49 protein-coding genes and 1 tRNA gene (2 of these 50 running past the window's edge) are annotated in these 57475 nt (G+C 70.0%); 21 read left to right on the top strand and 29 right to left on the bottom strand.

Going from position 1 to position 57475, the window contains the following annotated elements; translation table 11 throughout:
• Positions 1-250, bottom strand: the start of a protein-coding gene (locus tag OG905_RS30840) for a D-2-hydroxyacid dehydrogenase family protein (RefSeq protein WP_328679101.1). Its footprint begins 734 nt before the window's first position; 250 of the gene's 984 nt are visible here — the first part of the coding sequence; it begins with the start codon at positions 248-250; its stop codon lies off the left edge, out of view.
• A 15-nt stretch (positions 251-265) separates the two neighbouring features.
• Here OG905_RS30840 and OG905_RS30835 point away from each other — a divergent pair, with 15 nt between their 5' ends.
• Positions 266-916: a DUF2293 domain-containing protein gene (locus OG905_RS30835; protein WP_328679100.1), complete on the top strand. Its 651-nt coding sequence runs from the start codon at positions 266-268 to the stop codon at positions 914-916.
• Here the strand turns inward: OG905_RS30835 and OG905_RS30830 are convergent.
• The 4 genes from OG905_RS30830 to OG905_RS30815 form a co-directional block, all read right to left on the bottom strand.
• On the bottom strand, positions 913-1365 hold the full coding sequence (locus OG905_RS30830) for a chaplin (protein ID WP_328679098.1): 453 nt from the start codon (positions 1363-1365) through the stop codon (positions 913-915). The two genes, OG905_RS30835 and OG905_RS30830, sit on opposite strands and share 4 nt — an antisense overlap.
• A 137-nt stretch (positions 1366-1502) precedes the next feature.
• Entirely contained in the window at positions 1503-2864 is a 1362-nt protein-coding gene (locus tag OG905_RS30825; protein WP_328679096.1) for an amidohydrolase, read from the bottom strand.
• 306 nt (positions 2865-3170) lie between these two features.
• A complete protein-coding gene (locus tag OG905_RS30820) occupies positions 3171-4352 on the bottom strand; it encodes a cytochrome P450 family protein (protein ID WP_328679094.1) in 1182 nt (393 codons plus the stop codon).
• Positions 4353-4402: 50 nt separating this feature from the next.
• On the bottom strand, positions 4403-4975 hold the full coding sequence (locus tag OG905_RS30815; RefSeq protein ID WP_328679092.1) for a TetR/AcrR family transcriptional regulator: 573 nt from the start codon (positions 4973-4975) through the stop codon (positions 4403-4405).
• 123 nt (positions 4976-5098) lie between these two features.
• Here OG905_RS30815 and OG905_RS30810 point away from each other — a divergent pair, with 123 nt between their 5' ends.
• Both OG905_RS30810 and OG905_RS30805 read left to right on the top strand, forming a co-directional pair.
• Positions 5099-5539, top strand: a complete 441-nt coding sequence (locus OG905_RS30810) for a nuclear transport factor 2 family protein (RefSeq protein WP_328679090.1) — start codon at positions 5099-5101, stop codon at positions 5537-5539.
• A 173-nt stretch (positions 5540-5712) separates the two neighbouring features.
• A complete protein-coding gene (locus OG905_RS30805; protein ID WP_328679089.1) occupies positions 5713-6246 on the top strand; it encodes a hypothetical protein in 534 nt (177 codons plus the stop codon).
• Here the strand turns inward: OG905_RS30805 and OG905_RS30800 are convergent.
• Positions 6224-6718: an ATP-binding protein gene (locus OG905_RS30800; protein ID WP_328679087.1), complete on the bottom strand. Its 495-nt coding sequence runs from the start codon at positions 6716-6718 to the stop codon at positions 6224-6226. The genes OG905_RS30805 and OG905_RS30800 overlap by 23 nt on opposite strands.
• A gap of 175 nt (positions 6719-6893) precedes the next feature.
• Between OG905_RS30800 and OG905_RS30795 the strand changes: the two genes are divergently transcribed.
• A complete protein-coding gene (locus OG905_RS30795; RefSeq protein ID WP_328679085.1) occupies positions 6894-7733 on the top strand; it encodes a helix-turn-helix domain-containing protein in 840 nt (279 codons plus the stop codon).
• Positions 7730-7936, top strand: a complete 207-nt coding sequence (locus OG905_RS30790; RefSeq protein ID WP_328679083.1) for a DUF397 domain-containing protein — start codon at positions 7730-7732, stop codon at positions 7934-7936. The genes OG905_RS30795 and OG905_RS30790 overlap by 4 nt, the downstream gene beginning before the upstream one ends.
• A gap of 187 nt (positions 7937-8123) precedes the next feature.
• On the opposite strand, the gene OG905_RS30785 is transcribed toward OG905_RS30790, so the two are convergent.
• The 7 genes from OG905_RS30785 to OG905_RS30755 all read right to left on the bottom strand — a co-directional run bounded on the left by OG905_RS30785 (position 8124) and on the right by OG905_RS30755 (position 18012).
• A complete protein-coding gene (locus OG905_RS30785; RefSeq protein WP_328679081.1) occupies positions 8124-8891 on the bottom strand; it encodes a hypothetical protein in 768 nt (255 codons plus the stop codon).
• Positions 8892-9125: 234 nt separating this feature from the next.
• Positions 9126-10556 carry a selenium-binding protein SBP56-related protein gene (locus tag OG905_RS30780; protein ID WP_328679079.1) on the bottom strand — a complete coding sequence of 477 codons (1431 nt, stop codon included), beginning with the start codon at positions 10554-10556 and terminating at the stop codon, positions 9126-9128.
• A 385-nt stretch (positions 10557-10941) separates the two neighbouring features.
• Entirely contained in the window at positions 10942-12204 is a 1263-nt protein-coding gene (locus OG905_RS30775) for an SWIM zinc finger family protein (protein ID WP_328679078.1), read from the bottom strand.
• The gene (locus tag OG905_RS30770; protein ID WP_328679076.1) at positions 12201-15062 is read right to left on the bottom strand and encodes a DEAD/DEAH box helicase; all 2862 of its coding nucleotides are present in this window, start codon (positions 15060-15062) and stop codon (positions 12201-12203) included. Before OG905_RS30770 ends, OG905_RS30775 begins: the two co-directional genes overlap by 4 nt.
• Before the next feature lie 137 nt (positions 15063-15199).
• Complete coding sequence (locus OG905_RS30765) at positions 15200-16213, bottom strand: slipin family protein (protein ID WP_328679074.1); 1014 nt, start codon at positions 16211-16213, stop codon at positions 15200-15202.
• A gap of 167 nt (positions 16214-16380) precedes the next feature.
• Positions 16381-16830, bottom strand: a complete 450-nt coding sequence (locus tag OG905_RS30760; protein WP_328679072.1) for a DoxX family protein — start codon at positions 16828-16830, stop codon at positions 16381-16383.
• Between the two features lie 264 nt (positions 16831-17094).
• Positions 17095-18012: an acyltransferase domain-containing protein gene (locus tag OG905_RS30755; RefSeq protein ID WP_328679070.1), complete on the bottom strand. Its 918-nt coding sequence runs from the start codon at positions 18010-18012 to the stop codon at positions 17095-17097.
• Positions 18013-18107: 95 nt separating this feature from the next.
• On the opposite strand from OG905_RS30755, the gene OG905_RS30750 reads away from it, so the two are divergent.
• Positions 18108-18392, top strand: coding sequence for a DUF6343 family protein (locus OG905_RS30750; RefSeq protein WP_328682692.1), 285 nt, complete (start codon positions 18108-18110; stop codon positions 18390-18392).
• Between the two features lie 26 nt (positions 18393-18418).
• Here OG905_RS30750 and OG905_RS30745 read toward each other — a convergent pair whose 3' ends face one another.
• The 4 genes from OG905_RS30745 to rpsA form a co-directional block, all read right to left on the bottom strand.
• Positions 18419-18787 (bottom strand): tetratricopeptide repeat protein, encoded by a 369-nt coding sequence (locus OG905_RS30745; protein WP_328679068.1) that lies wholly within the window; start codon positions 18785-18787, stop codon positions 18419-18421.
• A 93-nt stretch (positions 18788-18880) separates the two neighbouring features.
• Positions 18881-19498 (bottom strand): dephospho-CoA kinase, encoded by a 618-nt coding sequence (coaE, locus tag OG905_RS30740; protein WP_328679066.1) that lies wholly within the window; start codon positions 19496-19498, stop codon positions 18881-18883.
• A gap of 23 nt (positions 19499-19521) precedes the next feature.
• A complete protein-coding gene (locus OG905_RS30735) occupies positions 19522-20460 on the bottom strand; it encodes a PAC2 family protein (RefSeq protein ID WP_328679064.1) in 939 nt (312 codons plus the stop codon).
• 201 nt (positions 20461-20661) lie between these two features.
• A complete protein-coding gene (gene rpsA, locus OG905_RS30730; RefSeq protein ID WP_328679062.1) occupies positions 20662-22170 on the bottom strand; it encodes a 30S ribosomal protein S1 in 1509 nt (502 codons plus the stop codon).
• 365 nt (positions 22171-22535) lie between these two features.
• Between rpsA and OG905_RS30725 the strand changes: the two genes are divergently transcribed.
• Both OG905_RS30725 and hrpB read left to right on the top strand, forming a co-directional pair.
• Entirely contained in the window at positions 22536-23339 is an 804-nt protein-coding gene (locus tag OG905_RS30725) for a class I SAM-dependent methyltransferase (protein ID WP_328679060.1), read from the top strand.
• Between the two features lie 11 nt (positions 23340-23350).
• Positions 23351-25960 (top strand): ATP-dependent helicase HrpB, encoded by a 2610-nt coding sequence (gene hrpB, locus OG905_RS30720; protein WP_328679057.1) that lies wholly within the window; start codon positions 23351-23353, stop codon positions 25958-25960.
• Positions 25961-25971: 11 nt separating this feature from the next.
• Here hrpB and OG905_RS30715 read toward each other — a convergent pair whose 3' ends face one another.
• The 3 genes from OG905_RS30715 to OG905_RS30705 all read right to left on the bottom strand — a co-directional run bounded on the left by OG905_RS30715 (position 25972) and on the right by OG905_RS30705 (position 28916).
• On the bottom strand, positions 25972-26961 hold the full coding sequence (locus OG905_RS30715) for a DUF3068 domain-containing protein (protein ID WP_328679055.1): 990 nt from the start codon (positions 26959-26961) through the stop codon (positions 25972-25974).
• 13 nt (positions 26962-26974) lie between these two features.
• A complete protein-coding gene (locus OG905_RS30710; RefSeq protein ID WP_324977293.1) occupies positions 26975-27112 on the bottom strand; it encodes an SPW_0924 family protein in 138 nt (45 codons plus the stop codon).
• A gap of 148 nt (positions 27113-27260) precedes the next feature.
• Positions 27261-28916: a lytic transglycosylase domain-containing protein gene (locus OG905_RS30705; RefSeq protein ID WP_328679053.1), complete on the bottom strand. Its 1656-nt coding sequence runs from the start codon at positions 28914-28916 to the stop codon at positions 27261-27263.
• A 245-nt stretch (positions 28917-29161) separates the two neighbouring features.
• Here OG905_RS30705 and OG905_RS30700 point away from each other — a divergent pair, with 245 nt between their 5' ends.
• Entirely contained in the window at positions 29162-29980 is an 819-nt protein-coding gene (locus OG905_RS30700; protein WP_328679051.1) for a DUF4184 family protein, read from the top strand.
• A 255-nt stretch (positions 29981-30235) separates the two neighbouring features.
• Here the strand turns inward: OG905_RS30700 and polA are convergent, their stop codons facing one another.
• Entirely contained in the window at positions 30236-32947 is a 2712-nt protein-coding gene (polA, locus tag OG905_RS30695; protein ID WP_328679049.1) for a DNA polymerase I, read from the bottom strand.
• A 99-nt stretch (positions 32948-33046) separates the two neighbouring features.
• Between polA and OG905_RS30690 the strand changes: the two genes are divergently transcribed.
• The 8 genes from OG905_RS30690 to OG905_RS30655 all read left to right on the top strand — a co-directional run bounded on the left by OG905_RS30690 (position 33047) and on the right by OG905_RS30655 (position 42930).
• Entirely contained in the window at positions 33047-35320 is a 2274-nt protein-coding gene (locus tag OG905_RS30690) for an FdhF/YdeP family oxidoreductase (RefSeq protein WP_328679047.1), read from the top strand.
• 123 nt (positions 35321-35443) lie between these two features.
• Positions 35444-35914: a PaaI family thioesterase gene (locus OG905_RS30685; RefSeq protein WP_328679045.1), complete on the top strand. Its 471-nt coding sequence runs from the start codon at positions 35444-35446 to the stop codon at positions 35912-35914.
• 45 nt (positions 35915-35959) lie between these two features.
• Positions 35960-36355, top strand: a complete 396-nt coding sequence (locus OG905_RS30680) for a hypothetical protein (RefSeq protein ID WP_328679044.1) — start codon at positions 35960-35962, stop codon at positions 36353-36355.
• Between the two features lie 875 nt (positions 36356-37230).
• A complete protein-coding gene (locus tag OG905_RS30675) occupies positions 37231-38460 on the top strand; it encodes a branched-chain amino acid ABC transporter substrate-binding protein (protein WP_328679042.1) in 1230 nt (409 codons plus the stop codon).
• 95 nt (positions 38461-38555) lie between these two features.
• A complete protein-coding gene (locus OG905_RS30670) occupies positions 38556-39485 on the top strand; it encodes a branched-chain amino acid ABC transporter permease (protein ID WP_328679041.1) in 930 nt (309 codons plus the stop codon).
• Between the two features lie 5 nt (positions 39486-39490).
• Complete coding sequence (locus tag OG905_RS30665) at positions 39491-41317, top strand: branched-chain amino acid ABC transporter permease (RefSeq protein WP_328679039.1); 1827 nt, start codon at positions 39491-39493, stop codon at positions 41315-41317.
• Between the two features lie 3 nt (positions 41318-41320).
• On the top strand, positions 41321-42214 hold the full coding sequence (locus tag OG905_RS30660; RefSeq protein ID WP_328679038.1) for an ABC transporter ATP-binding protein: 894 nt from the start codon (positions 41321-41323) through the stop codon (positions 42212-42214).
• Positions 42214-42930: an ABC transporter ATP-binding protein gene (locus OG905_RS30655; RefSeq protein ID WP_328679037.1), complete on the top strand. Its 717-nt coding sequence runs from the start codon at positions 42214-42216 to the stop codon at positions 42928-42930. The genes OG905_RS30660 and OG905_RS30655 overlap by 1 nt, the downstream gene beginning before the upstream one ends.
• Positions 42931-42988: 58 nt before the next feature.
• Here the strand turns inward: OG905_RS30655 and OG905_RS30650 are convergent, their stop codons facing one another.
• Positions 42989-43642, bottom strand: coding sequence for an ANTAR domain-containing response regulator (locus OG905_RS30650; protein ID WP_328679035.1), 654 nt, complete (start codon positions 43640-43642; stop codon positions 42989-42991).
• A 94-nt stretch (positions 43643-43736) separates the two neighbouring features.
• Between OG905_RS30650 and OG905_RS30645 the strand changes: the two genes are divergently transcribed.
• Both OG905_RS30645 and OG905_RS30640 read left to right on the top strand, forming a co-directional pair.
• Positions 43737-43819 (top strand) — tRNA-Leu (locus tag OG905_RS30645).
• 86 nt (positions 43820-43905) lie between these two features.
• Positions 43906-44691, top strand: coding sequence for a helix-turn-helix domain-containing protein (locus OG905_RS30640; RefSeq protein WP_328679033.1), 786 nt, complete (start codon positions 43906-43908; stop codon positions 44689-44691).
• Between the two features lie 30 nt (positions 44692-44721).
• On the opposite strand, the gene pyk is transcribed toward OG905_RS30640, so the two are convergent.
• Together pyk and OG905_RS30630 are read right to left on the bottom strand one after the other, a co-directional pair.
• Positions 44722-46155 carry a pyruvate kinase gene (pyk, locus tag OG905_RS30635; RefSeq protein WP_328679031.1) on the bottom strand — a complete coding sequence of 478 codons (1434 nt, stop codon included), beginning with the start codon at positions 46153-46155 and terminating at the stop codon, positions 44722-44724.
• Positions 46156-46324: 169 nt separating this feature from the next.
• Positions 46325-47038 (bottom strand): SIMPL domain-containing protein, encoded by a 714-nt coding sequence (locus tag OG905_RS30630; protein WP_328679030.1) that lies wholly within the window; start codon positions 47036-47038, stop codon positions 46325-46327.
• A gap of 155 nt (positions 47039-47193) precedes the next feature.
• Between OG905_RS30630 and OG905_RS30625 the strand changes: the two genes are divergently transcribed.
• Positions 47194-48987: a bifunctional metallophosphatase/5'-nucleotidase gene (locus tag OG905_RS30625; RefSeq protein WP_328679029.1), complete on the top strand. Its 1794-nt coding sequence runs from the start codon at positions 47194-47196 to the stop codon at positions 48985-48987.
• Here the strand turns inward: OG905_RS30625 and OG905_RS30620 are convergent, their stop codons facing one another.
• From OG905_RS30620 to OG905_RS30600, 5 genes are all read right to left on the bottom strand, one after another.
• Positions 48988-50397, bottom strand: coding sequence for a lysine N(6)-hydroxylase/L-ornithine N(5)-oxygenase family protein (locus tag OG905_RS30620; RefSeq protein WP_328679028.1), 1410 nt, complete (start codon positions 50395-50397; stop codon positions 48988-48990).
• Positions 50394-51794, bottom strand: a complete 1401-nt coding sequence (locus OG905_RS30615) for a pyridoxal phosphate-dependent decarboxylase family protein (RefSeq protein WP_328679027.1) — start codon at positions 51792-51794, stop codon at positions 50394-50396. Before OG905_RS30615 ends, OG905_RS30620 begins: the two co-directional genes overlap by 4 nt.
• Before the next feature lie 345 nt (positions 51795-52139).
• Positions 52140-54629, bottom strand: coding sequence for an aminopeptidase N (pepN, locus tag OG905_RS30610; RefSeq protein ID WP_328679026.1), 2490 nt, complete (start codon positions 54627-54629; stop codon positions 52140-52142).
• A 79-nt stretch (positions 54630-54708) separates the two neighbouring features.
• Positions 54709-55035 (bottom strand): chorismate mutase, encoded by a 327-nt coding sequence (locus tag OG905_RS30605; protein ID WP_328679023.1) that lies wholly within the window; start codon positions 55033-55035, stop codon positions 54709-54711.
• A 67-nt stretch (positions 55036-55102) separates the two neighbouring features.
• Positions 55103-55981: a helix-turn-helix domain-containing protein gene (locus OG905_RS30600; protein ID WP_328679021.1), complete on the bottom strand. Its 879-nt coding sequence runs from the start codon at positions 55979-55981 to the stop codon at positions 55103-55105.
• 320 nt (positions 55982-56301) lie between these two features.
• On the opposite strand from OG905_RS30600, the gene OG905_RS30595 reads away from it, so the two are divergent.
• Positions 56302-57475 carry the 5' portion of a glycoside hydrolase family 35 protein gene (locus OG905_RS30595; RefSeq protein ID WP_328679020.1) on the top strand. It continues 566 nt past the right edge of the window, so 1174 of the gene's 1740 nt are visible here — the first part of the coding sequence; its start codon is at positions 56302-56304; its stop codon lies off the right edge, out of view.

The following is a 57475-nucleotide window of genomic DNA, read 5'->3' as shown; positions in this document are numbered from 1 at the left end:
CATTGCGCATGCCGGAGGTGATCAGCAGCTCAAGGCGCGGCAGGCGGGCGAACAGCGACTCGGGGAAGGGGGTCCGCTCACGCATCGCGACCAGGATCTCGCAGTCGCCGACGGCTTCGGCCAGCTCGTCCTCGGAGGTGAAGTGGCTTTGCAGTGACCGGACTTCGACGTCGGGAGCGAGGGCGGCCCAGTCGGCCATGGAGAGCGCGACATCCTGGTAGTCGTCGAGTACGGCACAGCGCAGCGTCATGGGAACGGAGCATACGTGGACCTGGTGGTGATCCAGCCGCTGAAAGGGCGGCACTGCGCGGAGTGCCGCCAGGGGCCGCTGCCCATGCATCTGCTGGAGTTCAACGCGCCCATCTGCCTGGACTGCGCCGACCTTGCTCATCTCGTGTTCCTGCCGCGGGGCAGCGCGGCACTCACCCGGCGTGCCCGCGAGGCGAGTTCGCTGTGCGCGGTCGTGGTCCGCTTCAGCCGCCGCCGCAAGCGGTACGAACGACAGGGGCTGCTCGTCGAAGAGGCAGCGCTGGCCAGCGCCGAGTCGGCGTGCCTGGCCGACGCGGATGCCCGGGCGCGGCGCCGGGAGCGGGACGCGGTGCGCCGGGCTGCCGAGGATGTGCGGTTCACGGCCTCGTTCGCGGCCGAGATCCTGCGGCTGTTCCCGGGCTGTCCGCCCGCCCGGGCTCAGGATGTCGCGGCGCACGCTTCGGCGCGCGGCAGCGGGCGGGTGGGCCGCACCGCGGCGGGCCGTTCCCTGGAGGAGGGGGCCCTCACGGCGGCGGTGCGGGCTTCCGTACGGCATCTCGACACGGAGTACGACGCCCTGCTGATGTCCGGGGTCGCCCGCCACGAGGCGCGGGCCCGGGTGGCGGCGGTGATCGAGGGGGTACTGGCGTCCTGGTCCCGGCCCTAGGGGGTGTTGGCGGACCGGGCACGGCGGTAGAGGACGATTCCGCCGAGCAGCAGGGCGGCCCCCGCGGGCGCGGCGAGGGCGATCCCCGGTCCGGCGCCGGTGGCTGCGAGGCCCACCGGGGTGCCAGGGGTCTCGGGAGCAGGTGTGGAGGTGTGGGGCGCGGCGGGCTTCGGCGGAGTGGCGGGCCGCGGTCGGACGGGCGGCTTGCCGGGGGCGTTGGCGCAGGAGTTCCCGGCGGCCGGGTTGAGCGCTCCGACGGCATTGACGGTGTTCCCGCAGACGTTGACCGGGACATTCACCGGAAGCTGCACCGTATTGCCGGTCAGCAGCCCGGGCGAACGAGCCGCACCGCCGTCCCCGTTGGAGTCGGCGTGCGCGTACCCGGCCATGGCGAGCGCGCCACCCGTGAGCATCACGGTGGCCAGAGCCTTTCGGTGAACCTGCCTCATGGGTCCTGCCTTCAGGAGAAGTTCGCGGGCACGCGCCCGCACCCGAACCAACGTCCATGAGGCCCTTCGGGTTATGGCAAATCGTTCTTTCACTCAATCGAGTGGGCGGCTTATCGAACTATCCCGCGTGGCGCGGACTACCCCTTGTAGTCCTGGACACGCCGGCCCTTGCGGCGTTCGGTCAACGCAGGGAGCCGTTCGGAGAGTTCGGCCACGATGGCGGGCACGTCGACCGTCAGCAGCCGCCGGTCCCGCATCAGCACCCGCCCGTCGACGACCGTGGCGCGTACATCCCCGGAGCGCGCGCTATGTACCAGGGTCGCCGCGATGTCGTGCAGCGGCTGCGTGTGCGGCCCGCTGAGATCCACCAGGATCAGATCCGCCCGCCGACCGGGCGCAAGCGCGCCGATCTGCTCGCCGAGCCCGATGGCCCGCGCGCTCTGCGTGGTGGCGTGATCGAGCGCCTGCCGGGCGGTCAGCCAGGCCGGATCACCCTCGACGGATTTCTGCACCAGCGCCGTGAGCGCCATGCTCTCCCACACATCGAGGGTGTTGTTCGACGCGGCCCCGTCCGTGGCGAGCCCGACGGGAATCCCGGCGGAGGCGAGCGCCCTGATCGGCGTCGTGTCCCAGGCGAACTTGAGGTACCCCTTCGGCGCACTGGCGACGGCGATCCGCCCGCCGCCCCGCCTCAGCACGGCGAGATCCTTCTCGGTGATCCCGGTTCCGTGCGCGATGAGGACGTCCACGTCCAGCAGCCCGGCCCGTTCCAGCACCTCGACGGGCGTACGCCCGCACCGCGCAAGGCTGTTGTTTGTCTGCGCCTTGTTCTCGGCGGCGTGGATGTGCACGAGCAGCCCGTGCTCGCCCGCGAGCGCGGCGGTGGCCCCGAGATCGTCGTCGTCGACGGTGTACGGCGCATGGGGAGCCAGTGACGTGGTGATCCGCCCGTCGGCCGCACCCCGCGTCCGCAGCGCGAAGTCGAGCGACCGCTCCCGCCCCTCGGCGCCCTGGCTGGAGAAGTACGCCCAGCCAAGATTAGCCCGCAGCCCGCTGTCGTGCACCGCGGCGACGACCTTGTCCATCGAGAAGTAGTGATCGGCGAAGGCCGTCACCCCGCCCCTGATCATCTCGGCGCAGGCGAGCCGCGCCCCTAGCTCGACGACCCGGTCGGTGAGGTTGGACTCGATGGGCCAGATCCAGTCGTTGAACCACTCCTCCACCGGCATGTCCTCGGCGATTGAGCGCAGCGCCACCATCGGTGAGTGGGTGTGGCAGTTGATCAGCCCGGGCATTGCGAGCTGTCCCCGGCCGTCGATGCGCTCGACGGCGGGGACTTCGGCGGCGGCGCGCGCGGAGGTGACGGCTTCGATGACCGGACCGCGTACGACGACGGCCGCGTCCTCGACGAAGTCGATCTCGCCCTGCTCGCCGTGTACGAGGACGATGCACCCCTCGATGACAAGATCGGCGGGCCGGACTGCGTCCGCAGCAACCATCTGGTCCTCCCTCTGACGTCCTGGGGTTCTCAGTGTGTCGGCCAACACCGGGACGCCGGGCCTCGTCCGGCCGCTCATGTGGGTGGTATCCGGCCGAAGTTGGCGTCGCGGCGGGAAGCCGCGCGGGCGCTTGCCACAGTGAGCCGCACTTGGCAGCCCGCCGTGCGGACTCCGAAGGGAGGCTTACATCGAGGCGTACGGACAGGACTCCGTGGCGCGCCTCGACGAGCCGCCCCTTGCCGACTTCTGAGCCTGCCGACTTCTGAGCCTGCCGACTCTGCCGGCTGAGGAGCCTGTCGCTGCTGATCAGTAGCGCACGGGCAGGGCAAGCAGCCCTCGGGCACGGATCGAGGGCCGCCACCGCAGTTCGCCGTACGGGACGTCGAGCTCCAGCCGCGGGAACCGCTCCAGCAGCGCGGCCAGCGCGATCTCCGTCTCCATCCGGGCCAGGGGCGCACCCAGGCAATAGTGGATGCCGTGGCCGAGGGCGAGGTGACCGGTCACGTCGCGGCCGATGTCGAGGCGGTCCGGCTCGGGGAAGCGGTGCGGGTCGCGGTGGGCGGCCGCGAGTGAGAGCAGGACGGTCTCGCCGGATGGGATCGTGACGCCGCCGATGGTGATGTCCTCGACGGGGAAGCGGCGGATCGCCAATGGTGCGGGGCCGTCATATCGGGCCAACTCCCCGACGGCGCCGCCCAGTCGGGCGGGGTCGGCGCGCAGCGCGTCCAGTTGGTCGGGATGGCTGAGCAGGGCCAGGGTGGCGTTGCCTATGAGGTGGACGGTGTTCTCGTATCCGGCGAAGAGGATGAGGAAGGCCAGGGACATCAACTCGTCCTCGCTCAGCCGGTCTTCGTCGTCGCGTACCGCGATCAGGGCGGAGAGCAGGTCGTCGGCCGGCTCGGCGCGCTTGCGGGCGATGAGCTGGGTGAAGGACAGCAGCAGGCCGCCGACCGCTTCCTTCGCCCGTGATGGCTCCGCAGGATCGGGGGCAACCAAGGCATCGGTCCACGCCCGGAAATCGCGCCGGTCTTCCGGGGCCACGCCGAGCAGGTCGCAGATGACGGTGATCGGCAGCGGCGCGGCGTACGAGGCAATCAGATCGGCCCGGCCATGCGGGGCGATGGCATCCAGCAGCTGATCGGCTGTTTTCCGGATCGGCTCGCGCAGCTGCGCGATGCGGCGCGGGGTGAACGCCTGGGACACCAGACGCCGGATGCGGGTGTGGTCCGGCGGGTCCATGTTGAGCAGGTTCGCGTCCAGCGCCGGAGGCAGCGCCATCCCCCGGTAATTGCCAGGTGCCGCGTTGCGCTTGTCCAGGGAGAGCCGGGGATCGGCAAGTGCCTGCCGTACGTCGTCGTAGCGGGTGACCAGCCAGGCGGGCAGCCCGTCGGTCCCGGTGATGCGGTGGACAGGGCCCGCCTCACGGAGCCGCGCGTACGCGGCGTACGGATCGGCCGACAGCTCGCTCGTCGGATCTTGGAAAGCCATGGCACCACCCTAAGTCGTGTCTTTCGAAGTCCCGTCTGTACGCCTTCGATTCAGCGTGGCCGCAGCCCGTCGAAGACGACCTCGAAGATCCGCTCCCGGGGCGCCGGATCCGCTCCGAGCTGTTCCATCGCCCTGCCGACGCCGGCCAGGAGGGCGATGAACTCCGGCAGGCCCAGCTCCGGGCGGACCGCCCCCGCCTGTTGTGCCCCGGTCAGCAGATCGGCCAGCCGAGCCTGGATCTCCATGGTCGGCTCCTGCAGGGACGCGTGTACGTTCACGCCGGCCGCAGCGAGGGCCTGGGCGAATTCGTTCTTGCCCGCGGACTGATCCACCACCAGGCGGAAGCAGGCGAAGAAGGCTTCGGCGGGCCCGGCCTCGGCGGCCAGCTGCGCGGTCTGGGCTGCCATTTCCTCCAGTCTGCGCACCATCACAGCCTCCAGCAGTGCCTCCTTGGTCGGGAAATGCCTAAAGAGCGTGCCGACTCCGACCCCGGCGATGCGGGCGATCTCCTCGGTCGGCACGCTGACGCCGCGGGCGGTGAATACCTCCGTGGCGACATCCAGCAGCCTGGCCCGGTTACGGACCGCGTCCGCCCGCAGCGGGCGCTCCTGAGCGCCACCCATCCCGCTCCCATCCCTTCGCCGTCGACGGCAGAACCACCCTGGACAACCGGAGTCTCCAGTCCGTATCGTAAAAACGGAGTCGCAAGTCCGATTCTAGCCGTGGATCCCACCGGAGGTTTTGTCATGCCTGAAACGCTGTCACCGCGCGAGGTCTTCCAGAAGCTGATCGAGGGCATCAGCGCGGGGCGGTTCACGGAGCTGGCCGAGCTCTATGCCGAGGACGCCGTAGTGGAGACCGTCTTCGAGCCGGTCGGTCCGCGCCGGATCGAGGGGCGAGCCGCACTCAAGGAGCGCTTCGCTCAAGTCTCCGCAAGTTCGCCCGTGGAGCTGACCCCGGCGAATGTGGTCGTCCGGGAAACCGACGACGCGGAGGTGGTCGTCGCCGAGTTCGACTACCACGTGCACCACCGGTTGACCGGACGGACCTTCGAGGCCTCCAACATCCAGGTGCTGCGGGTCCGCGACGGCCTGATCGTCAGCAGCCGGGACTACCACGACCACCTTGCCCTCATCGTGGCCGGCGGCAACCTGTCTCAGCTGGTGGCGGCGCTGGAAGGCAAGTAGCACGAGTGCGGTGCTCAGGGCCGGGGCCCTTGAGGTCCCGGCCCCCGATGCACTATCGCCGGTCAGGCTTCGGAACGGTGCCCGCGCCCGGCGGGCGCACCATGTTCACGGGCGGGCGGCGCAAAGCGACGGCGCCCGCCGTATTCCGGCCCCGCAGTGGGCAGTTCTTCCCCATGACGGATCGCCCGCTGCTCCTTCTCGACGTAGACGGCCCCCTCAACCCGTACGCGGCGCGTCTGCCACGCCTGCGCGGCTACGCGACACACCGCCTGCACCCCTCGTACTGGCTGTCCCACCAGCCCCCGGGCTCCCGCCGCCACCGCCGGGGCCTGCGCATCCATCTCAACCCGGCCCACGGCCCACGATTGACCGGCCTCCCCTTCGAACTGGCCTGGGCAACCACCTGGATGCACGAGGCCAACACCATGATCGCCCCGGGCATAGGCCTGCCCACCGACCTCCCGGTGATCGAGTGGCCGGAACTCTTCGCCAAGGACCCGGAGGGGCTGTACTGGAAGACCCGGCCGCTGCTGGATTGGGCGGCGGGCCGCCCGTTCGCCTGGGTCGACGACATGATCACGGACCTGGACACGGCGCACGTCGCGGCCCACCACGACGCACCCGCGCTGCTCCTGCGGATCCATCCGCGGCGGGGGCTGCGGGAGGCGGACTTCGCGGCGCTGGTCAGCTGGGCGGAGGGCTTGTGACCCGCCGGGCCCCGGCGACGCTGGGGCCCAGGGCGAGCGAGCACCAGACGGTCTTCAAGACGGGATCACTGTGGTCAGTGCCCCAGTCGGCAGCGAGGGCGTCGACAAGAAGCAGGCCGCGACCGCCCTCGGAGTCGAGGGGCCCGGATCCAAGGCCAGTTGGGGCGCGCAACCCGCGGTCGCGGCGGGCATCACTGACCTCCATACGGAGCGTGCCAGGAGGCGTGACGGCGAGCCCCAGCCGGAAATCCCGGCCGGGGACACGACCGTGCGTGATGGCATTAGCGGCGAGTTCAGCCACGAGGAGGGCAGCCGTCCGGGAGGTGTCGGAGTCGTACGGCCAGCCCCAGTCGTCGAGTTGCTGAGTGGCGAGACGCCGGGCGAGACGGGCGCCACGGCGGGTCGCGCTCAGCCGGACCGTGAAGCGGTGGGTGGGGACGGGGAGTTCGGTGCTGACGGTTTGGTGATTCACATCACTCAGCGTGGCCGAGCGTGCGTAACCTGAACAGGAACGTTGTCGGTACGCAGCGTGATTGTCCAAGCTCGGAGGCGTGCTGTCCGGGTTGTCGGGCGTGACGCGGAGCGCAGGGCGGCGTTGGGCAGGGGCGCGTCGAAGGTGGGACAGCATGGCGAATACGGCAGGGCCGATGGACGACGAGGCGGAACAGCAGCCGGACTGGGACGAGGGAACGGCGGAACTCCTCAAGACCGTCGGCAAACAGGTCAGACTGTGGCGGGAACGGGCGCACTTGACGCAGGCCGATGTCGGCAAGGCAATCGGCTACACGGAGCACCAGGTCTCGGCGGTCGAGCGGGGACGGCGCATCCCGAAACCGGAGTTTCTGGACCGGGCGGACGAGGCGCTGGGGGCGGGCGGGATCCTGGCGGCGTTCAAGGAGGACGTGGCCCAGGCCCGGTACCCGAAGAAGGTGCGAGATCTCGCGCGCCTGGAAGCGGATACAGCCGAGTTGGGCGCCTACGCCAGTTCCGTCATCCACGGGCTGTTGCAAACCGAGGACTACGCCCAGGGGCTGTACCGCATGCACCGGCCGATGCTGGACGAGGACGCCATCGAGCGGAACGTGGCCGCACGCATGGCCCGGCAAGAGATCTTCGAGCGGCGACCCGCGCCGTTCTTGAGTTTTGTCCAGGAAGAGGTGACGCTGCGCCGCCCGGTCGGTGGCAGGATGGTGTTGCGCGAGCAGCTCGAACGACTGTTGCATGTGGGGCAGTTACGGAACGTCGAAGTCCAAGTGATGCCGACGGACCGAGATGACCACGCGGGCCTGGGCGGCGGTTCGTTCCTCCTGCTGGACCCCAGGAACGGCCACAAAGTGGCGCACTCGGAGGCAGCATTGTTCAACCGCGTAACCGCCGAACGCAGAGAGGTCCGTGTCCTTGAGGCGCGGTATGGGATCATCCGAGCGCAGGCTCTCACGCCGCGGGAGTCACTGGCATTCATCGAGAAAGTGCTGGGAGAGACATGATCAGCAAGCCCTCTGTCGAGAGTGTCGCCGGGCTGGCGTGGTTCAAAAGCAGCTACAGCACCAGCGACGGCCCCGAGTGCGTCGAGGTCGCCTCCGCACCCGGCACCGTCCACGTCCGGGACTCCAAGGACAAGGCACGCGCGCAACTCGCCTTCACAGACGGCTCATGGGCGGCGTTCGTCCCGTTCGCGGCCTCCCGCTAGCGCCCAACTGCCCTATGCCCCCAGGGCATTTACTTGCCTCGAACCTGCCGTGTTCCATATTTGCCCGCGGGGACGGCGCACGCGGGACCATTCCCGGCCGCGCACCTCGCGGGCCGAAGGCAGAGGGTCGTACGGCCGCTCCCGCCGGTTCCCGCGACCTTCATCGCCCTCGTGCGACCGGTCGCGTTCAGCGGTTGACGGCCCCGACAAGGACGACGAGTGCGGTGAGGACGGCCGCGAGAGTCATCGCCATCGCAGCCGGGACCCCGAGGACTCGCCGGTCCGCAGGCCGCTGCTGATGGGCGAGTCTGAGCGCCACCCACGCCGCTTGCGCGAGTACGCCGCCAATGAAGGCGAGCAGGAGCGGCATGATGCCGTCCGGAATGGGCAACGCGCTCGTCACGAAGGCTCCCGCGACCGGGCTCAAGCAGGCCAGCCCGATCCACGGAGCCACGCGCCGCCTCGGTTGCACCCCCAGCAGAGCGGCCAGCGCCAGGCCCTCGCCGGCCGCGTGCACGAGGAGCGCCGCCACCACGGCGACCGAGGCGGTCAGCGCGAGGGTCGCCCCCTCCAGGAAGCGGTGCAGAGCGAGCCCTGATGCCGTGCCGATGCCGCCCGCACGACCCGGCTCGCACCGGCAGCCAATACGGACCACGGCACCCATCACCCCGCACGAAGCGAGCGCGGTGACCGGCACCGCCCACAGCGGCACGCCGGCCTCATGGGCCTCGTCCCACGCGTCGGGCAGAAGATCGAGGACCGCAATGATCAGCAAAATCCCTGACGCGGCGGCCAGCAGAAGCGCCGACCGGCCCGATCCGCGCCGCGCCAGGCAGGCGCCCACCACAGTGGCCACAGCCACCAGGACGACGGCCACCAGCGTCTCGGTGGAGGGCAGCTCCCACCCGGTCCCGTCGTCAGTGTGCGCGCCTGCTGCGTAGAGCACGGAGAGCATGTCCCCTCCCTCCGACGGGGCGGGCTTACGTGCGCTGTGCCCGGGCGAACCGGCTCCGTACTTTCAGTACGGAATGAGGAGCCGTTTCGGCGAGGCCCCGTCGCGGCCTTTGCCCAGCCGACGTCGAAACCGGCGTGGCATCCAGGGGACGCACATGACAGGCAGTGGCCCCGCCACCGCGGCGGCAACCGCCTGTCATGTGCGTCGGCGCCGACGCTCGCGGAGCACAAGCGGTCAGCGGCGGTAGCAGTACGAATCCGAGGAGGCGTCGCCGCCCTGCAGACGCGTCTGGTGCACGCGCAGGCCCAAGAAGTCCGGGCCGTGCGGGAAGAAGCCGCTGTCGACGGAGAGCCCGCCGTGCGAGGTGTCGGCGTCGAGTTTGACCATCCACGGGTCGATGCCCGCGGGATAGAACTGCGCGTCCCAGGTGCCGTACAAGGAGTTCGTCAGGTACACGCGCCGCCCGTCGCGGCTGAGCTCGACCATCTGCGCTCCGCCGGTCAGTGGAATGTCCGGCTCGGCGGGATGCGGCTGTCGGCTGACGATGCCGCCAAGACGCACGGACGCGGTCTGCCTCGGGTGGAACGGGTCGCTCACGTCGTACTGGTGCAGATCGCCGGTTCCCCATGCGGATACGTACAGCCACTGGTCGTCCACCGACAGGTCGATGTCGGTGATCAATGGGGGCACGGCGCCGAACGGCTGGAGCGCCGGAGGTAGGTCCTCCGTTTGCGCGGGCTCGGCAGGGATGGTGATCACCTTGTGGACCACGAAGTCCTCGCCCTCCCGGTTCCACAGCCACACCGACGCCGACAGGTCCTCCACGTTGACCACGGCGTGTGCGAACCCCCACGTTGCCTCGGGGTCGTGCGCGGGACGCAGCTCCAGCACCATCTGGTTCTCATCCCCCAGATCGACCCGCTGCAGGTGCCGACCGGAGTCCAGCTCCCAGAAGTGCAGCGAGTGGCCGTACTGGCGACCCAGCAGAAGATCGGGGACAAGGCCGTCCTCGAACATCGAGGGGGTCCCCCACTCGCTGGTCACGGCGATGTTCTGGCCCAGATGCCACCAGAGGTCGTAGGCGAACCACTGCGGTCCGCGGTCGCTCTCCCAGGCTCGCAGCACTTCGAAGCTTTCGTGGTCCAGCAGCGCGACGCCGCCAGGCCCGTCCTCACCGTCCGCGCCGCCCAGGCAGGACAGGAACACTCCGTCGGGGCCACAGTGGAGTGTGTGCGGACGCGAATATCCGGCCTTGGCGGCCAACTCCTCGGGCTCGACCACCTTGACCAGTCGCGGGCGGGCGGGATCGGGGCCGGTGTCGAAGACGTGCAGCCGGGAGGAGCGCAGTCCCGGGATGATGAGGTAGCGCCGCGCAGCGTGCTGATGACCGGCGTGCGCCAGCGCGCTCGAGCAGGCGTTCCAGCCGAAGTGGTGCAGTTCGTTGCCCAGGCCGGGCAGCTCGGCGTGGGAGGTCACGCGGCCGTATATGGGGGATTCGGGGTCGGTGCCGACGGTGAACAACGCGTCCGCGCGCTGTGCGGTCGGGTCGAAACCGACGACATAGGCGAGCTTCTCCGGGGGCGCGGCGACGGCGTCCGCCGGAGTGCGGTACAGGGTGGGGTCACTGTGCTCGTCGCGGTCGTGAGCGTGCTCAGTCGTGCTCATGGCTGTTCCTTACTCCCGAACGGGAGCGTGGATCTGAGGGGACTCCCGACCAGCAGCCGGGCTCACCCGTTCGAGATCGATGTGCAGACGCGGGGGGACAGATATGCCATATAACGAGCGTTTCACAACCCCGGAGCCCTGCCAAGGCGGCAGCGCGGGGGCGCGGACCGCCTCAGTGTGCGGCTCGTCTCCGGCACGCCCGAGAGCGGCGGCGGCGAGCGGACACCGGGCCTTCCGGCCGCCTTGCCGGTTGCCGTGTCGGACGCCGCTCGTTGATCCGGCCTGATCGACGGGACAGGATCTGGCGGCCCCGGCAGTGACAAGCAACTCGGCTTCCACGAGGCCCCGTTCGGCCGGTGCAGTCCCGATCGGGAAGCCTCGTCGCTCACCTGCCGAGCAGGGCGGTGAGTGCTCCCACCGGGTCGGCGTCCGGGGTGCCGCGCGGCCACCAGTCCTCGCGGTCCGGGTCGGACTCATAGCCGTACCAGAGGCCGTCGCGGCCGAAGCGGAGCTGGAGTGACCGGGTGGAGAGGTGGTTGCGCCAGGGGCGGAAGTGCGGGAAGTCCGCCGCGATCAGGGCGGGGCGGGCGCGGTCGAAGGGGCCCGCCGGTGGGTCCCAGGGCTCTTCGAGTACGACGAGGGCCGCGAGGCCGCCCTGCCGCCAGGCTGCCACCGCGCGGGCCAGGTCGGTGGGGGTGTGATCCGTGGCCGCGGCCAGGTCCCGGTAGAGGGCGCGGGTCGATGCGGTCAGGCCGGAGCCGGGGTGGGCGGCGGCCAGGCGGACCGCGTCCTGCCACTGGGTGAGCTGGGCGACGGGGTCGGTGCCGGTGGTGAGGAGGGTGTGGGCGCGGGCGGCCGCCTCGGTGGCGAGGAGGTCCAGGGCCAGGGGGTCGGGCGCGCCCGGTGTTTGCGGGTAGGCCGGGGGGCGCCCCGGGTGGGCCGGCGGGGCGAACGGCGGCGGCAGGGGCCGGAGCGGTCGGGCTGCGAGGGCCTCGCTCGCCGGAACCGTCGGCACGGGGGTGCCGGAGGCGGCTCCGGTGCGTTCGGCCGCGGACCGGGTGGCGTTGCGATGGGAGAGGTCGGCGAGGATTTCGCGTTCGCCACGGCCTCGCATCAGGAAGAGCACGAACGGGTCCTCGTCGAGCAGCCTCGCCGTCTGGTAGCAGAGCGCGGCCGCGTGCTTGCAGGGGTAACCGTCGTCCGGGCAGGAGCAGTCGGGAATCAGGTCGCCGGGCGTGGGCAGCAGGTCCGCCACGCTCGCCAGGGCGTGCGGCACATCCTTGTCGAGCAGCGCCGCGATGTGGTCGGGCCGGGCCGCCGCCGTCGCCAGGAAGTCGTCCCAGTCCCCGTCGGTGAGCGTGCGCAGGCGGATCTCCGTGCGGTACGGGCGCGGTCTGGTGCCGTGGACGTACGCCATGACCCGGCCCGGCGTGACCGTGATCGCGTCGACATAGCCACGGCGCGCATACGCACGGCCCCGGGTGAGGCGGGCGCGGTCCAGGGCCGTGTCTTCCAGCGCCTCCACCCAGGCGTTGCCCCACCAGCTGGACGCGAAATCCTCGCCTTCGAGGGGCTGAAGGGCGGGGAACGTCCGCCGGCGGTCCTCGTGGCGGGAGTCGGCGAACCGGGCCGGGGTGCGCGGTGTCATGACTGCCTCCGCAGCGAGACGAGGTCGGCCAGCTCACGGTCGGTCAGCTCGGTCAGCGCAGCCTCCCCGGAGCCCAGGACCGCGTCGGCCAAGGCCCGCTTGGACGCGAGCATTTCGGCGATGCGGTCCTCCACGGTGCCCTCGGCGATCAACCGGTGGACCTGCACGGGCTGCGTCTGGCCGATGCGGTACGCCCGGTCCGTCGCCTGTTCCTCGACGGCCGGGTTCCACCAGCGGTCGAAGTGGATGACATGGCCGGCCCGGGTCAGATTCAGTCCGGTGCCCGCCGCCTTGAGGGACAGGAGGAAGACCGGAACCTCGCCGGACTGGAAGCGGTCCACCATGCGCTCGCGCTCGGCCACCGGCGTTCCGCCGTGCAGGAGTTGGGACGGGATGGCCCGGGAGGTCAGGTGCGCCGACAGGATGCGGGCCATCGAGACGTACTGGGTGAAGACCAGGACCGAGCCGTCCTCGGACATGATCGTCTCCACGAGTTCGTCGAGGAGGGACAGCTTGCCGGAGCGGCCCGACAGCCTCGCCGTGTCCTCCTTCAGGAACTGCGCCGGATGGTTGCAGATCTGCTTGAGCCCGGTCAGCAGCTTCATCACCAGGCCGCGCCGGGCGATCCCCTCCGCGCCCTCGATCGCCGCCATCGCCTCCCGTACGACCGCCTCGTACAGGGAAGCCTGCTCGCGGGTGAGCGCGACAGGATGATCCGACTCGGTCTTCGGCGGCAGTTCCGGCACGATGCCCGGATCGGATTTCTTGCGGCGCAGGAGGAAGGGGCGGACCAGCCGGGACAACCGCTCGACCGCGTCCTCGTCCTCGCCGTTCTCCACCAGGCGTGCGTGGCGCGAGCGGAAGGCCTTGAGCGGGCCCAGCAGCCCCGGGGTCGTCCAGTCCAGCAGGGCCCACAGCTCGGAGAGGTTGTTCTCCACGGGCGTGCCGGTGAGGGCGACCCTGGCGGGGGCCGGGATCGTGCGCAGGGCCTTGGCCGTCGCGGAGAACGGGTTCTTGACGTGCTGCGCCTCGTCGGCGACGACCATCCCCCAGGTGTGCGCGGCCAGTTGCTCCGCGCTCGTACGCATCGTGCCGTACGTGGTGAGGACGAAGCCGCCGTCGAGCCCGGGCAGGGTGCGGTCGGCGCCGTGGAAGCGGTGCACGGGCACGCCGGGGGCGAAGCGCTCGATCTCCCGCTGCCAGTTGCCGAGCAGCGAGGCCGGGCAGACCACCAGCGTGGGGGCCTCGCGGTCGCGGTGCAGGTGGAGGGCGATCAGCGTGACCGTCTTGCCGAGCCCCATGTCGTCCGCGAGACAGCCGCCGAGCCCGAGCGAGGTCATCAGGTCCAGCCAGGACAGACCGCGCAGCTGGTAGTCGCGCAGGGTGGCGGCGAGGCCGGAGGGGGTTGCGACGGGGGTCGAGGCCGCGACGAGCCGGTCGCGCAGGGTCGCCAGCGCGCCCGTCGGCACCGCCTCCACCGTTTCGCCGTCCACTTCGGCGGTGCCGGTCAGTGCCACGGCCAGCGCGTCGACGGGCTGCAGCAGCCCGAGCTCCCGCTTGCGCGCCTTGCGTACGAGATCGGGGTCGACCACCACCCACTGGTCCCGCAGCCGCACGATCGGGCGGTGAGACTCGGCCAGTGCGTCCATCTCACGCTCGGTCAGCGGATCGCCGTCGAGCGCCAGCTGCCAGTTGAACTTGAGGAGTTCCTCGCTGTCGAAGAACGGTGTGCCGTCGGTCGCCGAGCCTGGCGCCGGGCGCACCACCGCGGCGGCCGAGAGCGTACGCGCCAGCTCCTTGGGCCAGTGCACGGCCACCCCGGCCGCGGCCAGCCGCGCCGCCCCCGGTCCGAGCAGTTCGTACAGCTCGTCCTCGGTCAACGGCAGCACATCGGGCACAGCCCGCTCCAGCAGGCGGGCGAGCGGCGGCCAGACCCGGGCGGCTCGGCGCAGCGCCAGCACCGCGTCGATCCGGGCGCGCGGCCCGAAGTTCTCGTCGCCGTCGCCCGCCCACAGCCGGGCTGCGTCGATGACAAGCGTCGGGTCGGCGAGGCTGTGCACCTGGACAAGGGCCGCACCGGCGTTGCGCCGGGCGCCGTCCTCCACCGCGCCGTCCGCCCCGTCTGTCGCGACCGGCGCGTCCGCCGCATCCGCCGTGTCGAAGAGGTCGTACGCGGACAGGTCGAGGCGGAGCGAGACCCGCACGCCCGCGTCCATGCCCGCGGCAGCCTCGGCCGCCCACTCCCGGGCCCGGGGCAGATGCTGCGGAGCCGCGGCCGCGAACGGCGCCCCCGCGGCGTGGGCGGCGGCAGGGGTCCGCGGCAGGGTGTCGGCCACCGCGTCGAAGAAGAACCGCACCAGCGCTTCGGGCTCGTGCAGCCGCGGCGGAGTCGGCCCGGCGACGGGGGCCGCATGCGCTTCGTACGGCATGGCGGCGGCGATCGCCCGCAGCTGGGCGATGTCGTCCGCGTCCAGGGGTCCCGCGCGCCACGCGTCATGATCGGTCGCGGTCAGCCCGGGCAGCAGCCTGCCGCGGGCCGCCAGATGAAGAGCGTGCAGAGCGGCTGCGCCCCAGCAGGCGGCGGCGGGGTGTGCGGCCGGGTCGTGGCGGGCGCGGGTGAGCAGCGGCAGAGCCTCGGCGACGGACAACAGCACGACGGGGACGGGACCGCTGCGGATGTCCGTGCCGTCGCGGCGTACGACGGTGAGCTCGTCGGTCGCGTCCTGGAGCCGGTCGCCCTCGGGGTCCCAGAAGGCGACCCGGCCCTCGCGCGGCAGGGCCGCGGGGATGAAGAGCGCGGCGCAGGTACGCAGCGTCTCCGGGCGATACGGAAGCGGATTCGGCATGCCGGACGTCATGGGTCACCTCCCTCCCGCAGGTCGTCAGCGACGGCAGCGACGTACCGAAGCACTGATCTACGACCTTACGGCGGGGGTCTGACAACGGACTCCGGCGAGTCCTGCCCCATGCCGTGCCTGCCCCGAACCCGCCTCGGTCATGCCGCAGGCGGCAGTGGCAGCTCGACGGGCGCCGGATCCGTGGCAGTTCCGGGCTCCGTCTCCGTCTCCGTCTCCGTCTCGGGCACCCTCTCGGCTCCCGACTCCACGGCCGGCGGCTCGGCCGACCCCGCCTCGATCTCCCCGGACGAGGGCTCGCCGGACCCTGCCTCAACGGCAGGCGGCTCCTCCTGCTCACCCTGGGTGACCTGGGTGACCTGGGCGGGCTGCTGAGCGGGCTGCTGTTGCCCGGGCTGCTGGGCGCGCTCGAGGAAGCGCAGCAGCTCCACCGGGAACGGCAGAACCAGCGTGGAGTTCTTCTCCGCCGCGACGGCCACCACGGTCTGCAGCAGCCGGAGTTGGAGCGCTGCGGGCTGCGTGGACATCACGCCGGCCGCCTCTGCCAGCTTCTTGGACGCCTGCAGCTCCGCGTCGGCGTTGATGACCCTCGCCCGCCGCTCACGGTCCGCCTCCGCCTGCCGCGCCATCGAGCGCTTCATGGCCTCGGGCAGGGACACGTCCTTGATCTCGACCCGGTCGATCTGCACGCCCCACCCCATGGCGGGGCTGTCAATCATCAATTCCAGGCCCTGATTGAGCTTTTCGCGGTTCGACAGCAGATCGTCCAGATCGCTCTTGCCGATGATCGACCGCAGCGAGGTCTGCGCCATCTGCGAGACCGCGAAGCGGTAGTCCTCCACCTGGACCACCGCGTCCGCGGCGTCCACGACCTTGAAGTAGATCACCGCGTCGACGCGCACCGTCACGTTGTCCCTGGTGATGCCGTCCTGTGCGGGCACCGGCATCGTCACGATCTGCATGTTGACCTTGTGAAGCCGGTCCACGATCGGAACGATCATGGTGAACCCCGGGGAGCGCACCTGGCTTCGCAGCCGGCCGAGGCGGAGGACCACTCCCCGTTCGTACTGCTTGATCACCTTGGCGGCCGCCATCGCGTACACCGCGACCCCGGACGCGACCGCCACGCCCGCAACCACCAGCTCTTCGACCATCGGGGCACCCCCTACCGTCCGAGCCGGGTTCTATTACTACGGTATGTCTGGTATACCCCCCGGGTCGAGCCTCTAGCCCTCGACAGACAGGACACCGCGGCAACGGAGGAAGGCCGCACCCTCGCGGGGGGCGGCCTTTCCTGAGCCGGATCCGATCCTGATCCGGCTCAGAGGCGCTTGCGGACGAGGGCGACGAGCTCCGCCGTGTGGTTGCGGCGCACCCAGGCGATCCCGCCGAAGATGACGAAGAGGATGACGGGTGTGATCGCGTACTGACCGTCGAAGACGGTCACCTGGGTGATGAAGGCGCCGATCATCAGCCCCATGAACGCGAGCGCGGAAAGACCGGAGAGGATCGGGATGACCAGCGCGATCGCGCCCGCCAGCTCCAGACCGCCCGTCAGATACATGAACCAGTCGCCGAAACCGATCTTGTCGAAGGACTCCGCCGCGGAGGAGTGGCCGATGAGCTTGGGCGCGGCGCTCGGGATGGCCATGAACAGCGCGAGCACGATCTGCAGCGTGCGCACCGCGAGGTGCGAGCGGCGGCTCAGCGTGGGTCCTGATGCGGTGCCGGCGGCGGCGTTCGAGGTGGTGGCGGCGGCTGTGGCGGACATGAAGGTCTCCTCCGGTAAGCGTTCCGTAGTGCTTTCGAGAGGTAGACGGCGAAGGGGCCCAGGACTCATCGCTCCCCCGGGCCCCAAAGTGAAGATCTCTAACTCCCGGTGTCGGACACCTGCTTCGGCCGGGACGACACTGCCCCACCAATGGACCGACCACCGCAAAAGGCCGCCCGCCAGTCGGCGCGGCGGCCTCGACGCAGGACGGACTGCCGTTCCCCGCAGCCTCCTTGGGACCCCTGGGACGGTTCACGTCCCAGCTCAGATCTCGAACCAGCCGTGCCCCTGGTACCAGTGACGGCCCGCCCGCACATGGTCGCCGATCGCCCGCTCCAGCGTCGTGCGGCGCGGCAGCGTGTCCAGCGGCAGCTTCGGGTCGCCGAACACGAAGCCGACCGGATCGCCGTCGTCGGTCTCCTTGATCTCGTACGCCGTCCGGAAGCGGTTCTGGAAGGCGATGATGTTGGAGTCCTTCGGCAGATACTCGGTGAGCTGCGGGTCGAGCAGCCAGGAGTGGCACATCGCGATCCGGTACGGCTCCTCGGGGAAGTGGCGGGCGAAGAACTCCCGGGCGATCGCGAGGGAACGGTCGCAGGCCCCGGGGGTGATCGGCCCGAGGAAGCCGGGGACATGCACATCCAGGGCCAAGTCGTCGGGCCCGAGCGGCAGTCCGGCCGCCCGCACGGCCTCGCCGGTGCGGCTGCCGAGCCGGGAGCGCTGGAACTGCAGCCGCCCCAACTGGTAGATCTCGCCCCGGAAGTGCAGGGCCAGCCAGCCCGGGATCGACAACCCGCCCACCCCGTGGCGTCTGCGGTGGACGGCCATGTGGCGGCCGAGATCGGCGAGGGTGCGCCGGGAGATGTCGTCCGGGACGCAGCGCCCTCGGTGGTACGCCCGTACGTACGGCAGCGCCGCGACCAGCACGTACACCGGGAAGAAACGGGCCGGCACGCCCGAGCCCTCGGGCATCCGTGGCGACCCCCCGCCACCGCCCGGCCTGCCCATGTCCTGGACCAGCTTGTGGACGCCTGTCTCAAGGAGTCTGCGCAGCCCGGGGTCCGTCGTCATCCGGCCCCGCAGCGCGAGGAGTTCGCTGATGTCCTCGTGCGGCACCGCCAGATCGAGCAGCACGTCGGCCAGCTCGTCCGATTCCGGCAGCTCCACTTGCCCGGTTGTCACCTGCGACGTCTCCCCTCCGGGTCGGCTGTGCGGAAAATGCGCTCAGGACGGGACCCGCGGCGGGTGCATCCTGGGAGGTAGGAGATGCGATGGCCATGCGCACTGGGAGTGAACCGACGACTGCGCGCAGTCCCCTGCGGCTTCGATTCTGGCTGAGTGTATGGGGTCTGACCTGGGCCGCAGCGGGCACCGCGCTCTTCACCCTCGCGGACCACCCGGGCTGGGCGGCGGCCTGCGGCGTACTGCTGCTGATCGCCATGGTCGACCTGTCCGTGGTCCTGCACCACATCCACCAGGGCCCGCACTGGCAGCCGGGCCGCGACATCCCGCCCTACGAACCGGACCACGGCAATCCCCGCCGCCCGCGCCACGGACATTAGGGAGTGTCTTTCGGAACCCGGACGGGTCACGCCTCGCCGTCGAAGCGCGCTGCCTTCAGATACTCCGGCTTCGGGTCGAGCGCGGCCGCCAGCCGGAAGTGGCGCGTCGCCTGCTCCGGACGGCCCGCTCGCTCGAAGGTACGGGCCAGGGCGAAGTGGGCGAAGGCGTTGTCCGGCTCGCGTTCGAGAACCAGCTCGAACTCGAGCTCGGCCGGACGCAGTTGGGCGGCGGCGAAGAAGGCGCGGGCACGCAGCAGCCGGGCCGCCGTGTTCTCGGGGTGGGCCGCGATCACCGAGTCCAGCAACTTCACGGCGCCGCGCGGATCCCTCGCGGCGAGCAACTGCTCTGCCGCGCGGTAGTCGATGACGTGCGTCTCCGGATTGCTCTTGGGCACGGTCGCATCCTTCCCCTCACTGCACGGTTCCAACACCGCCTCCGGGAGCGGTATTCCGATCACATGCCTTCCCCGCGCCCGGATTGAGGATGCCTAACGGGAGTCGCGCCCGCAGGCGGCAGCCCGCTCCGTCAGCTCCGCCCAGACCTTCCGCACCTGCGGTTCCAACTGCTCCAGCGGCCCGTCGTTGTCGATGACCAGATCGGCGATCGCCAGGCGCTGCTCGCGCGTGGCCTGCGCGGCCATCCGCGCACGCGCCTCGGACTCCGCCATTGCGCGCAGCCGCACCAGCCGGTCCAGCTGTGTCTCGGGGGCGGCGTCGACCACGACCACCAGGTCGTAGAGCGGCGAGAGCTTGTTCTCGGCGAGCAGCGGTACGTCATGGATCACGACCGCGTCCGGCGCGGCCGCCGCCTCCAGCTCCATCGAGCGGGCGCCGACCAGCGGGTGGACGATCGCGTTGAGGGTCGCCAGGCGGTCGGCGTCGGCGAAGACGATCGAGCCGAGCTTCGGTCGGTCCAGCGCGCCTTCGGGGTCGAGAATCTCCGGGCCGAAGGCCTCGACGACGGCCGCGAGCCCAGGCGTCCCTGGCTCCACCACCTCGCGAGCGATCTTGTCGGCGTCGATCAGCACGGCTCCGTACGACTCGAGGAGACGCGAGACTTCGCTCTTGCCGGCACCGATTCCGCCGGTCAGTCCCACCTTCAGCATGGCCCGCAGCCTACGCGAGCCGCTTACGCGTCGCCCTCCCGCTCGGCGAGGAAGCGTTCGAATTCGCGGCCGATCTCGTCGGCGGACGGCAGGTCCACCGGCTCCGCGACCAGATTGCCCCTGGTCTCCCCGCCCGCCATCGCGTCGTACTGGTGCTCAAGGCCCTGGACCAGGGCCACCAGCTCCTCGTCCCCCTCACCGATCTGGCGCTCGATCTCGGTCTGGGTGCGGTGCGCTTCCGTACGCAGCGAATGCGCGACGCCCGGCAGGACGAGGCCCGTGGCGGCCGTGATCGCCTCCAGGGCGGTCAGCGCGGCGTCCGGGTAGGAGGAGCGGGCGACATAGTGCGGCACGTGGGCCGCTACACCGAGGACGTCGTGGCCGGACTCCATCAGGCGGTACTCGACCAACGACTCCGCGCTGCCCGGCACCTGGGCCTCGTCGAAGGGGCTGCGGTGGCCCGGCATCAGGTCCGTGCGGTTGCCGTGCGGCGTGAGGCCGACGGGGCGGGTGTGCGGGACGCCCATCGGGATGCCGTGGAAGTTGACCGAGAGCCGCACTCCGAGCCGCTCGACGATCTGTCCGACGGCCGCGGCGAAGCGCTCCCACTCGACGTCCGGCTCGGGGCCGGACAGCAGCAGGAACGGTGCGCCCGTGGCGTCCTGGACGAGCCTGACCTCCAGGCTCGGGGTCTCGTACGCACTCCAGCGGTCGCGCCGGAAGGTCAGCAGCGGGCGGCGGGCCCGGTAGTCCACCAGCCTGTCGTGGTCGAAGCGGGCCACCACCTGGTGCGGAAGTGTGTCCAGCAGGTTGTCGACGATCTGCTCGCCGGTCTCCCCCGCGTCGATGTATCCCTCGAAGTGGTACAGCATGACCAGGCCTACGGACTCCTGCGCCAGCGCCATGTCGACGACGGCGAGGCCCTTCGGCTCCCATTCGTACAAACCCTGCGGATCAAGCACGATTACCGCTCCTCCTCGTGTTCGTAGACAAGAACGCCCGGTGACGCACGGGCATTCCCACCTCACGCGATGAACACATCGCCGAACACATCGCCGGGGAGACCCAGTTCCTCCCCAGGGGGTCACGCCATAACGCAGTAAGGCCCGCTCCCCGGGGGGAGCGGGCCTTACTTTCAGCTAGTCACCAGCTGGGGCAGAGCGTCAGCTCTGGCCACCGGCCAGCTTCTCGCGCAGGGCAGCCAGGGCCTCGTCCGACGCCAGTGCGCCGGAGTTGTCGTCCGACTCCGAGGAGTACGAACCGCCCGTGACACCCGCACCGGCACCCGCACCGGCGGCCGGGGCAGCAGCACCCTCGGCGGCGGCGGCCTCGTCGGCCTCGCGGGATTTGATGACCTGAGCCTGGTGCTGCTCGAAGCGCTGCTGCGCCTCGGCGTACTGGGTCTCCCACGCCTCGCGCTGTGTCTCGAAGCCCGACAGCCAGTCGTTGGTCTCCGGGTCGAAGCCCTCGGGGTAGATGTAGTTCCCCTGGTCGTCGTACGACGCGGCCATGCCGTACAGCGTCGGGTCGAACTCGACCGAGGCCGGGTCGGCACCGAAGGACTCGTTGGCCTGCTTCAGCGAGAGGCTGATGCGACGGCGCTCGAGGTCGATGTCGATGACCTTGACGAAGATCTCGTCGTTGACCTGGACGACCTGCTCCGGGATCTCCACGTGGCGCTCGGCCAGCTCGGAGATGTGGACCAGGCCCTCGATGCCCTCGTCGACGCGCACGAACGCACCGAACGGAACGAGCTTGGTGACCTTACCCGGGACGACCTGACCGATCTGGTGGGTCCGGGCGAACTGCTGCCACGGGTCTTCCTGCGTCGCCTTGAGCGACAGGGAGACGCGCTCGCGGTCCATGTCGACGTCGAGAACCTCGACGGTGACTTCCTGGCCGACCTCGACAACCTCGGAGGGGTGGTCGATGTGCTTCCAGGAGAGCTCGGAGACGTGGACGAGACCGTCGACGCCACCCAGGTCCACGAAGGCACCGAAGTTGACGATCGAGGAGACGACGCCGGAGCGGACCTGACCCTTCTGCAGGGTGGTGAGGAACGTCTGGCGAACCTCGGACTGGGTCTGCTCGAGCCAGGCGCGGCGGGACAGGACCACGTTGTTGCGGTTCTTGTCCAGCTCGATGATCTTCGCCTCGAGCTCCTTGCCCACGTAGGGCTGGAGGTCGCGGACACGGCGCATCTCGACGAGAGATGCCGGCAGGAAGCCACGGAGGCCGATGTCGAGGATGAGACCACCCTTGACGACCTCGATGACGGTGCCGGTGACGATGCCGTCCTCTTCCTTGATCTTCTCGATCGTGCCCCAGGCGCGCTCGTACTGGGCACGCTTCTTCGAGAGGATCAGGCGGCCTTCCTTGTCCTCCTTCTGGAGAACAAGGGCCTCGATCTCGTCGCCGACCTTGACGACCTCGTTCGGGTCGACGTCGTGCTTGATCGAGAGCTCGCGGCTCGGGATGACACCTTCGGTCTTGTAACCGATGTCGAGCAGGACCTCGTCCCGGTCGACCTTCACGATGACGCCGTCGACGATGTCGCCGTCGTTGAAGTACTTGATCGTCTCGTCGATCGCGGCGAGGAAAGCTTCCTCGTTACCGATGTCGTTGACCGCTACCTGCGGAGTGGTGGCGGTGGTCTCGGTGCTGCTCGTCATGTGGGAAAGGGCTCCGGTACGGACAGTGAGTCGTAGGTACTGCTACGCCGAGAGCCCGTATCGCAGCTGCAGAAGCCGGACAGCCTGGGAAGCGCCTCTCCGAATAAGAGGGGCGCCTCGTGAACCGAGGGGACATACATACAGATGCGAGCGCGGCCTGCTCTGTCTGAGGCGCGCAGGCCCGCAGCGCAACTTGTAGCATACGGGGGCAGCCGGACACGGTCAATGCGCGAAGGCGCACACCCGGTACGGAATGCCGCATAACCGGCACAACTGACCACACGGCGGGGCCGCGTTCGGTTCAGTGCCAAGGCCACACCGCCCGCCACTGGCCGCGCTGAACGCAAACTACAACGACGGTGACGATGTTCCAAGATTTTGAGCCGGAAGCGACTCGCCGTATCGCCGGCGACTCGGAGAGCAGCCGCGCGAGCCGCGGCTGGTGGGACCGGAACGCCGATGAGTACCAGACCGAACACGGGGCGTTCCTGGGCGACGACCGCTTTGTATGGGGCCCCGAAGGGCTCGACGAGGCGGACGCCGCACTACTGGGTCCCGCCGGGTCACTGAAGGGGCTCGACATCCTGGAGATCGGGGCGGGCGCGGCACAGTGCTCGCGCTGGCTGGCCGCCCAGGGAGCGCGCCCGGTGGCCCTGGACCTGTCCCACCGCCAGCTCCAGCACGCACTCCGGATCGGCGACGACATCGCGCTGGTCGAGGCGGACGCGGGTGCGCTGCCCTTCCGGGACGGCTCCTTCGACCTCGCGTGCTCGGCTTACGGGGCGGTGCCCTTCGTGGCCGACCCGGTCAAGGTCTTCCAAGAGGTACGGCGTGTGCTGCGGCCGGGCGGGCGCTGGGTCTTCTCGGTCACGCACCCGATCCGCTGGGCGTTTCCCGACGAGCCGGGTCCCGAGGGTCTTTCGGTGGCCGCCTCGTACTTCGACCGCACCCCGTACGTCGAGCAGGACGAGCAGGGGCGCGCGGTATATGTGGAGCACCACCGGACGATCGGCGACCGGGTGCGGGACGTGGTGGCGGGGGGCTTTCGGCTGCTGGATCTGGTCGAGCCGGAGTGGCCCGCCTGGAACAGCCAGGAGTGGGGCGGCTGGTCCCCGCTGCGCGGGAATCTGATCCCCGGCACGGCGATCTTCGTCTGCGGGCGTGACTGAGGGGTGTCCCGGTGATCCGTGACGACGCCCTCGCAGCCCTTCCCGTACACAGCGCAGTGCCCGCGCTCACGCATGCGCTCGACACACACGGGTGCGCGGTGCTGTGTGCGCCACCGGGGACCGGTAAGACCACCCTCGCACCGCTGGTGCTCTCGGGCCTCGTCGGCGGCGGCCCCGGGCGACGCGTACTGGTGGCCGAGCCGCGCCGGATCGCGGCCCGCGCCGCCGCGCGCCGGATGGCGTGGCTGCTGGGTGAGCGGGTGGGCGGCAAGGTCGGCTTCACCGTGCGCGGGGAGCGCGTGGTGGGGCGCGGGACGGTCGTCGAGGTGGTGACCACCGGTGTGCTGCTCCAGCGGCTGCAGCGCGACCAGGAGCTGGCCGGTGTCGACGTGGTCATCGTCGACGAATGCCATGAGCGTCATCTGGACGCGGACACGGTGGCCGCCTTTCTGCTGGATGTACGGGCAGCTCTGCGGCCGGAACTGCGGCTGGTGGCGGCCTCCGCGACGACGGACGCGCAGGGCTGGGCACGGCTGCTGGGCGATGCGCCGGTGGTGGAGGCCAAGGGCGTCGCGCATCCCGTGGAAGTCGTGTGGGCGCCTCCTGCCCGGCCCGTGCGGCCGCCGCACGGGATGCGGGTCGACCCCGCGCTGCTGACGCATGTGGCTTCCGTCGTGCGGCGTGCGCTGGCCGAGCGTACGGGCGATGTGCTCTGCTTCCTGCCCGGCGTCGGCGAAATCGGCCGGGTGGCGGGCCAGTTGAACGGTGTCGGCGCCGAGGTGCTCCAGGTCCACGGACGGGCCCCTGCCGCCGTGCAGGACGCGGTGCTGTCCGGCGGCCCCGGGCGCCGGGTCGTGCTCGCGACATCGGTGGCCGAATCGTCGCTGACCGTGCCGGGTGTACGGATCGTGGTCGACTGTGGTCTGGCCCGGGAGCCGCGCACCGATCACGCACGCGGGCTGAGCGCGCTGACGACGGTACGGGCCTCACAGGCGGCGGCCCGCCAGCGCGCGGGACGGGCCGGGCGCGAGGCACCCGGCGCGGTGTACCGCTGCTGGTCCGAGGCCGAGGACGCCCGGCTGACGCGCTTCCCCTCTCCTGAGATCAAGGTGGCGGACCTGACGGCGTTCGCCCTTCAGGCGGCCTGCTGGGGCGACCCCTCGGCCGAGGGCCTGGCGCTTCTCGACGCGCCCCCAGCGGGTGCGATGGCCGCGGCACGGTCCGTGCTGACGGCGATCGGCGCGGTGGGCACGACGGGCCGGGCGACCGCACGAGGCGTACGGATGGCGCGGCTGGGCCTGCATCCCCGGCTGGCGCGTGCGCTGCTCGACGGCGCGCGGGAGGTGGGCATACGCCGGGCCGCCGAGGTGGTGGCGCTGCTGAGCGAGGAGCCGCCGAGGGAGTACGGCGACGATCTGGCGGCGGTGTGGCGCACGGCGCGCAGGGGCGGCGATGCGTATGCGGCGCGGTGGCGGGCGGAGTCGGGCCGCCTGGCGTCGGGGCTGGATGGAGCCGGCCCGGCGTTTGAGGGCACAACACGGCAGGCCCGTCCGGCGATTGAGGACACGGCCGAAGGCCGTACCGGGGGCCTGGCGGCGGAGCCCCCTGGTGCGGGCAGGGGCGGGACCGGGGAAGGGCACACCGACGACGCCGTCGTCGGGCTCGTCGCCGCACTCGCCTTTCCCGAGCGCGTCGCGCGCGCCCAGGGCGAGGGCACTTTCCTCATGGCCTCCGGGACCGGGGCCGAGCTCGGCGGCGGGTCGGGGTTGCGCAGTGCGCCCTGGCTGGCCGTCGCCGTCGCGGACCGGCCCGCGCATGCCGCGTCGGCGCGGGTGCGGCTCGCCGCCGTCATCGACGAGGACACCGCCCGCGGTGCCGCCGCGCATCTGCTCGTCGCGGGCGAGGAGGTTCACTGGGAGAACGGCGACGTCGTCGCCCGCGAGGTGGAACGGCTGGGCGCCGTCCAGCTCTCCGTGCGCGCACTGAGGGATCCGGACCCCGCTCTCGTACGCACGGCGCTGGTCGACGGGCTACGGCGCGAGGGGCTCGGGCTGCTGCGCTGGACGCGCGATACGCAGGGCCTGCGCGAGCGGCTCGCCTTTCTGCACCGGGTGTTGGGCGCACCCTGGCCGGACGTGTCGGACGCCGCGCTGCTGGACCGTACCGAACAGTGGCTGGAACCGGAACTGTCGAGGGCGCGGCGGCGGGCCGATCTCGGCCGTATCCAGGCGGCGCAGGCGCTCCAGCGGCTGCTGCCGTGGGCGAGCGGAGACGCGGCGCGCCTTGACGAGCTGGCGCCCGAGCGGATCGAGGTGCCGAGCGGTTCGCGGATCCGGGTCGAGTACGGCGGGGAGCAGCCGGTCCTGGCGGTCAAGCTGCAGGAGTTGTTCGGCCTGCGCGAGACGCCCATGGTCTCGGGCGTGCCGGTGCTGGTGCATCTGCTCTCGCCCGCCGGGCGGCCCGCGGCCGTCACCGCCGACCTGGCGTCGTTCTGGAGGGACGGATACCGGTCCGTACGGGCCGAGTTGCGCGGCCGCTACCCCAAGCACCCCTGGCCGGAGGATCCTTCGACGGCCGAGCCGACCCGGTACACCAAGGCTCGCCTCGGCAGAGAGAGCTGACACGAGGGCTGTCAGACGGGGACCGGCTCCGGATCGCGGTCCGCCGCGGGTGCCCGCGGCCGGCGGCCGCGGGCCTCCAGGAGCAGCGCGAGCGCCAGCAGCCCGGTGCCGAGCACCACGAAGCCCCAGGGCAGATACGAGGTCATCAGCAGCACCATCCGGCGGTTCGACTTGATCAGGTCGACCGTGTAGTCCAGATAGTCGGGGCGTATCTTCACATGCCCGGCGAACGCGGTGACCTTGTCCCGCCCGCCCAGCAGGGTGCCGCCGCGCAGCTCCTCCTCGTGGATCTCCTCGCCGTTGACGGGACCGCCGGTGACCGGGTCGACCCAGAACATCCGCTTCGTCGTGTACCAGCGGGTCGTCCCGGTCTGCTTCTCCAGCGTGGTCGCGTCGACGCCGGGGATGGGCATCTTCTTCGGGTAGGGCACCTTGGTCCAGGGGATGGTCTGCTCGAAGTAGTAGACCTCGAGCCCGCGGAACGTACGCGTCCCCCTGTAGTGGATGGGCGCGGACGTACGGGCCTGGGCGTCGAAGTACTCGTAGTCCCGCTTCTCGGTGAGGAAGGGCCACTTGAACTCGATGCCCTCGCGCCGTACCGCGTCCCCGTCGACCATTTCCCCGGTGGCGTGCACGGGCGCCTGGCTGTGGGCGTCGAAGACATAGCGCTCGGGAATCTGGGAGACCATCTTGCCGTCGGGCCCCTCGACATAGGAGAGGGCATCCCAGACGACGACATCGCGGCCCGCGCTGCGCTCGATCTTCTCTGACTCCTCCACATTGCCCTTGAGGGTCTGCACGATGGTGACCTTCGCGACCTGCTTGGCCTGGAGGGTGCCGTAGTCGAGGAGGGTCGCGGGCTTCGCCTCCAGCACCATCTCCTGGTACTGGCTGGGCGGGATCTTCACCAGCCGCGGGAAGGCGTACCAGCGCAGCAGCGGTGACAGCGCGGTGAAGAAGACGGCGAAGGCGAGGAGTACGAGGCTCGCTCTGCGGCGCATGGTCCGGTCCCTCCTACTTCTTGGGGCCGGGGACGCTGGTCAGCAGCGGCTTCGGAGAGGTCTCGCCGGGCGGCGCGCCGATCGCCGAGATGGCGACGACCAGGACGAGGGCGGCGGCAAGCCCGATGGCGGCGGCGACGAGGGCGCGCATGCTCGGCCTCCCGGGGGACTCGGATCCGGACGGATCTGATACGGCGTCAGGGCGGGGGCACCGTAGCAATCGAGCCGCGAGATGAGAACACGTTGCACCGCCCCTGTACCGAGGGGCGGCACAGGGGCGGTGCGGGAGTGCTGCTGGATCAGGCCGCCGGCGCGGCGACCTTGAGCTCGATGTCGACGGTCGCGCCGCCCGCTGTGGTGAGGCGGAGCAGGAAGGTGCCCGTCTGGTCGTCCGCGAAGATCTTCGGGAGCTTCAGGACACCATTGGCGTCGGTCGTCAGGTCCGTGAGGGTACGGATCACCTTGCCCTCGGCGTCCTTGAAGTAGGGGCCCTTGTCGTTCACGGCCGGATTGTCCGCGGCGGTGATCATGGTGGCGGTGACCGCGACGCCCGCGGCGATGGCGCCCTTGTAGGTGGCCTTGGCCTCGCAGGTGTCCGCGAACTCCGTGCCGGGGGCGGCCGTGAGGACCTTGTCGTCGGTCCTTGCGATGGCATCCGCCGCCCGGACGGTGACGGTCGCGGTGAAGTCGGCAGGCGGCAGCACCCGGCCACCCTCGACCGTCGCCCGGACGGTGAGGAAGCCGGTCTTCTCGCCCGCGTGCAGGGTGGGCGATGTGACCGTGCCGTCGGCGCCGGTGTACAGGACCACGGCCGCCTTCCCGCCGGCGAAGCGGGTGTCGGTGTCGCCGACGATCTCGAAACGGACGGCCTGGAGCGGGACGGCCTTGCCCGCGGTGTTCTTCACCCGCACCGTGGCCCGCTCGGTGAAGTCGTGGCCGGCCATGGCGCTCAGCTCACCGGTGCCCGCGTCCTCGATACGCGCCACCGGCGACGGGGTCGGCGTGGGTGTCGGCGTGGGGGTCGGTGTCGGCTTGGGGGTGGTGGTGCCGGGCTTCGACGGCGTGGGCGTCGGCGTCGGGGTGCCGCTGGGCGTGGGCGTGGGGGTGCTGCCGGGCGTGGTCTCGGGGCCGCTGCCGGGCCCGTTGGAGATCGGCAGCACACCGGTGCCGTCCGGGACCTCGTGGGTGCCACGCTTGTAGTACTCGAACCAGGACAGGACCGTACGCAGATACTCCTGCGAGTGGTTGTAGCCCAGGATCGCCCTGTCGAGATCGGACTTGACCGCCAGGTCCCGGCCGTCGGCGCACAGATAGCGCCCGGCGGCGAGCGCGGCGTCGTAGATGTTGTTGGGGTCGCGGCGGCCGTCGGCGTTGGCGTCCTGGCCCCACTTCTCCCAGGTGGAGGGGATGAACTGCATCGGGCCGACCGCGCGGTCATGCGTCGCGTCGCCGTCGTACGCGCCGTTGTCGGTGTCCGAAATGTTCGCGAAGCCGACGCCGTTGAGGACCGGGCCGAGGATCGGCGAGAGCGTGGTGCCGTTGGGGTCGACGTTGCCGCCGCGCGCCTGGCCCGACTCCACCTTGCCGATGGCGGCGAGCAGTTGCCACGGCACATGGCAGCCGGGATCGGAGGCGGCTATGGTCCGCTCGGCCTGCTGGTACGCCGCGAGGACCGTGGCCGGAATGCCCGATTCCGTCGGACCGGTCACGGGGAGATCCCCGGAAGTGCCCGGTTTGTCGGGGGTGTTCAGCGGCGGAAGGTCCGTGTAGTACGGGGAATTGCCGGTGACGGGGGTGCCGGGCGGCGGGGTGGCGTCGGAAGCACCCTGGCTGTCGCCCGTGGTGGCATGCGTGATGCCGGGCGCCCCTGAGGCGGAAAGTGCGGCCACGGCGGCCGCTGCCACGGCTGTGGTGGTGGCTCCCCTGCGCAGTCGGCGGCCGAATTGCGCTGCCATACGTCTGTTCCCTCCCCGTAGGCGGCGTCCGCGCTCCCCAGCGCCGGACTCAGGTGACCCTACGGCACCTACGCGCCCCCGGGCACCGGCCCCTGACCGCTTTTCACCAGCTCGCCACCTGCCGTACGCCCGCAGTGCGGAGTTCGAACCCGGAGTTCGAACCCGGAGTTCGAGCATCACGCATACTGGCGTCGTTGATCGACAAGGGTCGACAAGGGTCCAAAGGGTTCCAGGGGGGCACGACCATGCCGTTCACGCTGAGCCATGCCGCGGCGGTACTGCCGGGCATCCGCAAGGACGGGGCCGCGCGCGGACCGCTGCTCACCTCGGCTCTCGTGATGGGCTCGTTCGCCCCCGACATGACGTACTTCGCGGCCACCGCCGTCCCCGGCGGCATGGAGTTCGGGACGTTCACCCATGCCCCGCTCGGGGTGCTGACCGTGGACGTGGCGATCACGGCGGCGCTGGTGGCGGTGTGGGTGATGGTACGTGAGCCACTGCTGGCACTGCTGCCGACCGCCTGGCAGGGGCGTGTTCACGCGTTCGTACGTGGACGTGCGCAGCGCCGCACGGACCGGCGGCCCGTCGCCATGGCGCTGCGGTTCTATGTCTCGGCGGTGCTGGGCGCGAGCACGCATGTCCTGTGGGACGCCTTCACCCACCACGGCGAGTGGGGCATACGTCTGCTGCCGGTCCTGAACGAGTCAGTGGCCGGGCTGCCCGTCTACTCGTATGCGCAGTACGGCAGTTCGGTGCTGGGTCTGGTGGTGCTGGTGTGGTTCGCGGCGTCCGCGCTGCGTCGGCAGCCCCCGGTCACGGCGCCCCCGTCGGTGCGGCTGCTCGACGCACGGGGGCGGTGGCTCGCGTCGGCGCTGCTGGGAGGGTGCGTGCTGCTCGGCGTCATTCAGCGATGCGCGCGCTGGTACGCGTACTACGGGCGGGCCGACTCGCCCCTGGACATCATCCCGACGGCTTGCTTCGGGGCGGGGGCGGGGCTGGCGGTGGGGCTTGTGGTGTACGGAGCCGGGATGCGGTTGCGCGGGCGCGCGGTGGAGCGGGTCTGAGGGCGGGGGCTGCGCCTGCGGCGGGCTTTGCCCCCACCCCGCCCGTTCCCTTAACCGGGGCTCCGCCCCGGACCCCGCTCCTCAAACGCCGGAGGGGCTGAAGTTCAGCCCGTCCGGCGTTTGAGGACATGCGGCCGAAGGTCGCATACGGGGTCCGGGGCGAAGCCCCGTCGGGGGTCTGGGGGCTTGCCCCCAGTTCGGGAAGGGGCGGGTAGGGGAACAAGCCCCGCGCAGCGGCCCCCGCCGGGACCCGCGTCAGTGCGCCGCCGACTCCCAGTCCGCGCCCACTCCCACCGAGACGTCCAGCGGCGCGCTCAGCGACACCGCGGCGGACATCTCCTTGCGGACCAGTTCCTCAACCCTCTCGCGCTCGCCCGGCCAGATCTCCAGCACGATTTCGTCGTGGACCTGGAGCAGCAGCCGGGAGGAGAGCTTCGCCTCCCTCAGCGCCCGGTCGACGTTCAGCATCGCGACCTTGACGATGTCCGCCGCGGTGCCCTGGATCGGGGCGTTGAGCGCCATCCGCTCGGCCGCCTCGCGGCGCTGGCGGTTGTCGCTGTTCAGGTCGGGCAGGTAGCGGCGGCGGCCGAGCATCGTCTCGGTGTAGCCGGTCACCCGGGCCTCCACGACGACGCGGTGCAGATACTCGCGTACGCCGCCGAAACGCTCGAAGTAGGTGTCCATCAGGCCGCGTGCCTCGGCCGGCTCGATGTTCAGCTGCTGGGCGAGGCCGAACGCCGAGAGTCCGTAGGCCAGTCCGTACGACATCGCCTTGATCTTGCGGCGCATCTCGGCGTCGACGGCGGACTTGTCCACGGTGAACACCTGTGAGGCGACGGTGGTGTGCAGGTCCTCGCCGGAGGCGAACGCCTCCAGCAGGCCCTCGTCCTCCGACAGGTGCGCCATCACGCGCAGCTCGATCTGGCTGTAATCCGCGGTCATCAGGGACTCGAAGCCCTCGCCGACCACGAAGCCACGGCGGATCGCGCGGCCCTCGTCGGTGCGCACCGGTACGTTCTGCAGGTTCGGGTCGGTGGAGGACAGGCGGCCGGTCGCGGCGACGATCTGGCTGAAGCTGGTGTGGACCCGGCCGTCCGCCGCGATCGTCTTGACCAGGCCTTCGACGGTGACCCGCAGCTTGGCCTGCTCACGGTGGCGCAGCATGAGGACCGGCAGCTCGTGCTCGGTCTGGGCGGCCAGCCAGGCCAGCGCGTCCGCGTCCGTGGTGTAACCGGTCTTGGTCTTCTTGGTCTTGGGGAGATTCAGCTCGCCGAAGAGGACTTCCTGGAGCTGCTTGGGCGAGCCGAGGTTGAACTCGTGCCCGACGGAGGCGTGCGCCTCCTTCACGGCCTGCTGCACGGCGCCCGCGAACTGCTGCTCCATGGCCTCCAGATGGGGCCGGTCGGCGGCGATGCCGTGCCGCTCCATGCGGGCGAGCAGGGCGGAGGTGGGCAGTTCGACGTCGTGCAGCAGCTCGGCCGCGCCGACCTCGGCCAGTCGCTCGGTGAAGGCGTCGCCGAGGTCGAGGACCGCGCGGGCCTGGGACATCAGGGCGTCGGCCTCGGCCTGCTCGTCCTCCGAGCCGAAGGCGAGCTGGCCGTCTGCCGCCGCCGGGGCGAGCTCGCGGCCCAGATACTCCACGGAGAGCGCGTCCAGCGCGAAGGAGCGGCGGCCCGGCTTGACCAGATAGGCGGCGAGCGCGGTGTCCATGGTGACGCCGTCGATGCTCCAGCCGTGCTCGGGGAAGACCCGCATCGCGTTCTTGGCGTTGTGCATGACCTTCGGCCGGTCCGCGTCCGCGATCCAGTCGGCGAAGGCGCGCTCGTCGGCTTCGTCGAGCTGGGTGGTGTCGAACCAGGCGGCCGGACCCGCGGCGGAGGCGAGCGCGATCTCGGTGACGCTGCCGGTGCCCAGCGCCCAGGTGTCGACGGTGGCCACGCCGAGCGGCTGGGTGCCGTGCTCCTGGAGCCAGGGGGCGAGCTCGCCGGTGCCGAGGACCGTGCCGTCCAGCTCGACGCCCGCGGCGGGGGCCGGGGCATCGTCCTCCTGCGGGCCCGGGTCGACGGCGAGGAGCCGCTCGCGAAGGCTCGGGTTCCGGATCTCCAGTACTTCCAGGAATCCCTTCAGCGCGGTCCTGTCGTACGGCGCGCGCTCCAGGTCCGCGACGGACTTCGGCAGCTCCACGTCCCGCACCAGCTCGGTGAGGTGGCGGTTGAGCTTGACGGATTCCAGGTGGTCGCGCAGTGCCTGGCCGACCTTGCCCTTGACCTCGTCGGCGCGCTCCATCAGCTCCGTGAACGAACCGAACTGACTGATCCACTTCGTGGCGGTCTTCTCACCGACACCGGGGATGCCAGGCAGGTTGTCCGACGGGTCGCCGCGCAGGGCCGCGAAGTCCGGATACTGCTGGGGGGTCAGTCCGTACTTCTCCTGGACCTTCTCCGGGGTGAAGCGGGTCAGCTCGGAGACGCCCTTGGTGGGGTAGAGCACGGTGGTGTGCTCGCTGACCAGCTGGAAGGAGTCCCGGTCGCCGGTGACGATCAGCACGTCGAAGCCGGCGGCCTCGGCCTGGGTGGCGAGGGTGGCGATGATGTCGTCGGCCTCGAAGCCGTCCACCGCGAACCGCACGGCGTTCATGGTGTCGAGGAGCTCGCCGATCAGCTCGACCTGGCCCTTGAACTCGTCAGGGGTCTTGGAGCGGTTCGCCTTGTACTCGGGGAAGTCCTGCGAGCGCCACGTCTTGCGGGAGACGTCGAACGCCACCGCGAAATGCGTGGGCGACTCGTCGCGCAGCGTGTTCGCCAGCATCGACGCGAAGCCGTAGATGGCGTTGGTCGGCTGGCCGGTCGCGGTTGTGAAATTCTCGGCGGGCAGCGCGAAGAACGCCCGGTACGCCAGGGAGTGCCCGTCCATGAGGAGCAGGCGCGGTCGGTTGTCTGCGGTCTTCTTCGATGCTGTCTCAGCCACGTCCACGATCCTGCCACGTACCACTGACATTCCCGACCGTGGGAGAGCGTGACAGGATCGAGGACGTACACAGCACACGCAGGCTCGAGGGAGAGCGCGATGGCCAGCAAGCCGCCCGCAGGTGATCCGGTCCAGGACGCGCCACAGGTCGCAGCCCCGCAGCACGCGGCCGCAGGCCTCCCCGCCATCGGGCACACGCTGCGCATGGCTCAACAGCAGATGGGAGTGCGCCGCAGTGCGCAGACCCTCCTCAAGGTCAACCAGAAGGACGGCTTCGACTGTCCGGGCTGCGCCTGGCCGGAGGGCGACAAGCGGCACACGGCGGAGTTCTGCGAGAACGGAGCGAAGGCGGTCGCCGAGGAGGCGACGCTGCGGCGGGTGACCCCGGAGTTCTTCGCCGCGCACAGCCTCGCGGACCTCGCCTCGCGCAGCGGGTACTGGCTGGGACAGCAGGGTCGTATCACCCGGCCCATGTACCTTCCTGAGGGCGCGGACCGGTACGAACCAGTCAGCTGGGAGCGGGCCTTCGCGATCATCGCCGAGGAGCTCACCGCGCTGGACTCCCCCGACGAGGCGCTCTTCTACACCTCCGGCCGCACCAGCAACGAGGCCGCCTTCCTGTTCCAGCTCTTCGCCCGCGAGTTCGGCACCAACAATCTCCCCGACTGCTCCAACATGTGCCACGAGTCCTCGGGCTCGGCGCTCACCGAGACGATCGGCATCGGCAAGGGCAGCGTCTCGCTGGAGGATCTCCACCAGGCGGATCTGATCATCGTGGCCGGGCAGAACCCGGGCACCAACCATCCCCGGATGCTCAGCGCCCTGGAGAAGGCCAAGAACGCGGGCGCGAAGATCATTTCGGTGAACCCGCTTCCCGAGGCCGGTATGGAGCGGTTCAAGAATCCGCAGACGCCGCAGGGCATGCTCAAGGGGACCGCTCTCAACGATCTCTTCCTGCAGATCCGCATCGGCGGCGACCAGGCTCTGTTCCGGCTGCTGAACAAGCTGATCCTCGAGACCGAAGGCGCGGTCGACGAGGAGTTCGTACGCGAACACACCCATGGGTACGAGGAGTTCGCCGCGGCGGCCACTGCCGCCGACTGGGACGAGACGCTGGCCGCGACCGGCCTTCGGCGGGCCGAGATCGAGCGTGCCCTCGCCATGGTCCTCGCGTCCAGGCGCACCATCGTGTGCTGGGCGATGGGTCTGACCCAGCACAAGCACGCCGTGGTGACCATCCGTGAGGTGGTCAACTTCCTGCTGCTGCGCGGCAACATCGGCCGCCCGGGCGCGGGCGTCTGCCCGGTGCGCGGGCACTCCAACGTCCAGGGCGACCGCACGATGGGCATCTTCGAGCGGCCCTCGCCCGCCTTCCTGGACGCTCTGGAGAAGGAGTTCGGCTTCGCCCCGCCACGCCACCACGGCTTCGACGTCGTACGGTCCATCCAGGCGCTGCGCGACGGCGAGGCGAAGGTCTTCTTCGCCATGGGCGGCAACTTCGTGGCAGCGACTCCCGACACCGAGGTCACCGAGGCGGCGATGCGGCGGGCCCGCCTGACCGTTCATGTCTCGACCAAGCTGAACCGTTCGCACACCGTGACGGGCACCCGGGCGCTGATCCTGCCCACCCTCGGCCGTACCGACAAGGACATCCAGGCCGGCGGCCGGCAAGTGGTGACCGTCGAGGACTCGATGGGCATGGTGCACGCCTCCCGCGGCAACCTCACCCCGGCGAGCCCCCATCTGCTCTCCGAACCGGCGATCGTGACCAGGCTGGCGCGCGCGGTCCTCGGCCCCTCCTCGACGACGCCCTGGGAGGACTTCGAGAAGGACTACGGGACGATCCGCGACCGCATCGCGCGCGTGGTGCCCGGCTTCGAGGAATTCAACGCCAGGATCGCCCGTCCCGGCGGCTTCGCACTCCCCCACGCCCCGCGTGACGAGCGCCGCTTCCCCACCGCCACGGGGAAGGCCAACTTCACCGCGGCGCCGGTCGAGTTCCCCGAGGTGCCAGCGGGCCGGCTGCTGCTGCAGACGCTGCGCTCGCACGATCAGTACAACACCACGATCTACGGTCTCGACGACCGCTACCGGGGCATCAAGGGCGGCCGCCGGGTCGTCCTGGTGAACCCGGAGGACGCCCGTGAGCTGGGCCTCGCGGACGGTTCGTACACCGATCTGGTCAGCGAGTGGAAGGACGGCGTGGAGCGCCGAGCCCCCGGTTTCCGGGTGACGCACTACCCCACCGCCAGGGGCTGCGCGGCCGCGTACTACCCGGAGACCAATGTGCTCATCCCGCTGGACTCGACGGCCGACACCAGCAACACCCCGGCGAGCAAGTCCGTGGTGATCCGCTTCGAGCGCGCGGAGTGACCGACAGCGCGCCAAGTGTGAGGAGCGCTCGCGGGAATGGCACCTCCCGCCTAAGCGTTCGCTCAGGCATCTGATAAGACGGTGCACACAGCACGCAACGTACTGAGATCGGAGCCGGACCCCATGGGCGAGCAGAGAACCGTGAAGTTCCCGCAAGAGGTCATTGACGAATACGCAGAGCTCGGGGTCGACCTGCCCGCACTCTTCTCCGCCGGGCATCTCGGCGATCGCATGGGCGTCCAGGTCATCGAGGCCTCGGCGGAGCGCGTCGTGGGCACGATGCCGGTCGAGGGCAACACCCAGCCGTACGGACTGCTGCACGGCGGCGCTTCCGCCGTCCTCGCGGAGACTCTCGGCTCGATCGGCTCGATGCTCCACGGCGGGACCACCAAGATCGCCGTCGGGGTCGACCTCAACTGCACGCACCACCGTGGCGCCCGGTCCGGCCTGGTCACGGGCGTGGCGACACCCGTGCACCGCGGCCGCACCACGGCGACGTACGAGATCGTCATCTCCGACGAGCAGGACAAGCGGGTCTGCACGGCCCGGCTGACCTGCCTGCTGCGCGATGCCGCGGGTCCGGCCGGCGGCTGACCCCGACCATTGTCGCGCCCCGGATCGGCGTCTAGCGTTCCTCGTATGAGGCCAGGACCACCGCCCCGGGGCGGGCTGTTGCTCGTGTGCGCGCTCGCGTTCGCGATCGCCGCCCTCGCCGGCTGCGGGGGCGGCTCGCGCAGCGAGGGCCGTTCATCTCCCTCGCCTCGGACGACGCCCCCGCAGAAGCTGTGCGAGCAGCTGATATCCCACTGGGCACGCGTCGTACTCGACGGCGGGAAGCAGGCCGACCTGGACTACCAGGCCATGGGTCTGTCCGACGGGCAGAACCAGATCCTGCTGGACGTGACGGCCGCCGCCCGTGCCGAGCAGGGGCGCCAAGGGAAGGCTGCCGCACGGAAGTTGATCGACAGTCAGGCTGCAGCCCGGTGCACCGAGCGCTACCGTAGCGGGATGCCGACTTCAGGCCCCTGGCAATGAGCGGAGTCGGCCCGGTGGAGCCGGGCGATGGCACATACGCGCCGGACGACGCCTTCGCTTCCTCCCCGGTTCGGCTCGCGCACAGCCGGGCGGCCGACTTCGCAGAGCGACATCGCCCCGCCCTCCTTGCCGCCGCCCTGGCGGGGATCCTCGCCGCGGGCGCGTCGTACCTCTACGCGACCCGGCCGACGCCGCCCCCGCCGCCACCCACGCCGTGGCCGGCGCAAGCGGTCGCCCTGGCATACGAGGCACCCGCCAGGCCGGTCGCAGCAAGCGACTCGTTCGACTTCACCGTCACTGTCCGTACGACCTCCGGACCCCCGGTAACGGTTGAACGAATCACCCAGACCTCGGCAGGTCTGTGGGTCTCGAGCAATCCTTCGACACCGTTCACCGTGAGTTCCGGAAAGCCACGCAAAGTACTCGTTACGGTTCACGTGTCGGAATGCCGAACAGTGGCACGGAATGCCGGGCTTCCTTTCCTTGACGTAACACTGCGTAATGCTCGCGCAATCCAAGAGCACAGTTACATTCTGGGCGATCGGTACGCCCGAGACCTGGCCAGAGCCATTGGCACTGCGTGCCATCAAGGTCAGATGTCAGGACTCAAACCCGCGAACGGTCCTGCACGTTCTCAGCATGCGGACAAGACGAACCGGTCTGAATTCCCCCGTTCCACCCTCCAAAATCCGGTATCCATTACGCCGCGGCATAACAAGAGCGTCACATCCTTGCCCAGACCACTCCACCTCCCCCAATACCGCGCTTAGAGTCACCGCCAGTCACCGCGCCGCCGGATTACCTCAGAGTTCGGTTCCAGCGCTCGACTCGGTACGTCCCATGGGGGGCGGCCGTGCCAGGTGAAAGGACTGATCGTGCGTCAACGTTCGCTAGTAGCCATCACGGCTGCGCTCACCGCGGGAGCCTTGTCGCTCACCGCCTGTGGCTCGCGCGACGACAAGAACAGTGGGGCCGAGGGCGGCGGTACCACGGTCGTCATCGGCATCGATGCCCCGCTGACCGGTGAGCTCTCCGCTCTGGGTCTCGGCATCAAGAACTCTGTCGACCTCGCGGCCAAGCAGGCCAACGCCAAGAAGTACGTCAACGGCGTCACCTTCAAGGTGGAAGCCTTCGACGACCAGGCCCAGCCGTCCTCCGGACAGCAGAACGCCACCAAGTTCGTCGCCAACAAGGACGTCCTCGGTGTCGTCGGCCCGCTGAACTCCTCGGTGGCCGAGTCCATGCAGAAGGTCTTCGACGACGCGAAGCTGGCCCAGGTCTCGCCCGCGAACACCAACCCGGCCCTGACCCAGGGTCCGAAGTGGAACGGCGGCGAGAAGGCTCGCCCGTACAAGTCGTACTTCCGCACCGCGACGACGGACGCCATCCAGGGTCCGTTCGCCGCGCAGTACCTGTTCAACGACGCCAAGAAGAAGAAGGTCTTCGTCATCGACGACAAGAAGACCTACGGCGCCGGTCTGGCCGCCACCTTCAAGGCCGAGTTCACCAAGCTCGGCGGCGCTGTCGCCGGTGAAGAGCACGTGAACCCGGACACCAAGGACTTCGCCGCGGTCGTCACCAAGATCAAGAGCTCCGGCGCGGACGTCGTCTACTACGGCGGCGAGTACCCGGTCGCCGGCCCGCTCAGCAAGCAGATCAAGAAGTCCGGCTCCGCGATCCCGCTCGCCGGCGGCGACGGCATCTACAGCGCCGACTTCATCAAGCTCTCCGGCAAGGAGGGCGTGGGCGACCTCGCCACCTCCGTCGGCGCGCCGGTCGAGGAGCTCCCGTCGGCCAAGGACTTCGTGGCCAACTACAAGGCGGCCGGCTACAAGGAGGCCTACGAGGCCTACGGCGGCTACTCGTACGACTCCGCCTGGTCGATCATCGAGGCCGTGAAGAAGGTCGTCGAGGGCAACGACGGCAAGCTTCCCTCCGACGCCCGCGCCAAGGTCATCGAGGCCCTGCAGGGTGTCTCCTTCGACGGTGTGACCGGCAAGGTCGCCTTCGACCAGTTCGGCGACGCCACCAACAAGCAGCTCACGGTCTACAAGTACGAGGGCACTGCCTGGAAGGCCGTCAAGTCCGGCACGTTCGCCGGCTGATCGTCAGTCCGTAACACCTCACATGCCGCGCGGGGCGCCGCAAGACAAGCGCCCCGCGCGGTGTCACATCCGTCGAAAGACTCGGAGGACCTGCGGTGCACGAACTGCCGCAACAGCTGGTCAACGGCCTGCTACTGGGATCCATGTACGGGCTCGTCGCCATCGGCTACACGATGGTTTATGGCATTGTCCAGCTCATCAACTTCGCCCATGGCGAGATCTTCATGACCGGAGGGTTCGGGGCCCTCACAGTCTGGCTCATCCTTCCCACCGGCACCACCATGTGGCTGGCCCTGCCACTCATGCTGGTCGGCGCGATCATCGTCGCCACCACTATCGCCGTCGGGGCGGAACGCTTCGCCTACCGACCGCTGCGCACCGCGCCCCGCCTCGCACCACTCATCACCGCCATCGGGCTTTCCCTCGCCCTCCAGCAGGCGGTGTGGGCCTGGTACCCCGAGGCGAAGTCCTCCCGTACCTTCCCCGAAATCCCAGGTGGCCCCTTCCACCTCGGCTCCATCACCATCCAGACCGGTGACGTCTTCCTGCTGATAGCCGCCCCCATCTGTATGGCGATCCTCGCCTTCTTCGTCATGAAGACCCGCACCGGACGCGGTATGCAGGCCACCGCCCAGGATCCGGACACGGCCAAGCTCATGGGCATCAACACGGACCGCATCATCGTGGTCGCGTTCGCCCTCGGTGCGGCGTTCGCCGCCGTCGGAGCCGTCGCGTACGGCCTCAAGTACGGCGAAGTGAACTTCCGCATGGGCTTCATCCTCGGCCTCAAGGCGTTCACCGCAGCCGTCCTCGGCGGTATCGGCAACATCTACGGCGCCATGCTGGGCGGTCTCGCCCTCGGCATCGCCGAGACCATGGCCACGGCCTACATCAATGAAATCCCCGGCATGCAGCAGCTCGGCGGCCAGTCCTGGGCCGACGTCTGGGCCTTCGTACTTCTCATCGTCGTGCTCCTCGTCAGGCCACAGGGCCTCCTCGGCGAGCGCGTCGCGGACAGGGCGTGACACCGATGACGACACAGACCACGACCGCGGACACTCCGCGTACCCCGGCCGACAGCGCACAGACGGGCCTCATCGCCCTCCCTCCGACCCTCGCGCGAGCGATGGCAACCGGCGGCGGCGCTCTCACCGTCATCTCCGCGTTCCTCGCCTGGACCTGGACCGCTGCCTTCCCCGGCGACCTCACCGTCTACGGATACCCGGGCGGACTCCAGTGGCTCGTCCTCATCGCGGGCGCCCTGACCACCGTGTTCGGACTCTCCTCGTACGGGGTCAAGGGCCTCCGGTGGATCGCTCCCGCGGGTGCCGACAGCTCCATCAGGCTCTCCGCACTCGCCGCCTTCTCCACCACCTGGTTCACGCTGATCGCCATCAGCTACCAGCTCGGCGGCCTCGCCAACCTCGAGCCCGGCGGCTTCATCGCGGGAATCGCCACCCTGGCCACCCTCATCGGCGCCCTCGCGCTGCCCTTCGAGCGCCCGGCGCCCGATCCGGCAGACCCCGACGACGCCGGCTGGGACCAGTTCCGGCACAACGCCCGCACCTCCTTCGCCACCTTCAAGGCGGCCTTCGCGAGCGGCACCGCACCGGCCCCCCGCAAGATGTCCTCCTACGTCGAGATCCTGTTCATCGTCGCGGCACTCAGCCTCGGCCTGGTCGTCTTCACGTACGGCATCGGCACCGAGTACGACGAGCTGTTCATCGGCTTCCTCATCACCGCCGGTTTCGGCTTCGCCTCCCTCTTCAAGGCCGGCCTCGTCAGCCAGCTGTCCGTGCTCACCGCACGGCACCGCACGGTGACGATGGCAGGCGCCTTCGCCACGGCCGCAGCGTTCCCCTTCACGCAGTCCGACGACCAGTACGCGACGATCGGCGTCTACATCCTGATCTTCGCCACCGTCGCCCTCGGTCTGAACATCGTCGTCGGCCTCGCCGGACTCCTCGACCTCGGTTACGTCGCCTTCCTCGGCGTCGGCGCGTACGCCGCGGCCATGGTCTCCGGATCGCCGTCCTCGCCGTTCGACGTCCACTTCCCCTTCTGGGGAGCGGTCCTCGTCGGCGCCACCGCGTCCATGGTCTTCGGCGTCCTCATCGGCGCCCCGACCCTGCGACTGCGCGGCGACTACCTCGCGATCGTGACGCTCGGCTTCGGTGAGATCTTCCGGATCACCGTCAACAACCTCGACGGCACCTCCGGCCCCGACATCACCAACGGGTCCAACGGCATCTCGTCGATCCCGAACCTGCAGATGTTCGGCTTCGACTTCGGAATCGAGCACAGCATCCTCGGCGTCACCATCGGCCGGTTCGCGAACTACTTCTTCCTGATGCTGCTGATCACCCTCATCGTCGTGGTGGTCTTCCGCCGCAGCGGTGACTCCCGCATCGGCCGCGCCTGGATCGCGATCCGCGAGGACGAGACCGCGGCGCTCGCCATGGGCATCAACGGCTTCCGGGTCAAGCTCATCGCGTTCGCTCTCGGTGCGACCCTCGCCGGCCTCGCCGGCACGGTCCAGGCCCACGTCACCTACACCGTGACGCCTGAGCAGTACCAGTTCGCCCACGTCGTCCCGCCGAACTCGGCCTTCCTGCTGGCCGCGGTCGTCCTCGGCGGCATGGGCACGATCAGCGGACCGCTCGTCGGCGCAGCGCTGCTCTACCTGATCCCCGCCAAGCTGCAGTTCCTCGGCGACTACCAGCTCCTCGCCTTCGGCCTCGCGCTCGTACTCCTGATGCGCTTCAGGCCTGAGGGACTCATTCCCAACCGGCGCCGCCAGCTCGAGTTCCACGAATCCGCGGAAGCGCCCGCAGTCCTCAGCAAGACAGGGGCCTGATCCATGACCACGGACACCACCACGAAGGACACCGCCCCGGCCACCGCGCCCGGCGAGACGGTCCTCGACGCCCGCGGCGTCACCATGCGATTCGGCGGCCTCACCGCCGTGCGCTCGGTCGACCTCACCGTCAACAGCGGCGAGATCGTCGGCCTCATCGGCCCCAACGGTGCGGGAAAGACCACCTTCTTCAACTGCCTCACCGGTCTTTACATCCCCACCGAGGGCGAAGTCCGCTACAAGGGCACCGTCCTCCCCGCCAAGTCCTTCAAGGTCACGGCGGCGGGCGTCGCGCGCACCTTCCAGAACATCCGCCTCTTCGGCAACATGACCGTTCTGGAGAACGTGCTCGTCGGCCGCCACACCCGTACCAAGGAAGGCCTCTGGTCCGCGCTCCTGCGCGGCCCCGGCTTCCACAAGGCCGAGGCCAAGTCCAAGGCACGGGCCATGGAACTCCTCGAGTTCATCGGCCTCGCCGAGAAGGCCGAGCACCTCGCGCGCAACCTCCCCTACGGCGAGCAGCGCAAGCTCGAGATCGCGCGGGCCCTGGCCAGCGACCCCGGTCTGCTCCTCCTCGACGAGCCGACGGCCGGCATGAACCCGCAGGAGACCCGGGCGACCGAGGAACTGGTCTTCGCCATCCGGGACATGGGCATCGCCGTCCTCGTCATCGAGCACGACATGCGCTTCATCTTCAACCTGTGCGACCGCGTCGCGGTACTCGTCCAGGGCGAGAAGCTCGTCGAGGGCGACAGCGAGACCGTCCAGGGAGACGAACGCGTCATCGCCGCCTACCTCGGAGAGCCTTTCGAAGGCGCCCCCGGCGAGGAAGAAGCAGCGGAAGTGGAAGCGGCTGAAACCGGGACCACCGGATCCGCAGGCAAGGAGAACGACTGATGACCGCACTTCTCGAAGTCGAGGACCTGCGCGTCGCCTACGGCAAGATCGAGGCCGTCAAAGGCATCTCGTTCAGCGTCGAGGCCGGCGAGGTCGTCACCCTCATCGGCACCAACGGCGCCGGTAAGACCACCACGCTGCGCACCCTCTCGGGCCTTCTGAAGCCCGTCGGCGGCCAGATCAAGTTCAACGGCAAGTCCCTCAAGAAGGTGCCGGCCCACCAGATCGTCTCCCTCGGGCTCGCACACTCCCCCGAGGGGCGGCACATCTTCCCGCGCATGTCCATCGAGGACAATCTGCGGCTCGGCGCCTTCCTCCGCAACGACAAGGCGGGCATCGAGAAGGACATGCAGCGCGCCTACGACCTCTTCCCGATTCTGGGAGAGCGCAGGAAGCAGGCCGCGGGCACGCTCTCCGGCGGCGAGCAGCAGATGCTCGCCATGGGGCGCGCGCTGATGTCCCAGCCGAAGCTGCTCATGCTGGACGAGCCCTCCATGGGCCTGTCCCCGATCATGATGCAGAAGATCATGGCAACGATCGTCGAGCTCAAGGCCCAGGGCACCACCATTCTGCTCGTCGAGCAGAACGCCCAGGCCGCCCTCTCCCTGGCCGACCAGGCTCACGTCATGGAGATCGGCACCATCAAGCTCTCCGGCCCCGGCCAGGAGCTGCTCCACGACGAGTCCGTCCGCAAGACGTACCTCGGCGAGGACTGAGCCGCACACATACGGAAGGGCCCGCACCCCGGCCAGGGGTGCGGGCCCTTCCGTATGTCTACTGGCCCTGCGCGGCCTTCTTCTCCTCCGCGTCCTCGATGACCGCCTCCGCGACCTGCTGCATCGACAGCCGCCGGTCCATCGACGTCTTCTGGATCCAGCGGAACGCGGCCGGCTCGCTGAGCCCGTACTGCGTCTGCAGAATGCTCTTCGCGCGGTCGACGAGCTTGCGCGTCTCCAGCCGCTGCGAGAGGTCCGCGACTTCCTGCTCCAGCGCCTTGAGTTCGGTGAAGCGGGAGACGGCCATCTCGATGGCCGGGACCACATCGCTCTTGCTGAACGGCTTCACCAGATACGCCATCGCACCGGCGTCCCGGGCCCGCTCGACGAGGTCGCGCTGCGAGAACGCGGTCAGCATCAGGACCGGCGCGATGGACTCCTCGGCGATCTTCTCGGCCGCGGAGATCCCGTCCAGGACGGGCATCTTCACATCAAGGATGACGAGGTCGGGCCGGTGCTCCCGGGCAAGCTCGACGGCCCGCTGACCGTCTCCGGCCTCGCCGACGACCGCGTAGCCCTCTTCCTCCAGCATCTCTTTGAGGTCGAGGCGAATGAGGGCCTCGTCCTCGGCGATCACGACGCGGGTCGTCAGCGGAGGGACATGCGACTTGTCGTCGTCGGCGGCGGGCTGGGGCGAGTCGGGGGCGGTCACGGGGGCTCCTCGTTCCAAGGCAGGGTGCTCCCCATGAGCCTACCCAGCGGCGGCACCGCGCGGTGACCCGGTACACTTCCGGGCAGCTGATCGCGCCGGGTTGGTGGAACGGTATACACGGAGGTCTCAAACACCTCTGCCTGAGAGGGCTTGCGGGTTCGAATCCCGCACCCGGCACTTCGCCCAGAAAGCGGATGTCCACATTCTCGTGAACATCCGCTTTCTGCTATCTGCAGCCACTCAATGTAACGCAGAGTGTTCGCATGACCTTGCACGGAACAGAAGTGCGCCAGAAGGCGCTGACGCTAATGCGGGACGGCACGAAGAACGCCGAGGTAGCTCGTCGCCTGAATGTCCCGCCCGGCACCATCGGCTACTGGCTGCATATGGACCGCGCCAAGCGCGGCGAGTGCCCGGGAGCGCATCAGTCCGCCTGCCCCAGATGTGACGGACCGCTAGATGCCCCGGCATACGCCTACCTCCTTGCTCTATACCTGGGCGACGGGCACATCATCCAGAGCCGAGCCATGCGCTCACCCAGCCTCTCGGTGACCTGCGCCGATTCATGGCCCGGCCTCATAGGCGAGTGCGAACAGGCCATGCTCTCGGTGTTCCCCAGGAACTCCGTATGCAAGGTGCGTCGCAAGGGATGCCGCGAAGTGAAGATGTACTCCAAGCACCTCTGGTGCCTCTTCCCACAGCATGGCCCAGGCAAGAAGCACGAGCGGAAGATCGCGCTCGAAGCATGGCAGCGGGAGATCGTGGATACACACCCCTGGGCGTTCATCCGCGGGCTGATCCACTCCGATGGCTCCCGCATCACCAACTGGACCGAGAAGATCATCGGCGGCCGAAGAAAGCGCTACGAATACGCCCGGTACTTCTTCTCGAACGTCTCCGCAGACATTCTCACCCTCTTCACTGACACTCTCGACAGAGTCGGCGTCGAATGGAAGTCGGCCAACCAGAGCCGAGCCGTCCAGAACATCTCCGTCGCCAAGCGCGCGTCCGTCGCACTCATGGACGCCCACGTCGGGCCGAAGTACTGACATCCCGGCCCAACGGAGCCATCCCCACAGCTACTTGGGGATGTCGTCCTCGCCGATGTGGTGCACCCGCACGAGGTTCGTGGAGCCCGGGACTCCGGGCGGGGAGCCGGCCGTGATCACCACGATGTCGCCCTTCTTGCAGCGGCCGATCTTCAGCAGCTCCTCGTCGACCTGGGCGACCATCGCGTCCGTCGAGTCGACATGCGGGCCGAGGAAGGTCTCCACTCCCCAGGTGAGGTTGAGCTGGGAGCGGGTGGCCGCGTCCGGTGTGAAGGCCAGCAGTGGGATCGGGGAGCGGTAGCGGGACAGGCGCTTGACGGTGTCGCCGGACTGGGTGAAGGCGACCAGGAACTTCGCGCCCAGGAAGTCGCCCATCTCCGCGGCCGCGCGGGCCACCGCGCCGCCCTGGGTGCGGGGCTTGTTGCGCTCGGTCAGCGGCGGCAGGCCCTTGGCGAGCACGTCCTCCTCGGCCGCCTCCACGATGCGGCTCATCGTCTTCACCGTCTCGACGGGGTACTTCCCGACGCTCGTCTCGCCGGAGAGCATCACCGCGTCGGTGCCGTCGATGACGGCGTTGGCGACATCGGATGCCTCGGCGCGTGTGGGGCGGGAGTTGTCGATCATCGAGTCGAGCATCTGGGTCGCCACGATGACCGGCTTGGCGTTGCGCTTGGCGAGCTTGATGGCGCGCTTCTGGACGATCGGCACCTGCTCCAGGGGCATTTCGACGCCGAGGTCGCCGCGGGCGACCATGATGCCGTCGAAGGCGGCCACGATGTCGTCGATGTTCTCGACGGCCTGCGGCTTCTCGACCTTCGCGATGACGGGGAGCCGGCGGCCCTCCTCGTCCATGATGCGGTGGACGTCCTCGATGTCGCGTCCGTTGCGTACGAAGGAGAGCGCGATGATGTCCGCGCCGATGCGCAGCGCCCAGCGGAGGTCTTCGACGTCCTTCTCGGACAGAGCGGGGACGGAGACGGCGACGCCGGGGAGGTTGAGGCCCTTGTGGTCGGAGATCATGCCGCCTTCGACGACGGTGGTGCGGACCCTGGGGCCGTCGACCGCGGTCACTTCCAGGGCGACCTTGCCGTCGTCGACGAGGATGCGCTCACCGATGGTGACATCTCCGGCGAGGCCTGCGTAGGTGGTACCGCACATGTGGCGGTCGCCTTCGGTCTCCTCGACGGTGATGGTGAACTCGTCTCCGCGTTCAAGCAGTACGGGACCTTCGCTGAAGCGTCCCAGGCGGATCTTCGGACCTTGAAGGTCGGCCAGGACGCCGACGCTGCGGCCCGACTCGTCGGACGCTTTGCGAACGCGCTGATAGCGCTCCTCGTGCTCGGCGTAGGTGCCGTGGCTGAGGTTGAAGCGGGCGACGTCCATTCCGGCCTCGACCAGTGCCTTGATCTGGTCGTACGAGTCGGTGGCGGGTCCAAGAGTGCAGACGATCTTTGCTCGGCGCATACATCGAGCCTAGGGCTTACCGGTCGGTAGAGAATTGGTCTCGCATGACCACTCAACAACCTTTACGTGAAGGGTTATTGACAAGTGTTTAATTGTGCGCGGGGGTGCTCCGATGAGCATTTCGGGCCGTCGGAGCACACCCCTCAGCTGACCCGCTGATCACACTCCGTCACAGCTGTGGCGGCGTCATCGTAAAGCGGGCATTGACCTGCGCGTAGACGGTCTGGCGCTGTGGTTCCAGATCCAGAGCGGGTGCGATTTCGGCGGATTCGGTGCCGCCGTACGCGGCCATGCGCATGGCACCGGGGGCTTGCGGCATTTGGTACGGCACGGCGTTCTCCGCGCCCAGGTCGGCGAGCTCGACCAGGGCGGCCAGCCGCGCGCCCAGCGCCTCGGCGTACTCACGGGCCCGCTGGACGGCCTCCTTCACGGCCTGGCGGCGGGCCTCGCCATGGGCCGGCGAGTCCGGGCGCAGGGCCCACCAGGGGCCGTCGACGCGGGTCAGCTCAAGGTCCGCGAGACGGGTGGTGAGTTCGCCGAGGGCGGTGAAGTCGCTGAGTTCCGCGGTGATGTGGACCCGGCCGTAGTACGCGCGGACGCGTTCGCCCCGGCCGTGCCGGGTCAGTTCGGGCGTGATGGAGAAGGCGCCGGTCTCCAGCTTCTCCACCGATTCGCCGTACGACTTGATCAGGTCCAGGACTGTGGAGTTGCGCCGGGTGAGGTCCTCCAGGGCGCTGCGCCGGTCCGTGCCGCGCGCGCTGACCGTGACGCCGATCCTGGCGATCTCCGGGTCGAACTCCAGCCGCGCCTCGCCGCGGACGGCGACCCGCGGCGTCTCCGGGGTGCCGTACGGAGCGGCGGTGGTGGGTGCGTCGGTGGTCACGGGCGGGCTCCCTCGTATCGCGGTCGTCACGGACCACTCTCCCATCCGGGTCCGACAACCGGTGGTCACCAGATGGAAACCCCCAAGGGGTGTTGCGGGAGGTGGCTCCTGCGCCAGAATCTACGCGCGTTGTGCCATCTCAAGAGGGAGACGAAATGCCGCTCGATCGAAGGACGTTCCTGGGTACGTCCGCCGCTACCGGCGCCGCTGTCGCGCTTGCCGGAGCCAGTGCCACCCCCGCCGCGGCGACGGGCCGTACATGTCCGCCGAAGCGGTACTCCTTCACCGTCATGGGCACCACCGATCTGCACGGCAATGTCTTCAACTGGGACTACTTCACGGACAAGGAGTTCGACGACAAGACCCACAACGACGTGGGCCTGGCGAAGATCTCCACGCTGGTGAGCAAGATCCGCGAGGAGAAGGGCCGGCGCAACACGCTCCTCATCGACGCCGGTGACACCATCCAGGGCACCCAGCTCTCGTACTACTACGCCAAGGTCGACCCGATCACGGCCCGGCGCGGTCCCGTGCACCCCATGGCGCAGGCCATGAACGCGATCGGGTACGACGCCGCGGCACTCGGCAACCACGAGTTCAACTACGGCATCCCCGTGCTGCGCAAGTTCGAGGAGCAGTGCGACTTCCCGCTGCTCGGCGCGAACGCGCTGGACGCCAAGACGCTCCGCCCGGCCTTCGCGCCGTACAGCATCCACCGTCTGTGCACCCCGCACGGCCGTGACGTCAAGGTCGCGGTGCTGGGTCTGACCAACCCCGGCATCGCCATCTGGGACAAGGCCAACGTCCAGGGCAAGATGGTCTTCCCGGGCCTTGAGGAGCAGGCCGCGAAGTGGGTGCCGAAGCTGCGGTCCATGGGCGCGGACGTCGTGATCGTCTCGGCGCACTCGGGTTCGAGTGGCACGTCCTCCTACGGCGACCAGCTCCCGTACATCGAGAACGCCGCGGGTCTGGTGGCCGAGCAGGTGCCCGGCATCGACGCGATACTCGTCGGCCACGCGCACACCGAGATCGCCGAGTACTTCGTCGCCAACAAGGAGACCGGCCAGAAGGTCGTGCTCTCCGAGCCGCTCAAGTGGGGCCAGCGGCTGACCCTGTTCGACTTCGACCTTGTGTGGGAGAAGGGCCGCTGGGCGGTCGAGAAGGTCGGCGCGCAGGTCCTCAACTCCAATACGGCCGACGAGGACCCCAAGATCACCCGGCTGCTCGGCGACGAGCACAAGAAGGTCGTGGCCTACGTCAACCAGGTCATCGGCACCTCCACGGCCGGCATGACCACGGCCGACGCGCCGTGGAAGGACGAGCCGATCATCGACCTGATCAACCACGTCCAGGCGGAGACGGTGAAGGGGGCGCTGGCCGGCGGACAGTACGCCGCGCTGCCCGTCCTCTCGCAGGCCTCCTGCTTCTCACGTACGGCCGCCATCCCGGCGGGCCAGGTGACCATCAGGGACGCGGCGGGGCTCTATGTCTTCGAGAACACTCTTGAGGCCCGTCTGCTGACCGGCGCGCAGATCAAGGACTATCTGGAGTTCTCGGCGCGCTACTTCGTGCAGACACCGGCGGGCGCTCCGGTAGACACCGCCAAGCTGACCAACGCGGACAACACCCCGGACTACAACTACGACGCGCTCTCGGGTGTCACGTACGAGATCGACATCGCCAAGCCGGCCGGTTCGCGGATCGCGAAGCTGTCCTTCGACGGCAAGCCGATCGATCCGGCCGCGCAGTTCGTGCTGGCCGTCAACAACTACCGGGCCAGCGGCGGCGGGAACTTCCCGCATGTCGCGCGCTCCCAGCAGCTGTGGGCGAATTCGGAGGAGATCCGCAACACGATCATCAACTGGGTGAAGGCGAAGGGCACGGTCGACCCGGCGCAGTTCGCCACGGTGGGCTGGAAGCTGACCCGTGAGGGTACGCCGGTCTTCTGATCAGGCGTGGTCCACCAGGGGGAGCAGGCTCGCCGGCGCGTACGCCGGGCGGGCCTGTTCGCGTTTCAGGCCGAAGCTGGTGAAGGCGGTGCGGCGCGGCAGCGGGTAGTGCTCCTCGCCGGTGAGGGAGTTGAGGATGGCGGCGCTGCGCCAGGCGGCGAGGCCGAGGTCGGGCGCGCCGACGCCGTGTGTGTGGCGCTCGGCGTTCTGTACGTAGACCGAGCCGGTCACCGGGGGGTCCAGGAGCAGCCGGAACCGGTCGTCGACGCGGGGGCGGCCGGAGGCGTCGCGGCGCATGTGCGGGTCGAGGCCGGCCAGCATCCGGTCGAGCGGCCGCTCGCGGTAGCCGGTGGCCAGCACCACGGCGTGGGTGGTGAGCCGGGAGCGGGTGCCCTGCTGGGCGTGTTCCAGATGCAGCTCGACCTTGGTGGTGCCGACGCGGCCCGCGGTGCGCACGGTGACTCCGGGGGTGAGGACGGCGTCGGGCCAGCCGCCGTGCAGGGTGCGGCGGTAGAGCTCTTCGTGGATGGCGGCGATGGTGTCGGCGTCGATGCCCTTGTGGAGCTGCCACTGGCGCGGGACGAGGGCGTCGCGGGTCTGCTCGGGCAGTGCGTGGAAGTAGCGGGTGTAGTCGGGGGTGAAGTGCTCCAGGCCGAGTTTGGAGTACTCCATCGGCGCGAAGGCTTCCGTACGGGCCAGCCAGTGGATCCTCTCGGCCCCGGCCGGCCGGGCCCGCAGCAGGTCGAGGAAGACCTCCGCGCCGGACTGGCCGGAGCCGATGACGGTGATGTGCTCGGCGGCCAGCAGCCGTTCGCGGTTGCCGAGATAGTCCGCGGAGTGGATCACGGGGACGGCGGGGGCCTCGGCGAGCGGCCGCAGCGGCTCGGGGACGTACGGCTCGGTGCCGACGCCGAGCACGAGGTGCCGTGCGTATGCGCGGCCCAGGGCCTCCGCCTCGCCCTCGGTGTCGAGCTGGGTGAAGTCCACTTCGAAGAGGTCCCGTTCGGGGTTCCAGCGGACGGCGTCGACCTGATGGCCGAAGTGCAGCCCGGGCAGACTGTCGCTGACCCAGCGGCAGTACGCGTCGTACTCGGCGCGCTGGATGTGGAACCGTTCGGCGAAGTAGAAGGGGAAGAGCCGGTCCCGGGAGCGCAGATAGTTCAGGAACGACCAGGGGCTGGCCGGGTCGGCGAGGGTCACCAGGTCGGCGAGGAACGGGACTTGGAGCGTGGTGCCCTCGATCAGCAGGCCGGGGTGCCAGGCGAAGGCGGGCCGCTGCTCGTAGAAGGCCGTGGCGAGGCCGCCGGGGACGCCGTGGGCGAGCGCGGCGAGGGAGAGGTTGAGGGGGCCGATGCCGATGCCCACGAGGTCGTGGGGCTGGTCCTGTTCTGGTGCGGGCGTGCCGGTCATCGGGGGGTGCCTTCCACGAGTTCGATCAGGACTTCTTGGATCAGAGCGGTCAGGTCGCCACGGGTGGCGTGGGGGTTGAGGAGGGTGGCCTTGAGCCAGAGGCGGCCGTCCGCGCGGGCCCGGCCGAGGACGGCGCGGCCCGTGGTGAGAAGGGTGCGGCGGATGGCTGCGGTCTGTTCGTCGGTGGCCGCTGCGGGCCGGAACAGGACGGTGGTGAGGGTGGGGCGTTCGTACAGCTGAAGTTGCGGTTGCTTCTCGATCAGGTCCGCGAGCTGTCCGGCGGCCTCGCAGGTGCGGTCGACGAGCGCGGCCAGGCCGGTGCGGCCGAGCGCCCGGAGGGTGACGGCGACCTTGAGGATGTCGGGGCGGCGGGTCGTACGCAGGGAGCGGCCGAGCAGATCGGGCATGCCCGCTTCGGTGTCGTCGTCGGCGTTGAGATAGTCGGCGCGGACGGCGAGCGGTGCGAGGAGTGTCCGGTCCGGGACGGCGAGCAGGCCGGCGGCGACCGGCTGCCAGCCCAGTTTGTGCAGATCGAGGGTGACGGAGTGGGCGCGGTCGAGGCCGTTCAGCTTGCAGCGGTGCTGCTCGCTGAACAGGAGCGGTCCGCCGTACGCGGCGTCGACGTGGAGCTCCGTGCCGTGGCGGTCGCACAGGTCGGCGATCTCGGACAGTGGGTCGATCTGCCCGGTGTCGGTGGTCCCGGCGCTCGCCGCGACGAGGCGCGGGCCCGGCAGATCGGTGAGGGCCTCGTCGAGTGCGGCCAGATCCAGGATGCCCGCGGGCGAGGGTACGGTCACCGGCTCGGGCAGGCCGAGCAGCCAGGCGGCGCGGTGCAGTGAGTGGTGGGCGGCGGACCCGCAGATCACCTGGACCGCGCCGTGGCGTTCGCGGGCGAGGAGCAGGCCGAGCAGATTGGACTCGGTACCGCCGGTGGTGACCAGGGCGTCCGGGTCCTGAGCGTGCGGGTAGACCTCCTCGGCCAGTGCCCTGCTCACCAGGGCTTCCAGCTCGGACGCGGCCGGGGCCTGGTCCCAGGAGTCCAGGGACGGGTTGAGCGCGGACGCGGCGAGATCGGCGGCGACGGCGAGCGCGAGGGGGGAGGTGTGCAGGTGGGCTGCGCACAGGGGGTCGGCGGGGTCTGCGGCGCCGTGGGCGAGGGTGCGGACGAGGGTGCGCAGCGCCTCGTCGGCGCCGGTGCCGTGGTCGGGGAGCACGGGCTCGACGGCCTCGCGCACCCGGGCGGCGACGCCGTCCGGGCCGCCGCTCGGCAGCGGGCCGCCGCGGGCGGCCGCGCCGTCGCGGAGCGCGTCGAGCACGACGGCGAGCAGGGGCCGCAGGGCGTCGGGGCCTGCGGTACCTCCGGCGAGGGCGGGGCGGCCGGGCGGCGGCGTACTCATGCGGGTCCTTCGGTGAGCGCGGGGGCGGGGTGCGCGCATTGCTCAACGATCCGGACGCGAAAGGGGTATTGGTGGGTGGGGGTGCGGGAGGGTGCGCCTGCGGCGGGCCCACGCGGCGGAGCCACACATCGATACAGCCCCGACCCGCCCCTTCCCGAACTGGGGCTCCGCCCCAGACCCCGCTCCTCAAACGCCGGAGGGGCTGAGATGTGCGGCCCAGCCGCACATCCAGCCCCGTGGGGGTCCCCCCGGACGAAGTCTGGGGGAGTTTGAGGCGTGGTCCCGGGCGCGAAATCCAGCCTCGCCGGCGATTGAGGCGCGGGGGGCCGGGGGCAGCGCCCCCGGCTAGCCTGCTCGCACCGACAGCGCGCGGCGCAGGTCGTCCAGTTGGTCGACCAGTTTGCGGCGCAGGGCCGGGAGCATGTCCGTGTTGCGCAGGCACTCCTCGCCCAGGGTCAGCGCCTCTTCGTCCACCGCGTGGAGCGGAAAGGCGTAGCGGCCCGCGGCCTCCGCGATGGCCGGGCCGCGGCGGGCGGCGAGGGCCACCGAGTCCGGGTAGTAGCGGGCGACGTACTCCCGTACCAGATCGGCCTGTTCGGGCTGCCAGAAGCCCTGCGCCGTGGCGGTGAACAGGTAGTTGGACAGCGAGTCGGTGGTGAACAGCCGCTGCCAGGCCGCCGCCTTCGCCTCGGCCGTGGGCAGCGCGGCGCGGCAACGGGCCGCGCCCTCCTGGCCGGTGGCGCTGGGGTCGCGGTCCAGTTCGGCCGCGATCGCCGCGTCGTCGCTCGCGCCGAGGACGGCGAGCCGGTACAGGATCCGCCAGCGCAGCTCGGGGTCGAGCTCGGGACCGCCGGGGACGCTGCCGTCGCCGATCCACTCCTGGAGCGTCTCCGGCTGCGCGGCCGCGTCGATGTAGTGGCGTACGGCGGTCAGCCGCAGGCCGGGCTCGCTGCCGTCCTCGGTGCGGCGCAGCAGATCGCGGCAGATGCCCCGGATCGCGCCGAGCGCGGCGGGCCGCTCGTCGGCGGGGAGGTAGCGGTCGGCGAGCTGGGTCGCGGCGAAGGCGAGGACGCCCTGGACGACGGCGAGGTCCGTTTCGTGCGGGAGGTGGGCGCGGGCGGCCTCCAGGTAGGCGACGGGGGCGAGTTCGCCGTCGCGGACCATGTCGCGGGCGGCGTTCCAGACGACGGTGCGGGTCAGCGGGTCCGGGATGCCGGAGAGGGAGCGTACGGCGGTGTCCCAGGAGGTGGCGTCGAGTCGGACCTTGGCGTAGCTGGCGTCGCCGTCGTTGAGGACGACGAGGGCCGGGCGGCGGCCGGGGTGGGGGCCGCTGCCGTTCTGCGGGATGTCCAGTTCGAGGCGGTAGCGCAGCACGAGCCGGCCGGTGTGCACGGGGTCGGTGTCGTACGCGCCGACGGCGATGCGGTGCGGGCGGCTGCCGTCGCGGGCGACCTTGAGCGACCAGGTGCCCTCGGACTCGGAGACGGTCGGGGTGAGGGTGTCGACGCCGGTCGTACGCAGCCAGGACTCCGCCCAGCCGGGCACGTCGCGGTCCGTGGCGCCCGCCAGCGAGTCGATGAAGTCGGCGAGGGTGGCATTGCCGAACTTGTGCCGGGCGAAGTGGGTGTTGATGCCGGCCAGGAAGTCCTTCTCGCCCAGCCAGGTCACCAGCTGGCGCAGGGCGGAGGCGCCCTTGGCGTAGGAGATGCCGTCGAAGTTGAGCATCGCGGACGCGGTGTCGGGGACGGCGTCCGGGTCGGGGGCGACGGGGTGGGTGGAGGGCCGCTGGTCGGCGTCGTAGCCCCAGGACTTGCGGCCTATGCCGAAGTCGACCCAGGTGTCGGTGAAGCGGGTGGCCTCGGTGAGGGTCTGGTAGCCCATGTACTCGGCGAAGGACTCGTTCAGCCAGATGTCGTCCCACCACCTGAGGGTGACGAGATCGCCGAACCACATGTGGGCCATCTCGTGGGCGATGACCATGGCGCGGGTCTGCCGCTCGGTGTCGGTGACGGCGGAGCGGTAGATGAACTCGTCACGGAAGGTGACCAGGCCCGGGTTCTCCATCGCGCCGGCGTTGAACTCGGGCACGAAGGCCTGGTCGTAGGAGTCGAAGGGGTAGGGCTCCTCGAACTTCTCGTGGTACCGGTCGTAGCACTGGCGGGTGATCTCGAGGATCTCGTCGGCGTCGGCGTCCAGGTACGGGGCGAGCGAGCGGCGGCAGTGGAGGCCGAAGGGCAGTCCGGCGTGCTCGGTGTGCACGGAGTGCCAGGGGCCGGCGGCCACGGCCGCGAAGTAGGTGGCGAGCGGCTGGGTGGGGGCGCAGGTCCACTTGCCGTCGCCCTGGTGCGTGGCGATGCCGTTGCCGAGGACGGTCCAGCCCTCGGGGGCGGTGACGGAGAGCTCGAAGACGGCCTTGAGGTCGGGCTGGTCGAAGGCGGCGAAGACGCGCTGGACGTCCTCCATGAACAGCTGGGTGTAGACGTAGACCTCACCGTCGGTGGGGTCGGTGAAGCGGTGCATGCCCTCGCCGGTGCGGGAGTAGCGCATCTGGGCATCGACGTGCAGCTCGTGCTCTCCGGCGCTCAGACCGGTGAGCGCGAGCCGGTTCTCGACGAGTGACTCTGGGTCTATGGGCTGTCCGTCGAGGGTGACGGAGCGCAGGACGGCCGGCTTGAGCTCGACGAAAGTGTCCCCGGTGGCACGGGCCGTGAAGTGGATGACGGTCCGGGAGTCGAAGGTCTCTTCCCCGCCGGTGAGATCGAGGTCGACCGTGTAGCGGTGGACGTCGAGGAGCTGGGCTCGGGTCTGCGCTTCGTCGCGCGTCAATACGGGCATGGAGCCATGCTGCCTGATGGGACCTGCCCCGCACACGGGGTATCGGTTTCGCCGTCAGCGCACGGGGCTAGGGGGTGGCTCAGGAGTCGGACGAAGGGGGCGGACCGGCCGCGATCGTCTCGTGGTGCCGGATCACCTCGGCGATGATGAAGTTGAGCAGTTTCTCCGCGAAGGCGGGGTCCAGTTTCGCGCTCTCGGCGAGCTGCCTCAGCCGCTCGATCTGGCGGGACTCACGGTCCGGGTCGGCGGGCGGCAGATGGTGCTGGGCCTTGAGGTGGCCGACCTGCTGAGTGCATTTGAAGCGCTCCGCGAGCATATGGACGACCGCCGCGTCGATGTTGTCGATGCTTTCGCGCAGACGGTTCAGTTCGGCGCGTACGCCCTCGTCGATGTCCCTCGTGGTCATGGTCATCGAGCTTACGTGGGCGGGCAGGCGCCGATCACGTGGCGATCACCTGGTGGTCACCAGGTGATCAGGTGGTGATCGTCGGCGGGTGCTCGGGGTCCGGGATCTGGTTGCTCCAGCCGCCGGGGACGCTGCGGCCCTGCTGCTCGCGGAAGCGGATGGGCGCGGTTCCGACGCGGCGGGTGAAGAGGCGGGAGAAGTACGCCGGGTCCTCGTAGCCGACGCGTCGGGCGACCGCGGCGACGGGGAGTTCGGTGGCGGCGAGCAGTTCCTTGGCCCGGCCGAGGCGGATGCCGAGGAGGTAGTCCTTGGGGCTGCAGCCCGCGCCGCGGCGCACGGCGGTGCGCAGTTCGGCGGGGGTCATGCCGTGCCGGGCCGCGTGCTCGGCGACGGAAAGCGGCCGGAAGGCGTCGCGGGCCAGCGCGGTGAGCACGGGGTCGCCCTCGGCGTTGGTGTCGGCGCGGGCGCGGCGCAGGGCGACGAGCAGTTCGTGGACGGCGGCGCCGGTCTCGACCTCCAGGAGCGGGTTGCCGCGGCGCGCGGCTCGGGCGATGCGGCCGACGGCGGCGCGGGCGCCCGCGGCGTCGGAGAGGGGGACCACGGGCCGCTCGGGCTCTATGTAGCCCAGTTCGGTGTAGGTGGCGGTGGCGGGTCCGGTGAAGTCGACGAAGCTCTCGTCCCAGCCGCCGGCCGGATCGGGGCCGTAGTGGTGCGGGACGCCGGGGGTGAGCCAGATCAGCGCGGGCGCCGTGACAGTGGTGCGGCGCCCGTCGGGAGCGCGGAACCAGCCGCTGCCCGCGCTGATCACGACGGCGACATGGTGGTCCAGGGTGCGGGGTCCGACGGTGGGCAGGACGCCGTGCTGGAGGCCGACACCGAGGCAGGCCAGGCCGAGGCGGTGATGAACCGGGCTCGGGGTGAAATAGCGCATCCAGGTGTGGTACATCCGCTTCTCTCCCCTTCCCCGGGCTCCGGGTGCCTGAGTTGCGTCCAAACAGCGCCGATCTTTGTCCATGGACCGGCTCGCCGCCAGGGGGCGATGGTTGGTCGCGGTACGTGACCAGGTCCTGTCCGGTCGATCAGGCCGGGTCAGGGAGCGGGGTCTGGTGCGTGCAGCTGCAGGCCGGAGGATGGGGGTCCCCCCGCCGAAGGCAGGGGGAGAGCCGACGCGAGCGTCGGCGACTGACGACAACGCAGCAGATGCGCGTGCCAGGGCACGCGAGCCCGGCAAGATCGGCCGGACGGGGCCTAGGTGAGGGGCGATACGTGGCTGAGTTCACGGTGGGTGATACGGACTTCCTGATGGACGGGCGGCCCGTACGGCTGTTGTCGGGCGCGCTGCACTACTTCCGGGTGCACGAGGAGCACTGGGACCACCGGCTGGCGATGCTGCGGGCGATGGGCCTCAACTGCGTCGAGACTTACGTCCCCTGGAACCTTCACGAGCCGGAGCCCGGCCGGTATGCCGACGCGGACGCGCTGGGCCGTTTCCTGGACGCCGCGCGCAGGGCGGGACTGTGGGCGATCGTGCGGCCGGGTCCGTACATCTGCGCCGAGTGGGAGAACGGCGGGCTGCCGCACTGGCTGACCGGGCGGCTCGGACGGCGGGTGCGCACGGAGGACGCCGAGTATCTGGGGCATGTGGAGCGCTGGTTCACCAGGCTCCTGCCGCAGGTCGTGGAGCGGCAGATCACGCTCGGCGGCCCGGTGATCATGGTGCAGGCCGAGAACGAGTACGGCAGTTACGGCTCCGACCAGAACTATCTGCGCCATCTCGTGGACCTGCTGAGGGGCTGCGGGGTGAGCGTGCCGCTGGTCACCTCCGACGGGCCCGAGGACCATATGCTCACCGGCGGCTCGGTGCCGGGCGTGCTCGCGACGGTGAACTTCGGGTCCGGGGCCCGGGAGGCCTTCGCCACGCTGCGCCGTCATCAGCCGGCCGGACCACTGATGTGCATGGAGTTCTGGTGCGGCTGGTTCGATCACTGGGGCGACGACCATGTCGAGCGCCGGCCCGCGGACGCGGCGGCCGCGCTGCGGGAGATCCTCGACGCGGGCGCGTCGGTGAATGTGTACATGGCGCACGGCGGAACGAATTTCGCGGGCTGGGCGGGGGCGAACCGCACGGGCGATCTCCAGGACCTCGAACTGGAGCCGACCGTCACCTCCTACGACTACGACGCGCCGATCGACGAGGCCGGGTGTCCCACCGAGAAGTTCTTCCATCTCCGCGAGATCCTGGCGCGCCATCACGACGGACCGCTGCCCGAACTGCCGCCCGAGCCCGCCGTCCTGGGGGCACGGCTGCGTGCGGACCTGCGCTCGTGGGCGCCGCTCGATGATGTGCTGGAGGCGCTCGGCGACGACGAGGTGGAGGCTCCCGTGCCGCCCACCTTCGAGGAACTGGGCGTGGACCGCGGTCTGGTCCGCTACCAGGTGG

The organism is Streptomyces sp. NBC_00322 (assembly GCF_036147535.1).
In the GTDB taxonomy this organism is placed as follows: Bacteria; Actinomycetota; Actinomycetes; order Streptomycetales; family Streptomycetaceae; genus Streptomyces.
The sequence above is the reverse complement of the archived record's forward strand: the minus strand, read 5'-3'. Positions and strand labels throughout refer to the sequence as shown.

Coding starts and splice junctions, on each gene's coding strand:
- OG905_RS30805 (WP_328679089.1), top strand. CDS start 5,713: ATGACGGATCGCCCGCTGCTCCTTCTCGACGTAGACGGCCCCCTCAAC.
- pyk (WP_328679031.1), bottom strand. CDS start 46,155: ATGCGCCGAGCAAAGATCGTCTGCACTCTTGGACCCGCCACCGACTCG.
- OG905_RS30680 (WP_328679044.1), top strand. CDS start 35,960: ATGAGGCCAGGACCACCGCCCCGGGGCGGGCTGTTGCTCGTGTGCGCG.
- OG905_RS30600 (WP_328679021.1), bottom strand. CDS start 55,981: ATGTACCACACCTGGATGCGCTATTTCACCCCGAGCCCGGTTCATCAC.
- OG905_RS30765 (WP_328679074.1), bottom strand. CDS start 16,213: ATGGTCGAAGAGCTGGTGGTTGCGGGCGTGGCGGTCGCGTCCGGGGTC.
- OG905_RS30625 (WP_328679029.1), top strand. CDS start 47,194: ATGCCGCTCGATCGAAGGACGTTCCTGGGTACGTCCGCCGCTACCGGC.
- OG905_RS30655 (WP_328679037.1), top strand. CDS start 42,214: ATGACCGCACTTCTCGAAGTCGAGGACCTGCGCGTCGCCTACGGCAAG.
- OG905_RS30815 (WP_328679092.1), bottom strand. CDS start 4,975: ATGGGTGGCGCTCAGGAGCGCCCGCTGCGGGCGGACGCGGTCCGTAAC.
- OG905_RS30825 (WP_328679096.1), bottom strand. CDS start 2,864: ATGGTTGCTGCGGACGCAGTCCGGCCCGCCGATCTTGTCATCGAGGGG.
- OG905_RS30700 (WP_328679051.1), top strand. CDS start 29,162: ATGCCGTTCACGCTGAGCCATGCCGCGGCGGTACTGCCGGGCATCCGC.
- OG905_RS30830 (WP_328679098.1), bottom strand. CDS start 1,365: ATGAGGCAGGTTCACCGAAAGGCTCTGGCCACCGTGATGCTCACGGGT.
- OG905_RS30665 (WP_328679039.1), top strand. CDS start 39,491: ATGACGACACAGACCACGACCGCGGACACTCCGCGTACCCCGGCCGAC.
- OG905_RS30725 (WP_328679060.1), top strand. CDS start 22,536: ATGTTCCAAGATTTTGAGCCGGAAGCGACTCGCCGTATCGCCGGCGAC.
- OG905_RS30615 (WP_328679027.1), bottom strand. CDS start 51,794: ATGAGTACGCCGCCGCCCGGCCGCCCCGCCCTCGCCGGAGGTACCGCA.
- OG905_RS30810 (WP_328679090.1), top strand. CDS start 5,099: ATGCCTGAAACGCTGTCACCGCGCGAGGTCTTCCAGAAGCTGATCGAG.
- OG905_RS30660 (WP_328679038.1), top strand. CDS start 41,321: ATGACCACGGACACCACCACGAAGGACACCGCCCCGGCCACCGCGCCC.
- OG905_RS30690 (WP_328679047.1), top strand. CDS start 33,047: ATGGCCAGCAAGCCGCCCGCAGGTGATCCGGTCCAGGACGCGCCACAG.
- pepN (WP_328679026.1), bottom strand. CDS start 54,629: ATGCCCGTATTGACGCGCGACGAAGCGCAGACCCGAGCCCAGCTCCTC.
- OG905_RS30710 (WP_324977293.1), bottom strand. CDS start 27,112: ATGCGCGCCCTCGTCGCCGCCGCCATCGGGCTTGCCGCCGCCCTCGTC.
- OG905_RS30605 (WP_328679023.1), bottom strand. CDS start 55,035: ATGACCACGAGGGACATCGACGAGGGCGTACGCGCCGAACTGAACCGT.
- coaE (WP_328679066.1), bottom strand. CDS start 19,498: ATGCTGAAGGTGGGACTGACCGGCGGAATCGGTGCCGGCAAGAGCGAA.
- OG905_RS30775 (WP_328679078.1), bottom strand. CDS start 12,204: ATGACACCGCGCACCCCGGCCCGGTTCGCCGACTCCCGCCACGAGGAC.
- OG905_RS30770 (WP_328679076.1), bottom strand. CDS start 15,062: ATGACGTCCGGCATGCCGAATCCGCTTCCGTATCGCCCGGAGACGCTG.
- OG905_RS30750 (WP_328682692.1), top strand. CDS start 18,108: ATGCGCACTGGGAGTGAACCGACGACTGCGCGCAGTCCCCTGCGGCTT.
- OG905_RS30780 (WP_328679079.1), bottom strand. CDS start 10,556: ATGAGCACGACTGAGCACGCTCACGACCGCGACGAGCACAGTGACCCC.
- OG905_RS30785 (WP_328679081.1), bottom strand. CDS start 8,891: ATGCTCTCCGTGCTCTACGCAGCAGGCGCGCACACTGACGACGGGACC.
- OG905_RS30795 (WP_328679085.1), top strand. CDS start 6,894: ATGGACGACGAGGCGGAACAGCAGCCGGACTGGGACGAGGGAACGGCG.
- OG905_RS30790 (WP_328679083.1), top strand. CDS start 7,730: ATGATCAGCAAGCCCTCTGTCGAGAGTGTCGCCGGGCTGGCGTGGTTC.
- OG905_RS30820 (WP_328679094.1), bottom strand. CDS start 4,352: ATGGCTTTCCAAGATCCGACGAGCGAGCTGTCGGCCGATCCGTACGCC.
- OG905_RS30705 (WP_328679053.1), bottom strand. CDS start 28,916: ATGGCAGCGCAATTCGGCCGCCGACTGCGCAGGGGAGCCACCACCACA.
- OG905_RS30715 (WP_328679055.1), bottom strand. CDS start 26,961: ATGCGCCGCAGAGCGAGCCTCGTACTCCTCGCCTTCGCCGTCTTCTTC.
- OG905_RS30760 (WP_328679072.1), bottom strand. CDS start 16,830: ATGTCCGCCACAGCCGCCGCCACCACCTCGAACGCCGCCGCCGGCACC.
- OG905_RS30620 (WP_328679028.1), bottom strand. CDS start 50,397: ATGACCGGCACGCCCGCACCAGAACAGGACCAGCCCCACGACCTCGTG.
- rpsA (WP_328679062.1), bottom strand. CDS start 22,170: ATGACGAGCAGCACCGAGACCACCGCCACCACTCCGCAGGTAGCGGTC.
- OG905_RS30640 (WP_328679033.1), top strand. CDS start 43,906: ATGACCTTGCACGGAACAGAAGTGCGCCAGAAGGCGCTGACGCTAATG.
- OG905_RS30685 (WP_328679045.1), top strand. CDS start 35,444: ATGGGCGAGCAGAGAACCGTGAAGTTCCCGCAAGAGGTCATTGACGAA.